The 57,671-nt window shown below is 71.9% G+C and carries 29 protein-coding genes (1 of these 29 only partly in view); 15 read left to right on the forward strand and 14 right to left on the reverse strand.

Going from position 1 to position 57,671, the window contains the following annotated elements:
- From AC0VX6_RS09955 to eccD, 5 genes are all read right to left on the reverse strand, one after another.
- Positions 1-197, reverse strand: partial view of an AAA family ATPase gene (locus AC0VX6_RS09955; protein ID WP_475468285.1) — the start only. The gene continues 2,446 nt to the left of window position 1, outside the view; only the first 197 of its 2,643 coding nucleotides appear in the window; its start codon is at positions 195-197; the stop codon falls past the left edge of the window.
- A 124-nt stretch (positions 198-321) separates the two neighbouring features.
- Positions 322-624, reverse strand: coding sequence for a WXG100 family type VII secretion target (locus tag AC0VX6_RS09960; protein WP_274977247.1), 303 nt, complete (start codon positions 622-624; stop codon positions 322-324).
- Positions 625-676: 52 nt separating this feature from the next.
- The gene (locus AC0VX6_RS09965) at positions 677-1,003 is read right to left on the reverse strand and encodes a WXG100 family type VII secretion target (protein ID WP_274977248.1); all 327 of its coding nucleotides are present in this window, start codon (positions 1,001-1,003) and stop codon (positions 677-679) included.
- A gap of 22 nt (positions 1,004-1,025) precedes the next feature.
- Positions 1,026-2,471, reverse strand: coding sequence for a type VII secretion protein EccB (gene eccB / locus AC0VX6_RS09970; protein WP_274977249.1), 1,446 nt, complete (start codon positions 2,469-2,471; stop codon positions 1,026-1,028).
- Position 2,472: 1 nt separating this feature from the next.
- On the reverse strand, positions 2,473-3,891 hold the full coding sequence (gene eccD, locus AC0VX6_RS09975) for a type VII secretion integral membrane protein EccD (RefSeq protein WP_274977250.1): 1,419 nt from the start codon (positions 3,889-3,891) through the stop codon (positions 2,473-2,475).
- A 213-nt stretch (positions 3,892-4,104) separates the two neighbouring features.
- Here eccD and eccCa point away from each other — a divergent pair, with 213 nt between their 5' ends.
- Positions 4,105-8,082, forward strand: a complete 3,978-nt coding sequence (eccCa, locus tag AC0VX6_RS09980) for a type VII secretion protein EccCa (RefSeq protein WP_274977251.1) — start codon at positions 4,105-4,107, stop codon at positions 8,080-8,082.
- Positions 8,083-8,151: 69 nt separating this feature from the next.
- Here the strand turns inward: eccCa and AC0VX6_RS09985 are convergent, their stop codons facing one another.
- From AC0VX6_RS09985 to AC0VX6_RS10015, 7 genes are all read right to left on the reverse strand, one after another.
- Entirely contained in the window at positions 8,152-9,411 is a 1,260-nt protein-coding gene (locus AC0VX6_RS09985) for a S8 family peptidase (protein WP_475468288.1), read from the reverse strand.
- A 428-nt stretch (positions 9,412-9,839) separates the two neighbouring features.
- Complete coding sequence (locus tag AC0VX6_RS09990) at positions 9,840-10,700, reverse strand: toxin-antitoxin system YwqK family antitoxin (protein WP_475468290.1); 861 nt, start codon at positions 10,698-10,700, stop codon at positions 9,840-9,842.
- Positions 10,687-10,881, reverse strand: coding sequence for a hypothetical protein (locus AC0VX6_RS09995; RefSeq protein WP_475468291.1), 195 nt, complete (start codon positions 10,879-10,881; stop codon positions 10,687-10,689). The genes AC0VX6_RS09990 and AC0VX6_RS09995 overlap by 14 nt, the downstream gene beginning before the upstream one ends.
- Positions 10,878-11,534, reverse strand: a complete 657-nt coding sequence (locus AC0VX6_RS10000) for a hypothetical protein (RefSeq protein WP_475468293.1) — start codon at positions 11,532-11,534, stop codon at positions 10,878-10,880. The genes AC0VX6_RS09995 and AC0VX6_RS10000 overlap by 4 nt, the downstream gene beginning before the upstream one ends.
- 60 nt (positions 11,535-11,594) lie before the next feature.
- Positions 11,595-26,906, reverse strand: coding sequence for an ADP-ribosyltransferase (locus tag AC0VX6_RS10005; RefSeq protein ID WP_475468294.1), 15,312 nt, complete (start codon positions 26,904-26,906; stop codon positions 11,595-11,597).
- 679 nt (positions 26,907-27,585) lie between these two features.
- Positions 27,586-27,801, reverse strand: coding sequence for a hypothetical protein (locus AC0VX6_RS10010; RefSeq protein ID WP_274977257.1), 216 nt, complete (start codon positions 27,799-27,801; stop codon positions 27,586-27,588).
- Complete coding sequence (locus tag AC0VX6_RS10015; RefSeq protein ID WP_475468296.1) at positions 27,798-41,555, reverse strand: ATP-binding protein; 13,758 nt, start codon at positions 41,553-41,555, stop codon at positions 27,798-27,800. Before AC0VX6_RS10015 ends, AC0VX6_RS10010 begins: the two co-directional genes overlap by 4 nt.
- A gap of 466 nt (positions 41,556-42,021) precedes the next feature.
- On the opposite strand from AC0VX6_RS10015, the gene AC0VX6_RS10020 reads away from it, so the two are divergent.
- The 14 genes from AC0VX6_RS10020 to AC0VX6_RS10085 all read left to right on the forward strand — a co-directional run bounded on the left by AC0VX6_RS10020 (position 42,022) and on the right by AC0VX6_RS10085 (position 55,092).
- Positions 42,022-42,591 (forward strand): DeoR/GlpR family DNA-binding transcription regulator, encoded by a 570-nt coding sequence (locus AC0VX6_RS10020; protein WP_475468297.1) that lies wholly within the window; start codon positions 42,022-42,024, stop codon positions 42,589-42,591.
- A 598-nt stretch (positions 42,592-43,189) separates the two neighbouring features.
- Positions 43,190-43,726 (forward strand): hypothetical protein, encoded by a 537-nt coding sequence (locus AC0VX6_RS10025; RefSeq protein WP_274977260.1) that lies wholly within the window; start codon positions 43,190-43,192, stop codon positions 43,724-43,726.
- A complete protein-coding gene (locus AC0VX6_RS10030; protein ID WP_274977261.1) occupies positions 43,720-44,583 on the forward strand; it encodes a hypothetical protein in 864 nt (287 codons plus the stop codon). Before AC0VX6_RS10025 ends, AC0VX6_RS10030 begins: the two co-directional genes overlap by 7 nt.
- Before the next feature lie 21 nt (positions 44,584-44,604).
- On the forward strand, positions 44,605-45,279 hold the full coding sequence (locus tag AC0VX6_RS10035) for an SAF domain-containing protein (protein ID WP_274977262.1): 675 nt from the start codon (positions 44,605-44,607) through the stop codon (positions 45,277-45,279).
- Positions 45,279-46,052 carry a CpaE/TadZ family protein gene (locus AC0VX6_RS10040; protein WP_475468298.1) on the forward strand — a complete coding sequence of 258 codons (774 nt, stop codon included), beginning with the start codon at positions 45,279-45,281 and terminating at the stop codon, positions 46,050-46,052. The genes AC0VX6_RS10035 and AC0VX6_RS10040 overlap by 1 nt, the downstream gene beginning before the upstream one ends.
- Positions 46,049-47,407 (forward strand): TadA family conjugal transfer-associated ATPase, encoded by a 1,359-nt coding sequence (locus AC0VX6_RS10045; RefSeq protein ID WP_274977264.1) that lies wholly within the window; start codon positions 46,049-46,051, stop codon positions 47,405-47,407. The genes AC0VX6_RS10040 and AC0VX6_RS10045 overlap by 4 nt, the downstream gene beginning before the upstream one ends.
- Complete coding sequence (locus tag AC0VX6_RS10050) at positions 47,395-48,279, forward strand: type II secretion system F family protein (protein ID WP_475468299.1); 885 nt, start codon at positions 47,395-47,397, stop codon at positions 48,277-48,279. The genes AC0VX6_RS10045 and AC0VX6_RS10050 overlap by 13 nt, the downstream gene beginning before the upstream one ends.
- Positions 48,276-49,169, forward strand: coding sequence for a type II secretion system F family protein (locus tag AC0VX6_RS10055; RefSeq protein ID WP_274977266.1), 894 nt, complete (start codon positions 48,276-48,278; stop codon positions 49,167-49,169). The genes AC0VX6_RS10050 and AC0VX6_RS10055 overlap by 4 nt, the downstream gene beginning before the upstream one ends.
- Positions 49,170-49,196: 27 nt before the next feature.
- Positions 49,197-49,367, forward strand: coding sequence for a hypothetical protein (locus AC0VX6_RS10060; protein ID WP_274977267.1), 171 nt, complete (start codon positions 49,197-49,199; stop codon positions 49,365-49,367).
- A 38-nt stretch (positions 49,368-49,405) separates the two neighbouring features.
- On the forward strand, positions 49,406-49,732 hold the full coding sequence (locus AC0VX6_RS10065; RefSeq protein ID WP_274977268.1) for a TadE family protein: 327 nt from the start codon (positions 49,406-49,408) through the stop codon (positions 49,730-49,732).
- Positions 49,729-50,163, forward strand: a complete 435-nt coding sequence (locus AC0VX6_RS10070) for a TadE/TadG family type IV pilus assembly protein (protein WP_274977269.1) — start codon at positions 49,729-49,731, stop codon at positions 50,161-50,163. Before AC0VX6_RS10065 ends, AC0VX6_RS10070 begins: the two co-directional genes overlap by 4 nt.
- Entirely contained in the window at positions 50,160-50,561 is a 402-nt protein-coding gene (locus tag AC0VX6_RS10075) for a TadE/TadG family type IV pilus assembly protein (RefSeq protein WP_274977270.1), read from the forward strand. The genes AC0VX6_RS10070 and AC0VX6_RS10075 overlap by 4 nt, the downstream gene beginning before the upstream one ends.
- A gap of 16 nt (positions 50,562-50,577) precedes the next feature.
- Positions 50,578-53,958 carry an OmpA family protein gene (locus AC0VX6_RS10080; protein ID WP_475468300.1) on the forward strand — a complete coding sequence of 1,127 codons (3,381 nt, stop codon included), beginning with the start codon at positions 50,578-50,580 and terminating at the stop codon, positions 53,956-53,958.
- A gap of 114 nt (positions 53,959-54,072) precedes the next feature.
- Positions 54,073-55,092: a glutathione S-transferase family protein gene (locus AC0VX6_RS10085; RefSeq protein ID WP_475468302.1), complete on the forward strand. Its 1,020-nt coding sequence runs from the start codon at positions 54,073-54,075 to the stop codon at positions 55,090-55,092.
- A 197-nt stretch (positions 55,093-55,289) separates the two neighbouring features.
- On the opposite strand, the gene AC0VX6_RS10090 is transcribed toward AC0VX6_RS10085, so the two are convergent.
- Both AC0VX6_RS10090 and AC0VX6_RS10095 read right to left on the reverse strand, forming a co-directional pair.
- Entirely contained in the window at positions 55,290-56,543 is a 1,254-nt protein-coding gene (locus tag AC0VX6_RS10090; RefSeq protein WP_274977273.1) for an FAD-dependent oxidoreductase, read from the reverse strand.
- A 15-nt stretch (positions 56,544-56,558) separates the two neighbouring features.
- Complete coding sequence (locus AC0VX6_RS10095; RefSeq protein ID WP_274977274.1) at positions 56,559-57,395, reverse strand: TetR/AcrR family transcriptional regulator; 837 nt, start codon at positions 57,393-57,395, stop codon at positions 56,559-56,561.
- Positions 57,396-57,671 lie beyond the last annotated feature (276 nt).

The following is a 57,671-nucleotide window of genomic DNA, read 5'->3' on the forward strand; positions in this document are numbered from 1 at the left end:
GCGGTGTCCACCTCGACCGAGGAGTCACCGTGTCGTAGCAGGAGCAGACCGCTGGTCAGGTCCACGCTGACCGGAGCGGACTCAGGCCGGTTGGCCGTCGTCCCCTGCTGCTGGAGGGTGGTGGCCTCCTCGGTCTCGGTCGGGTCCGGCTCCTCCCCGGAGAGGGCAGCACGGAAGTCGAAGAGGGGGGACTCCACGTCAGGGCCTCCTCACCGCCCGCAGGGCGGTCGTTCGTCTGGGGTTTCGGGGGTGGGGGATGGGGGGCGGGGCGGGCGCCCCGAGGGGAGTGGTGGGCCGCCCGCCCCTGGGAGGTGGAGCGGACTACATCAGCGCCTGCCAGTTCATGGCCTCGCGCCCGTCGGTGGAGGAGTAGTTGTTGCGGATCTCGTTCAGGGCGGCCTCGGCCTTGCCCAGCAGGACCTGCATGTCCGCGACGTTGCTCCGCCAGGACAGGACCTTGCGGTCGTACTCCGCGGCCATGGCACCGTCGAGCTCCGCCTTGACCGTCTGCATCTGGGTGTCGAGCGCTTCGATCTGGTTCTGCACGGCCTGCGTCTGGGTGCGCAGCTCGTTGGTGGCCTCGTCGACGTAGTTGTAGCTGACGTCGAAACCGTTGATGCTCATGGTCTCGCCTTCCGGAAGGGGTCTCGTGCGGGGTGGGAGCGGGGGTCCGGCCTCAGCCGGGCTGGTTCGGGTTGAGCTCGTCCATCCACCGCGAACCGGTGAGGACGGCCGCGTCCTCCGTGGCGTGCATCGCGTGGACGGTGCCGCCGAAGGTGCCGATCATCTGGTTCATGTCGTTGGTGATGAGCCGCAGCTCCTCCAGCCAGCCGACGACCGCCTCGCTGTACTTGTTGGAAGCCGCTCCCTGCCAGGCCATACGCAGCCTGTCGCGTGTGTTGTCCACGTTGGTGTAGATGGTGTTGCACTGGCTGTGTGCCTCGGTCATCGCCTCCTGGGCGATGCGCTCGGCCTCGTCTGTAGTGCGTGTCCTCTGGTTCACGGGGTCTCCTCGGTTCGTTCCATCAGGGGCATCCGGCGTCCTCGACCATCGGCGAGGACTCCAGCGGGAGGGCGGCCGCCTCCGGGTCGAGCACCGGCCCGGAGGGAAGCAGCCTCAGGAGTGAGGTCGGGACCGGAACGGCCTGGCCGGTCTGGTAGCCGAGAGCGGTCAGGGCGGCCTCGTCGACAACGGGGTACTTGGCCGCGCTGTCGGTGACGAGGTAGTGGGTGGTGGCGGCACCGCCGCCGCCCACGGGCTGGGCGGCGGCGAGGGAGCCCCGGCCGGAGGCGATGCCCACCAGGTCGGGGGTGGGGCACCCGGGGGCGATGCCGGGCCGCTCCTGCACGGGCCACGCCTCCACCCCGGCGGGGTCGTCCATGCTCACCGACAGGGAGCCGTCGGGGGCCAGCCGCAGGCACGGCACGCCCGCGCCGAGGCCCACCAGCTCCGGCGGGGCGGCGGGGTGGCGCTCCTCGCGCGGGCCTTGGCCGTCGGAGAGCCGGGCGTGCGCCTCACCGGCGGGCAGGGGCAGGGCCTCGGCGGGGGCGTCGGGGTAGGCGGCGCCCGCGACCTCCGGGTCGGCCAGCAGCAGCAGCGCCTGCGTCACGGAGAGCGGCACCAGACCGTCCCGGGTGAGCAGGTAGTGCTGGTCCTCCTGACCGGGGGTGGAGACCGCGAACACCTGTCCCACGCGCCGGGGCTCGCCCGACAACTCGCCCGCGTCCTCACCGGCGCCCGGGACCCCGGGCGCGGTCAGGTCCGGGCCGGTGGGCACGGTGTTGAGGAAGGCGGAGGTGACGGGCGGGGCGTCGCTCGTGCCGTAGCCCAGGGCCTGGACGGCGCCGCCCTCCTCGTCCAGGCGCAGGCGGGTGCCGTTCCACAGCAGGTGCGGTGCGCCGTCGGGGCCGGAGACCAGGACCGCCTGTTCGGCGGAGGGCTGGTTCGGGGCGGGGGCCGTGCCGACCACGAGGGCGGTGCGGCCCCGCTCGTCCTCCTCGCCCTCGGGCGGCAGCGCGCACACCCGCCAGACCGACTGCTCCAGCCCCTCGGTCGTGGGCAGGGCGTCGGGCGCGCCGGCGATGCCGACCGGGCCGCCCACGGGGACGCCCTCCAGTGAGTCGGCCGAGACCAGGCTCACAGCGGCGTCGGCGCCCTGGACCAGACGGGCGGAGGCCCCGTTGGCCACGGGACGCAGCGTGCCGGCCGAGTACAGGTAGGAGGCCCCGGTGTCGCGGTCCACGATCAGCCGCCCCTCCTGGCGCCAGCTGGTCGCGCCCCCGGGGAAGATCAGGCCGAACACGAGGAAGCCGATACACAGCACCGCGCCGATGGCGATGCCGATGTAGGTGCCGGTGCGGGTGCGGCGCATGGGGGCGTCGACCGCGTCGGGGTCGCCCTCCAGCATGGCCGTGCCCAGGCGGCCCACCGTGAAGTTGTGGGCCATCACCCTGTCGCGACGTGACTGCATGTCAGCCGCCGATTCCGCGCAGGAGCGAGAACACGCCGAAGATCGCCAGGACCAGGGGCACGATGGCCACCGTCAGCAGCGACTGGATGATCTCGGCGGCCCGGCCCCAGTGGGGCAGCGGCCGTGTCCCCGGAAGGTTCCACGACACCACCGCCAGGATCGCGGAGGCGGCGAACAGGCCCACCAGGGCGAGCGTTCGGGGTAGGGGGTCGGCCGTCCACACCACGACCAGGACCAGCACGGTCAGCCCGATCCAGGGAGGCGCGACCACGAAGGACCGCTGCCAGGCGCTGGCCAGCCCGCGCGACTGGAGGAGCATCACCAGCGACACGATCACGCACAGCGTGATCGGCACCCATCCGGGGGAGGCGCCGAGCACGACCAGGCAGACCGTCAGGACGGCGCCGGTGGAGGCGTACAGGGAGGTCTGGAACCGGTCGGCCAGCGCGGCGCGGTCCAGGACCCCGCGCGCGGGGTAGGGGTCGATGCCCTCCTGGAGCTGGTCGGGGTTGGAGGGCAGCGGCGGAAGCTTCAGGCCGGAGAGGCGGAAGGCCAGCTGGGGGGCGAACGTGCCCAGCAGCAGCGCGATCAGCGCCGTCAGCGCCGCCACGGCCGGGACCGTGGCGCCGGGGATGAACATCAGGGACAGCGCGCCCAGCGCGCACAGCACCTCGGCGGTGAACAGTCCGGCGAAGAAGGGCACCGAGCCCGCCACGGCGGCCAGGCCGAGCACGCTGGCCCCGGCGGCGGTCACCGCTCCCGTCAGGACCCGCGCTCCGGTCAGCGCGGTTCCGGGGTCGCCCGAGGGCACGGACGCTCCGGCCACCGCCATGTACAGGGTGGCCGCCGCGGCCAGGCCGGTGGCGGCGGCCAGGTCGCCCATGGCGCGCGAGGCGGCCCAGGCCGACAGCAGCATGAGGATCGCCGAGAACGCGGCGGACACCGCGGTCAGCAGGCCGGGTCCGCCGCTGACCAGGACGGCCAGGCCGGTGAACAGCACGACCAGGCCCAGCGCCTGGAGCAGGACGCGCGTTGCCTCGGGGCGCCACCGGTCGGGGCGCTCGCCCATGCCGGTCGCGACGCCGTCGGTCAGGTCGTCGAAGTGCACCGGCGGCAGCTGGTCGCGGCGGGGGCGCAGGTAGAGGGTCTCTCCGTGGCAGAGCCCCAGGGAGCGGAGGGTCTCGTCCTCCTCCAAGGGCTCGTCGCCCAGCTGCTGGAGGACCCAGCCGTCGTGCTCCAGTCCGCTCTCGTCCAGGTCCTCGCCGTTGTCACCCTCGGCGTAGAGCACGAGCGTGGGCAGGATCTCGGAGAGGGGGACCTCGGTGGGCGCCGCGATCTCGAAGGAGCGCTCGGGGGCGCGGATCAGCAGTCGGCACAGGTCCGGGGAGGCGGCATCGTTCATCCGGTGGGGGCCCATCATGAGGCGGGGTCGTGACAGGGGCGGAAGTGACGGTAACACTCCGACGACCCATTTTGGAGGTGTGTTGTTTTAAATTTTGGCGTCTGTCACTTTAGTTGGCAACAGTAGTGTTCTGCTTCCGGCGTCCGGTTCCGGACGCCGGTTACGGTCCCTGTTCCGATCCCGGCTTCCGGACCGTTCCCCGCTGTTCCCTGCAAGGGAGGACCCCGCCCCGTGAGTACGATCCTCGTCCGCCGTCCCCCGCGGCGTCCCGGGCCGGACCTGCCCTCGGGCGAGGTCAGCCTCCAGGAACCCCCGGAGCTGCCCGAACCGCAGGCCAACGTTTCGTCGGTGTTCACCTACCTGCCGATGGCCATGACCTCGCTGGCGATGCTCATGATGATCATCCGCCCCGGAAGGATGGGAGGCGGGGAGGGCAGCAACATCATGCCCTACCTCGCGGGCGGCATGATGCTCGTGGGCGCCGTGGTCATGCTCGGCGGCCAGTACCTGCGCACCATGCTGGAGCGCCGCCGCCAGCTCAACGACGACCGCCAGGACTACCTGCGCTATCTCAAGCAGATGCGCACCCGTCTGCGGGGGGTGGTCACCGAGCAGCGCGACGCGATGCTCTGGCGGGCCCCCCACCCCGACGCCCTGTGGTCGATCGTGCGCACCTCCCGGCTGTGGGAGCGCAGGGGCACCGACGACGACTTCGCCGAGGCGCGCATGGCCGTGGGCGAACAGGCGCTGTCCATGACCATCTCCCCGGTCTCCTCCAAACCGGTGGAGGACCTCGAACCCCTCAGCGCCCACGCGCTGCGCCGCTTCATCCGCGCCTACGGGACCGTCGAGGACCAGCCGGTCCAGATCTACCTGCGCGGCTACTCCCGCATCACCATGCGCGGCGACCTGGACACCAGCCGGGGACTGGTCCGCGCGCTCCTCGGCCAGCTCACCGTCTTCCACGCCCACGACGAACTGCGCGTGGCCGTGTGCGCCTCCGAGGAGACCCTGCCCCTGTGGTCGTGGACCAAGTGGCTGCCGCACAGCCAGCACCCCACCGCCCGCGACGGCGCGGGCCAGTCACGGCTGCTGTGCACGGACTCCATGGAGCTCGAACAGCTCATCCCCGACCTGGCCGACCGCCCCCGCTTCGACCCCACCGCCGCCCCCAGCCGCGAGGAGCCCTTCACCGTCATCGTCGTGGACGGCGGACGCGTCCCCCCGGGGTCGCGCATGCTGGGCGGCGGCTACCGCAACGCCGTCGTCATCGACGTCGCCGACCCGATGCCACCCGAGGACGACCCCTACACCCTGGCCCTGCGGGTGGAGACCGAACGCCTGGTGATGCTCTCCCGCGACAACAGCGGCCGCGACACCGAGGAGGTGCTGGGCAGGCCCGACACCCTGAGCCTGCCTCGCGCCACCTCCCTGGGCCGCCTGCTCTCGCCCTACCGGATCGGCATGGTCGTCGAGGTCACCGAGCCGCTCACCACCGACTTCGAGCTGACCGCGCTCCTGGGCATCCCCGACCTGCACCGGCACGACACCGAGCGCATGTGGAGCGAGCTGCACGAGAAGGACCGGCTGCGCGTGCCCATCGGCATGAACTCCGACGGCGCGCCGCTGGAACTGGACATCAAGGAGTCCGCGCTGGGCGGTATGGGCCCGCACGGCATGCTCATCGGCGCCACCGGTTCGGGCAAGAGCGAGCTGCTGCGCACCCTGGTGCTCGGCCTGGCCCTGACCCACTCCTCCGAGACCCTCAACTTCGTGCTCGTCGACTTCAAGGGCGGCGCCACCTTCATCGGCCTCGACAAGCTCCAGCACACCTCCGCGCTCATCACCAACCTCGCGGAAGAGGCCATCCTGGTGAGCCGTATGCAGGACGCCCTGCACGGCGAGCTGGTCCGCCGCCAGGAGCAGCTGCGCGCCGCGGGCAACTACAGCTCCGCCCTGGAGTACGAGAGGGCCCGCGAGACCAACCCCGACATGGAGCCGATGCCCACGCTGTTCGTGGTCGTCGACGAGTTCAGCGAGCTGCTGGCCGCCCACCGCGACTTCATGGACCTGTTCGTCATGATCGGCCGCCTGGGCCGCAGCCTCGGCGTCCACCTGCTGCTGGCCTCCCAGCGCCTGGACGAGGGCCGCATGCACCAGCTGGAGGGCCACCTGTCCTACCGGGTGGCGCTGCGCACCTTCTCCGCCATCGAGAGCCGGGGCGTGCTCGGCGTGCCCGACGCCCACCAGCTCCCCTCCGCCCCCGGCAACGGCTACCTCAAGACCGACACCGAGACCCTCACCCGCTTCAAGGCCGCCTACGTCTCCGGCCCCTACCGCGTCAAACGCCGCGCCTCCCGCAGGAACACCGTCGGCGGGGAGGTGGTGCTCTTCGCGGACACCCCCGTGGACACGGCCGCTCCCGAACCCGAGGAGCCCCAGGTCCAGGTGGAGGAGAGCAGCGAGTCCCTCCTGGCGATCGCCCTGGCGCGGATGGACGCCCTCGGGCCCGCGGCCCGCGAGGTGTGGCTGCCCCCGCTGGAGGCGCCGCCGCTCGTGGACGAGCTGCTCGCCACGGTCGGCGTCCGCCTGCCCCGGGGCGGCCTGGCCTGGCAGAAGGAGACGACCCTGCGCGTGCCGCTGGGGGTCATCGACCGCCCCTTCGAGCACAAGCGCCTGCCCCTGGTCGCGGACCTGTCCGGAGCCGGAGGACACGTCGGCATCGCGGGCGGCCCCCAGAGCGGCAAGAGCACCATGCTGGCCACGCTCATCCTCACCCTGGCGATGAGCAACACCCCCGCCCAGGTCCAGTTCTACGGGATCGACTGCGGCGGCGGCGTGCTGAACTCACTCAGGGACCTGCCGCACGTGGGCAGCGTCGTCACGCGCACCGACGAGCGGCGCATCACCCGCACCATCATGGAGATGAACGACATCCTCACCAAGCGTGAGGTCTTCTTCGCCGAGCACGGCATCGACTCCATGGGTACCTACCGCCGACGCCGCGCCGCCGGGGAGTTCGCCGACCAGCCCCACGGCGACGTCTTCCTCGTCATCGACGGCTGGGGCACCATCCGCCAGGACTACGCGGACCTGGTGGGCGCCATCGTCCAGATCGTGCAGCGCGGACTCAACTACGGCGTGCACGTCGTGGTCGCCTCCCCCCGCTGGGCCGACTTCCACACCTCCGTCCGCGACCTGATGGGCACCCGCTTCGAACTGCGCATGGGCGACCCCGTGGACTCCATGGTCCACATGCGCGCCGCGCAGACCGTGCCCAAGGTGCCCGGGCGCGGCATCACCGACACCAAGCACCACTTCCTCACCGGTCTGCCCCGCGCCGACGGAGACGCCGACTCGGTCACACTGTCCGAGGGCACGAACGAACTCGTCGACCGCGTGCGCGCCGCCTGGGACGGGCCGCCCGCCCCGCCGGTGCGCACCCTTCCCCCGATCCTGCACGCCCGTGAGCTGCCCGCCTCCAAGCTCACCAAGATGGGCGGCCTCAAGGTGCCCATGGGCCTGGAGAGCCGCCGGATGCAGCCGTTCTGGCACGACTTCGGCGTCACCCCGCACCTGCTCGTGGTCGGCGACACCGAGACCGGCAAGACCACGCTGCTGCGCCACATCACCAACGCGATCCGCAGCCACTACGGCCCGACCACCGCCCGGGTCGTGCTCGCCGACCAGCGCCGCCAGCTCTACGACGCCGTGCCCAAGGAGATGCAGCTGGGCTACGCGGTCTCGGGCGACAACGTCAAGGAGATGATGGCCGCCGCCGCGCAGGCGATGAAGGCGCGGCTGCCCGGGCCCGACATCACGCCCGACCGCATCCGCAAGCGCGACTGGTGGACCGGCCCCGAGCTGTTCATCCTCATCGACGACTTCGAGATGGTCTCCGGAAGCGGTCCCAACCCGCTGGCCCCGCTCCTGCCGATGCTCAGCCAGGGCGCGGAGATCGGCATGCACGTGGTGCTCGTGCACGCGGCGGGCGGTTTCAGCCGGGCCTCCGGCGACCCCGTCATCCGGTCGCTCATCGACTCCAACACGCCCAGCATCATGCTGTCCGCGCCGCCCTCGGAGGGCATGCTGTTCGGCAACATCCGGGCGCGGACGATGGCTCCGGGCCGAGCCCTGTGGATCTCGCGCCGCGACCCGGTGGAGGTGCAGCTGGCCATCGCCGAGGGTGCCGAGGACACCGAGGAGTGAGCCCCCGCGACGGGGACGGTCGGGGCCTGTGGGGCGCACCGGAAGGTGCGCCCCACAGGCCCCGACGCCTCAGCGCACCGGTTCGTCGGAGCGCATCGGCACCGGCTCGCCCGGGGCGGCGGCGCGCCACCCGCGCGCCTTCCCGAGCTTGTACACCGCCCCGCCCAGGACGCACAGCACGATGAGCAGGAGGGTCACGGACACTACGGCCGCCGTGGGCGGCGCGTCCACCGAACCGTAGGGGGAGGGGTCGGGGACGAATCCCTCGCCCGCCACCCCGGCGGGGGCTCCGCCCGGGGCGATGGCCATCGCCGCCAGCGGGTCCACCCTGCCGTGCCCCGACAGAGGGTCCGCGTCGCCCCGGGGGGAGGCGTAGGCCGTGGTGGTCAGCCGCTCACGCACCTGATCGGCGCTCAGGTCCGGCTCCCGCTCCATGAGCAGGGCCGCGGTCCCCGCCACGAACGCCGCGGCCACGCCGTCGCCCGCGGTGGCCACGTGGCCACCGCCCGGACCGGTCCCCACCACCCGGTCGCCCGGCGCGGTCAGGTCCACACGGGCCAGGTCGCCGCTGGGCAGGACCAGCGGCCCCTGGGCCATGGGCAGACCCTCCACGTCGTGCGCGGCCACGCTCAGCACCGACGCGTGCTGGGCGGGCTGGCCCGGCAGCGGCCCCCGGGAGGTGGGAACCGTCGCGGGTGCCACGACCAGGGCGTCGGACTCCTCTGCGGCGGCCACCGCGGACTCCAGGGCCGGGGACGCCTCCCACGTGCCCGTGCCCACCAGGACCACGCGGGCACCCGCCCCCACCGCGCTCTCTATTCCGGCGGCGATCTCCTGCGCCGAGGCCAGACCGGTCAGGGGGCTGCCGGTGGCCACGGCCGTTACCGACGCGCCCGGGGCCACCCCGACCAGGCCGCTGCCCTCCGCGGACCGGGCGGCGACCACCCCGGCCAGCGACGTGCCGAACCCCAGGCAGTCGGCGGACTGCCCGCCCTCCACGGCGTCGGCCAGCGCGGGGACGTCCCCGTCCACCTCCGGGGCCAGCAGCGCCACGCCCACCCCCTCGCCGGTGCTCAGGTCGTGGGCCCGCGACAGGCCGAGGAAGTGGTGCGTCCAGGGCCTCTGCTCCACGACGTCCCCGCCGGTGGCCGCGCACGGCTGGTTGTCGGCCTTGAAGGGGTGGACCTGCGCGAGCGAGACCGGGTCCTGGGGAGCCTCGGCCGCGGCCGGGGCCGCGGTGAGGGGTGCGAGGAGCCCGAGGGCCAGCGCCGCGGCGGCGGTGCGGCGGCGCCGGGGCCGGGCGGGTCCCGGATCGGTGTGTGCGGTCACCTGACGTGTGCTCCAGACTCTCAGGGGTGTCCTCGGGGCGCTTCGTACCCGGTGGGGCGGCCCGGACGGGGCGCGGGGGGCGTCGTCCCTTCGGAGGCCGCGCGCGGGGAGCGGGACGGGGGACCCGACCCTGCGCCAACCTCACGCGGAACGCCGGACCGTGAGGCGCGCCGTCGCGGAGCCTCTTCACCGCCGTTCCGTGGCGCCCTTCCGTGCGCGGGCGGCGCTGTGACCGCCGCCGTTGGGGCGCCGACCGTGCGGGCGGGGCCCGGACGGCAGGGCCGACTGCGGTAGCGTACTCGGTTTCCCGTGTACGTTCCATGAGCGTCCGGTGACCGGTCCGCGTCGTTCGCCTCCGGAGCGGGCCCCGCGGACGCGGGGACGGCGGCTCCGCGGCCCCGGCGCGGGAGCGCGGCCGCTCCTCAGAGTCAGGAGGCGGGGCGTTCCTCGCCGGTTTCGGGGTCGCGGACCAGGCGTGTGGGGGCTCTGCGTTCTTCGCGGGCGATGTTTCCGGTCTCGTCGAGTTCGCGGACGATGACGCGGTTGCCCAGGGCGTCGTGGATGGTCTCGCGCAGGAGCCGTCCTTGTTCGTCCCACTGGTGCCGGGGGCCGATGGGGCCGTGGGGGTGTTGGGTGGGGCCCTGGGCGATGAGTTTTCCGGTGGACGCCCAGGTTAGGGCGAGTCCGTCCTCGACGCCCTCGACGAAGGTGTGCATCCTGACCCGGTCCAGGCGGCCGTGGGTGACGGCTTCGCCGGTGTAGGGCGTGCCCTGGAACAGGACCCGGCGGCCGAGCCCCTCCACGTCTTCGGCGGTGAGTTCGTCGACATCGGGCACGACCAGGAACTCCTGGTGGGCGGGGTGGTGCATGGTCGCGGACACCCGTAGTTGGTGCCAGGCCAGGAACACTTTCCGGCCGGTGTGGGGATCGTGGGAGGCGAACAACCTCTGGTGTCGTTCCTCGGTGATGAGGTGGCCTGAGGTATCCCGGTTGCGGGTGACGCGTTGGTTCGCGAACGGGTCGTTGATGTGTTCGTACGTGAGTCTGCCTTTGTCCCAGCGGTGCAGTGGTCCTACCGGCATTCCTCCGGGGGAGGTGTGGTCCAGGGAGAGGAGTTGTCCGTCGTTGTGCCAGGCGAGTTCGGGTCCGCTCTCGATGTCCTCGATGAATGTCTGGGCGCTGGTTTCGGTTGTTCCCCGGGTGGTGGCTTGTCCGGTGAAGGGCTGGCCGAGGAGTGCCGTCCTTCCTCCTTCTGGGAATTCGAGGTCCCTGTGGTCAACCCTGCGCATAGGGGGGAGTCCAATCGGTGTCCACCACTTGGCGGTGGCCGGAGGCGTAGGTGGATTTTCCGGTGCGTGGTGCGGGTGCTCCCCAGGTGATCCAGGTACAGTTCGCGCAGCACGGGCAGCGCTCGCGCCCCCATGGATCCTTTTTGAGGGTGAACAGGTTGTCGATCTGGAAGTCGCTCATCCTGGCGTTGTTCCTGGCTCTGAGCAGTGCGTTGATCGCCTTGACCTCGGTGTGGCGATGGGGGCATCCGCCATGGGGTGGAGGTTTGTCTGCCCAGTGGGCCTCTTGTCCCTGTGTATCTCGTGGGGTCCGGCTTCGCGAATCGCGTTGATCCTTCTGGTGATTACTGGGTGCAGTCTGTCGGTCGGGACGGGTGAGGCGCCCTGCCTTCCGTTCATGCCTTCTGCGACGAGCCCGCTCACTCGGTCGATGACGATGGAGTTGACCGCTCCCGGTTCTCCTTCCAGATCGTTTTCGTTGGGGTTGGTCATGCCGTCGCGCCCGGGTTTCCACCATGGTTGGTTGGCGAGGTCAAATTTGATCTTTGTCTGGTTTTCGAGTAGGTCTTGGACCTCTTGGGTGCGTGCGTCCAGGAGTTTGAACTGGAGTTCTTCCAGGGGTTGTCCGTCGACGGTGATGATTTTTCCTGTGTTGTCTTTCGTGGCGCGTGAGTCGGGGATTTTACCGAGGATTCTTCCGTCTGTGAGGTTGCTGGAGAGGAGGTGGTTCTCCCCGGTGGTGTTTTCGAGACCGAATTGGTTGATGGCTGAGTTGGGGTCGCCTCTGAGGGCGGGGGCGCTGCTGCTTTGGGCGGCCGGTGGTGGGTTGACCACCGGTCCGGGGCGCTGGGTGCTGGTGTTGCCGAAGAGGTTTCGGGAGGTGTTGCCGCTGCCTCAGGCGGGGCGCGGGGGAGCGCTGGCGGGCGGCTGGTTGTCGCCCTGGCCGTCGTTGTTGCGGCCGGGTGGGTTGTTCCACGGTCCGCCGTTGTCACCGGTCACGGGGAAGGCCGGGAAGTCGGTCACCGAACTGGGCAGCGGCTGTTCGAAGTCGGACTCGGGGTTGAGCAGTCCCAGGAAGTCGGCGGGGAAGGGCTTGGTACCGAGGGCCTCGGGGAAGCCGTTCTCCTTGTCCGAAAACTTCGGGTCCACGGAGCTGGAGGGGGAGCCGTCCTCGTTGCGCAGCGGTCGGACCTGCGGTTCGTCGGACACCGAGCCGCGGGGCCGCTGTACCGGTGTGTCGGGGACGTCGTGCAGGGGCAGGTCGCCGGCGCTGTCGTAGCCGTCCGAGTCGGTGTCGGGACGGGCCGGGCTCCCCCCGCGGCTGTGGTTCGTGCCGCCCTGTCGGCCTCCATGCGGGGAGCGGTCCTCCGTCCCCTGCTTCCCGCGGTCCTTCCCCCCGGAACCGCCCGGGTCCCCGGAACGGTCACCCTCACCGGTCCTGCCACTGCCACTGCTGCCGCCCTGCTCGCCTCCGCCTCCGGAGCGGTCCTGGCCGGAGCCTCCGTTGCCGCCGGTCCGGTCTCCGCCCCTCCCCCCGGAGCCGTCCTTGTCGGGACCGCCGTCGTCTTCCCCGTCCTTGCGCTGGTCCTTGGTGTCGGTGGGGGCGTCCTCGACCTCCTCCTCGGTGTCCTTCTCCTCCTCCTTCTCGTCCTGCGTATGCCCGGGGTCCTTCGCCGTCTCCCCGTCCCCGGGCTCGGGCTGCTGCAGGGACGGGTCGGGCTCGGTCACCGCGGGCGCAGTCTCGGGCGTCGGGGTCTCGTGGCCCCCGTCGTCGTTGGCGGCCGGTACGGGCCCGGCGGTCGTCTCCTGGCCGGAGGGGGTGTGCGTGGTGTCCTGCGCGGAGCGGTCGCCTCCGCTGTCCGCGGGACCGTTCAACTCCTGGTCGAAGAACGCGAACAGGTCGGGGGCCGGGGGAGCCTGTTCCGTCGGGGGCGCGGTCCCCTCCTGCCGGGAGGTGTCCGTGCGGTCCCTGGGCAGGGTGGGGGAGCCCTCTTCGTTCTGGTCCGGGGGCAGAAGCCGGGGTCGGGTATCGGGGGTCTCCTCGGGGACCGGCCGGGTCGGTCGCGCGGTCGACTCATCCTGCGGTCGGCCGTCGCGGTTCGGAGGAGCCTCGGCCGGGGCGGGGGAGCGCTGGTCTTCGCGGCTGTCTGTCGGGTTCGTGCCGGGTGGGGACGGTTCGTTTCCGTCGGCGGGGGGCGGGCTCGTGGACATCAGCCGGGCAAGCTGGATCTGCATCCTCCTGATGTCGTCCGAGTCCAGGAAGGACTCCTCCGAGTGGGTCTCCTCGTCCCGTTGGGTGTCCGTGCCGTGGTCGGGGCGGTCCTCCGGCTGGTGGGGGGAGCGTTGCCCTGTCTGGTCGGCGTCGACCGGGGAGAGTCCGTCGTCCTCCAGGAGGGGCGGGCCCAGTCTCCGGTTGAGGTGCCATCGTGCCGCGCGCTCGCGTTGGTCCCGGTCCCAAGTCGACGCCTCCGGGTAGAGCCTGTCGAGCAGGCGGACGTGAGGGGTCTCCTCCTGGTCGCTGTTCTCGTACAGGCTCTCCGAACTGTCCCTCGTGTGCGTGTCGGCGGGGTCTTCGGCGCGCTCCGGAGCGGGCGTGCGGTGCGTCTCCGTCTGGTCGGGTGAGCGCTGGTCCGTTCGGACGTCGGTCGGGTCGGTGCCGTGCGGGGGCAGCCCGCCTTCGTTCGCCGAGGGCAGCGGTCGGCCGTTCGCCAGGTCCTCGAAGTACCGGTTCCACTCCTCCGGCGACCTCGGGATCTGGTGGATCCCCAACAGACCGTCGATCCCCGGTACGTGGATGGGGCCTTTCTCGTCCAGGCGGGTCCGCTCCTCCTCGTCCGGAGGTACCGGGCTCTCCGCAGGATGGATGTTGAAGTCCGAACCGAGCGCGTCCAGCAGGCTCGGCTCGGTGCCGCGCTGTCCGGTGTTCCGTTCGGGTGCCCGGTTGTTCTCCTCCGCTGGCCGGTTGTTCTCCCCGGGCGGCCGGTTGTTCCGCTCGGGCAGCTCGATGGCAGCGGGGTCGACCGCGGGGTCGTCCACGAGTCCCGGGGTGTTGCGCTGCGGGGGCGGGGGAGGCGGCGGCTCCTCCTGGATGGTGTCGAGGAAGGGGGCGCTCACGGTCCGCGGCCGGGGTGCGGGCAGGGACGAGGGATCGTCCAGGTTGCCGCGAAGTTCCCGGAGCGCCGTCTCCCAGTCGCGCAGTGCCGTGTTGAAGTCCGCCAACCGGTCCTCGTAGGTGGACTCCAGGTCGGCGTAGCGCTGCTGGACCCGCGGGTCGTCGGGGGAGGCCATCCGGTCGGAGGCCGCGGCGTCCAGCGGCAGGCGGGCGTTGAGGTAGGCCTTCTCCGCGTCGCCGAGCGTCTTCTGGAGGTTGGTGAAGCGCTCGGTCAGGGGCGTGATCCGGGCGGCGTTGTCGGGGGTGATCAAGCCCAGCTTCACCGCGTCGCCGTGGGAGACCCACGTGGTGATCTTGGTGGGGGTCTCACCCCGCTGCCACCGGGCGGGCCGGGACGGCTGCGGGGCGGGGGCGCTCCGGTCGCCGAACACGCCGCGCACCTTGGCCGCGGTGTACCTGCCCGCGGCCGCGGTCCTGTCCCCCACATAGCGCGCCGAGCGCTTGTACCAGGGGCCGCGCATTTCGGACCTGACGCCGACGCCCCAGGTGGTGTCGATCTCCATCAGGTAGGCGGGGCCGGTGCGGACGCGGTCGGAGTGGGGCGGCTCCTTCGGCTTGCTCCCCCGCGCGGTGTCGCCCCCGGACGTGGACGATCCGGTGGCGTTGGCCGAGCCGTAGTGGATGGCCGTCGTCGGCGGTCCCGTTCCGGTGCGTCCCGAGGGGCGTGCGTCTACCCCCATGGTCGCCGTGGACGACTCGTTGTGGAACGGGGAGAACGTCCTGCTCGACTCCGAGGAGTCGGTCAGCCGCACGCTCGGGTTGAAGTCGATGATGCGCGCCGTCTCCGGCCGGGGCACGGCACGCACGCTCCACGTGGTCCGGCCCATCTCGATCATCTCGGTGCCCGACTCCGCGTTGGCCTGGGGGAAGAGGGCCTTGAGGGAGATCGCGTTGAGGGACTGGTCGATGGCGTTGTTGCGGGAGTTGAGACCCAGCTTGTTCGCTGTGTACTCGGCCGCCTGTGTGATGGCCTGCGGGGTGTAGCGCCCGTCTCTGACGGAGTTCGCGGGCGGGTTCCAGCCCAGCGACTTGGCCGCGACGACGTGCATGAGGTCGCGGACGTCCTTGCCGTTGTTCTCGACGGCCACGGGCATGACCACGCCGTCCCTGAAGTCTCCCCTGGACCCGGGGTCCGTGGCCCGCGACCAGTTGCGCATCATGTCGGACAGCGAGGCGTGGTGGTCGTGGGAGGGGTTCTCCGGAGGGGGCGGCTGGTTGTCCGCGTGCCGACCGCCGCCGGGCGGTCTGGTGTCGGCGCCGCCCGTGGTCCTGCTGGTGGTGTCGCCCGCGGTGGTGGTTCCGCCGTCGGTCGGCCTGGTGGTGGCTGTGCCGTTGTCGTCGTCGGTCCTATCGGTGGCGGGCCGGGTGGTGTCGGTTCCGCCCGGGTCGTCGGTTCTGTTGTCGGTTGGCCTGGTGGTGTCGGTTCCGCCCGGGGTGTCCGTCCGGTTGCCGGTCGGTCTTGTGGTGCCGGTTCCGTCGGTAGTGTTTTCCGTCCCCGACAGGTCGAGGTAGGGGGTCGGGTACAGCGCCTCCACCCGGCCCGAGTCGCCCGTACCGGTGAAGTCCCGGCGTCCGCCCGAGCCGGGGGTCTCCCTCGTCAGGGAGTTGGCCACACCCTGCTTGTCGGAGATGTGCAGGTCGAGCGTGAGCCGCGTGCCCGACGACACCCGCGCGTAGGGCGTCTCCATGGTCAGCCCGATGGAGCGCTTGTCCGTGTCCCGGTTGATCTGGCCGTCGCCGTGCGCGTTCATCCCGGAGCCGTCGCCGTACACGCCCATCAGGTAGGGGGTGCTCGACGGGGTGGTGCCCCCGGGCTGGTCGCCCCCCGGACGGGGCAGTTGGGGCAGGAGCGCTCCTTGTGCCCCCGCGGACGTGGAGCTCTCCCCGCCCTGCTGGAGCCGGTCCCCGTCATCCCACTCCTGGCGCTGCCGGTACTCCGTCTTGCCGCCCAGGTACTTGACCTCCGTGTCACCCCTGTCGAGCCGCAGGTTCACGGTGGCGTCCAGGGACAGCGGAGCGGTGGTCGGCGCGTTGAGATCGCCGATCGAGTGGTCGATGGACCGGATCTTCACCGCTACCGGCGTTCCGGTGTTGGGGTTGAGCCCAGTGTGGGAGTTGAGGGTGTGCAGGATGCTTTCCCGGCTGTCCTTGGTCAGCTCCCATCCCTGTGAGGCCAGGTCGTCGGCGAGGTTCTGGAGGGCCTCGTCCGGGTTGGCGGGCCGGACCATCTTGCCGGAGTCCTCGAACCCCGGACGCGGTCTCACGCCCGCGGGCCGGTCGGGCTCGGGTTGCGGGGAGCGGATCAGCCCGTCGTCGGTCTCCTCGACCTTGTCCTGGACCAGGCCCGACTGGTGGGCGTCGCGGATGTGGACCAGCCCGGTGACCAGGTCGCGGACGTGGGCCTGCCAGCCCCGGTAGCGCGCGGCGCGGGGAATCGTCGGCCCGATGCTCCAGTGCTTGACGAACTCCACCGCCTGCGTCACGCGCCCCGAGGCGGAGAAGGAGTACGACATCGGGATCTTGGGGTGGAACTCCACCGTCTCGGAGAACTTCGACGTGGGCCTGGTGTTGGTGTAACGGTCGAACAGGCTCTTGCCCGCGGACGGGCCGAGTTGGATCAGGGGAGCACCCGCGGAGTTGGGCGCGGGCTCGGTGCCGCCCGCGGGCTGCTCGGCTGGCTGGATGGGGTTGGGGTTGTACCTGCCTCCGCCCGTGGCCAGGAGGGTCACGTCGGTCCTCTTGCCCTCCCTGGTGAACACCTCCAGGGTGTTCTTGTCCTTCCAGACGATCGCGCCGTCGGACTGCTCGAAGCGGTCGACCGAGTCGATGTCGAACTGGGTGGCCGTCGTCGCGCGGACGTCGTGCGGGGAGAGCAGGCCGCCGCTCATCTCGGTACGCGTGCGTGCGCCGCCGGAGGACTGCAACGCCGGGTTCCCCGCGAGGTTCTCCGGTGAGAGGGCGTTCTCGTAGAACTGCCTGCTGCCCTGGCCCCGGACCAGGAAGTGCCGCAGCTTGCGCTCGAAACCGAACTTGCCGGGGGTGCGCTGGACGCCCTCACGCCCCTCCCACGGCGGAACGGAGGAGAAGTTCTCGTAGGAGGCGTCGAGCAGGCTGCCCGTCCGGTTGTCATCGTCGGTGGTGAACCGGGTGTTGACGTGTTCGACGGTGGGGCCCAGGTCGCGGATCAGTTCGGCCCGGCGCTGTTCCGGGGTGCGGAGGTCGGGGGTGCTCCTGGTGGTGTCCTGCTGTCCGGTGGTGTTGTTCCCCGTGGTGTCCTGTTGCTCGGCGGTGTCGGTGTTGTTCTCCGACCGTGGGGCGGGGTTGACGGGAGGTGCGCCGTCGCCCCGCGGTCCGTCGCCGGTCGTCTCCTGCTGACCGTTCGCCGGTGCGGGAGTCCGTCCGGCTGGAGGCTGCCTGTCCGGCCCTCCGCCGAACCACCTCTTGACCGTCCCGGTCACGTCGCGCCGCTTGCGGACGCTGTCCGGTGCCGGTGCCGTGTGGCCGTCGATCATCTCCTTGGCCTGGTCGACCGGGATCGGCCGGATCCGGGTGGCCTGTGGGGCGGTGCCGTCCCGGCCGCCGCCTTCCCCGTTGGGGACCGACCTGGCCGTGTCCATCGTGGCCAGGGCCTGGATCGGGGCGTCGAGCAGGTCGTGCCCGCGCTCGCTCAGCGGCCTATCGCCGCCCAGGACCATGCCCAGGTCGTCGTTCTCGTAGAGCTTCGCCGAGAAACGGACCGTGGAGTTCCAGACGCTGGAGTCCTCCGCGTACTGGATGATCTCCTCGCTCTGGGTCTTGACGCCCAGGCCCTGGCCGCCGCCCTTGGTGCTGTTCAGCTGGCCGGAGACCGAGAAAACGCCGCCGTCGCTCGGGTTGTCGGCCGCGTCGACGGTGTCGATCCGGCGGACGTAGGCGCCAGTGGTGACCCGGGCCGTCTTACGCGTCTGCGAGCCGTCCGCGGTACTGCGCTCAGACGAGCCCGAGTACTCGCCTCCGGTGCCCCTCGTGGTCTCCCCTACGTGTCTGAGCGCGGAGAAGTCCGCGGTGACGCGTACCGCTACGAACGGGGGACGCAGCACGTCCTTGCCCGGTTTGAAGAGCGCGCTGGGGTCGAACCTCCCCGAGTCGATCAGGTGGATGGGCTGGCCGTGCAGCGTCAGGTCGTCCTCACCGCTCTTGAACACGGACGCGGAGATGGCGTCCATGACCCTGTGCGTGTTGAAGACGGCGACGTCGTGGTCACGCCGGAAGGGGCGGTGCTCGCGCGTGGAACCGGTGAACGGGCTCGTGGTCTCGTGGCCGGGTCGCCGCGCGAAGTTCTTCGAGTCGCGCGCCAGCTCGGGCAGGACCAGGCCGGGCCGCTTGTCGGCCAGGCCGGTCAGCACCTCGTGCGCGATCTGCTGGTAGATACTGCGCTGCTGCCCGTTGACGTCGCGGTACTGGCTGCCGTCGGGCCAGGTGAAGTCGCGGGGCACGGACCCGTGGAAGGTGACCGGCTGGTCCTGGTCCAGGTTGGGACGAGGGGGTCGGGGGCCCTCGGGCCGCTCGTTCTGGGCGCGCTGTTCCCCCGGAGGTTGTTGCGCGGGGGGCTGTTCCCCGGGCTGTTGTTCCACGGGGGGCTGTTCCGCGGGCGGTCGTGCCCTGTCCTGTCCGTTCCCCCGCTGCTGGTCCTGTCCCTCGGGCCGGACGTTCCCGTCACCGGTGTCCCCGCCCTGCTCGTTCCCGGGCCGCTGGTTCCCGGTGGTGTTGGGTGCCGTCTCGTGGGTGTCCACCACCGGCGGTGCCGTCGTGTTCCCCTCGGTCCGGACGGGAGCGGGGGGCACGGGCACCTTGTCCGAGGGCTCGTCCCCGTTCAGGATGCGGGCCTCCTGGACGGTGAGGATCTCGACCGTGTCGCCTTGGAAGCGGTACACGTTGTCGGGCTCGCCGTCGAAGTGCACGTAGTAGTTGCGCTGGACGTCGTAGGCGGACGACTCGGTCTTGCCGTAGTTCATCCTGTTGGCCGCCCCCGACGACAACCGCGTGCTCTCGTCGATTCCCCGGCCCCGCAGGCCCCCCTCCACGGACAGCGCGTCGGCGCGCACCATGTGGGTGCCGCCCGGTGTTCCGACGTCGACGCTCACTCCGGCGCCCAGGCTCCCGCCGAGGAAGTCGCTGTGGCGGAGCGAGGTTCCGATCGTACGTTCGGACTCGTTGCCCTTGATGTACTTCGCGGGCTGGATGGTGTGGGGCTTGGCCTCGTAGGAGGTGGGCACCGACTGGACGCTCACCAGGCGGGGTGTGCCCGAGGGGTCGTTGACGGTGAAGACCGCGGGTGCCGAGGACATCTTCGGCAGGTTGTTGCGGACGGACTTCTCCGAGAAGACCTCACCGATCTGGTCGCGGAAGGCGTCCAGCTTCTCCTGCCTGCGCTTCTCGACGAACCCAGGCGTCACCGTGTCGACCACGGACCTCCACCATCCGCGGTCCCGCTCGGGGGACCAGAGGTGGTCGGCGATCCAGTCGGGGAAGGACTTGTCGGAGGACCCGTCGCTCAGGCGGATGTCGCCCACCGACACGGGGTGCCCCTTGTCCGCGTGCGGGCCCGCGGGCCTGGCGTCGTCGTCCCGGCCGCGCTGGTGGTCCTGGGTCGCGAAGGGGTCGCGCAGGCGGATCGTCTGCGGACCGGCGTTGGCCACGACCTCGCCCGGAAGGACCAGGAGCACTCCGTTGGGGGACTCGGCCCGGGCGTTCACGGCCCGGTCGGCCGGGGGGTCGTTGGCCGGGGCCTCGTTGTTCGCCGGAGCATCGCCGTCCGCAGGGGGGTTGCCGTCCGCCGGCGTGTCGTTGTTCGTCGGGGTGTTGCCGTTCGCGGGGGCGTCGTCGTCCGCGGGTCCGTTGTCGCGGTCGGTCCCGTCCTCCGATCGGGGAAGGGGGGTCAGGTCGAAGGACATGGTCAGGTCGGAGGCGTAGACCGCGGGTTTGCCCTTGATCTCGTAGCTGGTGTAGCTGTCGTGGACGCTGGCCGTCGTCTCAGCGGTCTGCCGTTGGCGCGTTCCGCCCGAGAAGCTGACGGTGAAGCGGGGACCGATGTCGGTTCCGCTCACTGTGCCGAGGAGCAGCGGGGAGACCTGGAACCCCAGTCCGACGAACTTGGTGCCGCCGTGGTTGCCGCCGCCCTCGGCCGGGTTGGCCTCCCCGGCCTCGTCCACCAGCTTCAGTTCGGTGGACTCCGATCCCCGCTCCGGCTGTGTGGGCGCGTGGTGGAAGCCGTCGCCGGAGGAGTTCAGCCGCAGGTCCGCCCGCCATCTGGAGCCGTCCGCTCCGGTGACCGTCGTGGAGAACCCCTCCGGTCGGAAGAACACGCCCGTCTGCCTGCGGGCCTGCTCGTCGATCCGCTCCCTGACCGCGTCGCGCGCCGCGGTGTCAACGTGTCCGGCGTCGTTGGTGAGGGTGTCGTTCACGAACGAACGCAGGTGCTCGGCGTGGACCATACTGGAGTTGACCAGGCTGGACGTCAGCAGGTAGCCGATGTCGTAGGGGGCCTCTGCCCGATCCGGTGTCACGGAGCCCGGGTAGTTCCGGGTCGGGGGTCCCTCCCGTTGCCGTGTGTTGCCGGTGTCGGGCTGTGGGCGTTCCGTCTCCGTGGTGGTGTTCTCCTGCGGGGGTGGCGGAGGCGGCTGTTCCGTGTCTGCGGGGTCCGTGGTGACGTTGGTGTCGACGGGGGTTTCCGCCGTTTCCACGTCGTGGTCCTCGGTCTGGACGGGTTCGGCGGGCGGGGGCGGTGGGGGAGGGGTGTTCTCCTCGTGGTCTTCGGTCTCGGTCCGCGTCTCCTCCGCGGCCACGGGCCTCTCGGTCTCGGTCGGCGCGGGTTCGGCGGGAGGGGACGGCGGAGGTTGTTGCGTGTCCTCGGTGCGTGTGATGTCTGTGGTGGTGCGGGGGGTCTCCTGCTGGGGCGGTGGAGGGGGCGTGCGTTCCGCCTCCTCGGTGTGCGTGGTGTCTGTGGTGGTGCCGGTGTTCTCCTGCTGGGACAGCGGAGGCTGCGCCGTGTCCACGGTGTGCGTGGTGACGTCGGTGTTCTCCCGCGGTGGCGGCGGAGGCTGCTCCGTACCCGTGACGTCCACCGTCTCGACGGGCCCTGCGGTGGTGTCGTGCTCGTGCTGCGGGGACGGCGGGGGTGTGTGCTCCGTGTCCGTGACGCCGGTGTCGACGGGCCGCACCGACGGCTCCGGTTCGGTGCCGCCGTTCTCGGTCGGAGCGGGCGGGGGAGGCGCGCCCTCCTCGTGTTCTCCGCTCCTGGTCCGCGCCTCCTCCGTGGGCACGCGCGTCTCGGCCTCGGGCGGCGCGGGCGGGCGCACCGCCTCCTCCGTCGTCTCCACGGTCCCGGTAGCCGGCGGGTCCTGCGGTGTCTCCTGTTCGCGCGAGACGCCGGTCTCGGCAGGAGCGGCCCCGGTGGTCTCGTCGTCCGTGTCCGGCTCGGGCGCCTCCGCCGGGGCCGGCTCCGTGTCGCCGGTACCGGTCAGCGCCAGACCGCGGGCGAGGGAGTCGAGGTCGGCGCCGCTCATCCCGGTGCCGTCCCCGTCCGGGTCCCGTACCTCTCCGGCGATGTCGGTCACGGCGAAGGCCAAGGGATTGTTGGAGCCGACCTGGTCGGAGAGCCCCAACATGTTCATGCGCATGTTCAGTCTCGTGCGCGCCGCGGAGTCCGGGGAGGCCAGGTCGGCGATGGATCGCGCCCGGTCGAGGGCGGCCGTCGTCGCGTCGGCGTCGCCTCGGGCCGCGGCCGCGTCGCTGAGCGCGATACCGACGGCGATGCTCGCGGCCACGTTGACGTTGCGGGTGAGGCTCTGGTGCCGGTCGGCCGCGTCCTCGGCGGCCGTGATCGCGGCGCGGCGCCGGGCGTCCGCCGTCTCGGCGGCCTCGCGCGCCTCCTCGACCCGGGTCTCGGCATCGTTGCCGGTGGTCCGTGCGGTGCGGGCGGCGGTGTCGGCGGCCTCGTATGCGATGCGGGAGGCGCGTTCGGCGTCGTCGCGCGCGGTGCCGGCGTCCGAAACCCGTGTGAGGGCTGTGTCGCGCTCCCGTGCGGCGTCGGTGATCCGGTCCGGGTCCTCCGGGCCCACCTCGGACGGCTCGGGGACCGCGTTCCGGGCCGCGGCCGCGTCGGCGGCACCGCGCGCTGCGATGCCCTCCGCGGCGGCGGCGAGGTCCGCGGCCAGGGCGACCGTGGCCGCGACCGCCTCCGGGGCGGTGTCGGCGATCTCCGAGGCCCGGTCCGCCAGCCGCTCGGCCCGGTCCCGCAACTGTTCGAGGCGGTCGATCGCCGCGGTCCGGCCGGGGCCGGCGGCATCCCGGAGAGTGGAGGTCAGGTCCGCGGTGAAGCGTTCCGCCGCCTCGCGTATCCCGGCCAGAGCCTCTGCCGTGTCGTCCGCGTCCAGGGCCCGGTCGATGCGGTCCAGTACCTCGCCCGTCCCGGCCGGGGGCTCCGCGGCGGGCCCGTCGTCGTGGGCGGGGGGCAGGATCTCGGCGTGGAAGAGGTAACCGCGCCCCCAGGGCTCGACCGCGGTGATCCGGTAGCGGGTCCCCCGGGGGAGGATCACCTCGCGCTCGCCGGGGTGTTGGCTCCGGTCGCCGACCCACAGACCCCGGGTGCCTTCCGGCACGGTCAGCCGCATCAGGTCGACGGGGGAGCCGCCCGCCGCGGACGGAACGTTACCGAGGGAGACCGAGAGGTACCCCTGTTCCACGTGCGTGGTCCCCGCGAGGGTGTGGGGATCGGTGCTGCCCCCGTCCAGCAGGTGCCGGTGGTGGTACATGCCGTGCACGGCCTCGAAACCCTCGGGGAAGGGCTGACTGGTGGCGCGGTCCAGGCGCCGGATCAACGCCAGGGCCTCCGGGGCGTCGGGGAAGTGCGCCGGTTCCCCGCCCAGGGCGAGGGATTCGGCGATCCGGCCCGCGCGTCCGGAGCGTTCGCGGAGGTTCTCCAGCGCCGCCTCCGGGTACGGGTTGTCGAGCACGCCTCGCACGATCCGCTCCTGCTCGGGACTCAGGCCGCCCCGCTCCACGGCTTCCTCCAGCCGTGCCAGGTCGGGCCACCGTCCGCCGCCGATCTCGTAGACCTGCCATCCGGGCTGGGACCGGCTCTCGTCCCGGGCCCGGTCCAGTTCGGCCTGCACCGTCGCCTCGTTCAACGGACGCATCCGAGCGAAGCGGTTCAGCCAGGAGGACCGGGTGTAGGAGGAGACCGCGTCCTGGGACGCGGTGGGGAGCGTGTCGAAGGCGTTGGGGTTGTAGCCGGGGTCGTGCAGGAGGTCGCCGTAGCGGTCGGTTTCGGCAACGGTCGGCAGTCGGCGGATCGTCCCGGATCCGGACGCGGCGGGGCCCTCGTTGTCCGTCGCTGTCCGGGGCGGTGTCGGCGGCTCCTCGGACCGTCCTTCCGGGGCCGGTGCGTCTTCGTCGCCGTCGACCAGCGCCGTGTTGACGGTCTTGACCGTGTCCGGTGCGCCGTAGGGGGAGGGTCCCCGGTCCGCGGGGTCCTGCATCGCGTACTGGACGTAGTCCGTCGTGAGCCGCCCGCCGGGCTGCCAGAGCCGGGCGCGGACCGGGTCGTGGCGGTCCTGGAGGTGGCGGCCGATGCCGCGGGCCAGGACCTCGGCGTCCCGGACGCGTTCGGCAGGGATGGACTCGCCGCTCAGCGGGACGCGCCTGTCGGAGGGGTCGGAGACGGTGTACACCAGTGCCTGCGCGAGCGTGCGCGCCTCGTGGATGGAGCGGTTCTCCGGGTCCGGACCTTCGACGGGTCGCAGATGCCTCCAGAACTCGGCGCCCAGCGCCCGGGCTCCGGGGATGTCGTTGTCCGCGAGGGCCCGGGTGAGTTCGGGCAGGCGGTCCAGGACCGACGCGGCGCGGGCGTCGGCGCGCGGGTCGATCCCGGAAGCGGTGGGGTCGGTGGGCGCCTTGCCGGGGGTGTCGGGTCCGCTGTCCGCCGCGCGGTCGGGTCCGGCGGCGGGCGGTGCCGGAGGCGCGTCCGTGGCCGTGCTCCGCGTGGGGACCGGCGTGCCCTCGGTCGTGTCGGGCGTCGTGGCCTCGGTGGCGGGCGGGGCGTCCTTGCGGCTCTCCTGGCCGTCCTGCTCCTGGTCGTCCTTCTCTTCGGCGGAGTCCTCCCCGTGCACGGACTCGGCGTCGTCCTCGCGGTCGCCGCCTTTGCCCTCCTCGCCGTCGGATCCGTCGCCCTTCTCCTCCCCGGAGCGGTCTCCGTCGCCCCGGTTACCGCCGTCTCCGGAGCGGTCGCCGCTCTCCTCTCCCGACCGCTCGTTCCCGTCGCCGGACCGGTCCCTCTCGCCGTCCCGGGAACGGTCTTCGTCGCGGGAGGTGTCCTCGTCGCGGCCCTCGGGCTGTTCGCCACCGCGTTCGGACGGGCTCTGCCCGGTGTCCTCCGTGTCCTGGGGCTGTCCGCTCTCGGTGACGTGGGACGCGGGAAGCGGGACGTCGGCCGGGGAGGGCGCGTCGGAGGTGGCCGGGGTGTGGGGGTTCGCCCGCTGTTCGTCCGTCGAGCCGTGGGGCTGCTCCTGCCCGGTGGTGTTCCCGGTGGTCTGGGTCTCCGGTGCGGGCGGGGGGTCTGTCGTGACGGTCTGGGGGTCGTCGCCGGTCGACGGTGGGGTGGACGGCTCGGGGGTGCGGGTGTCGTGGGTGCGTTGGGGTGAGCGTTCGCCGCTGTTGCGCTCGGTGGGTGTGGAGCGCTGGCCGCTGTCGGAGGGCGGGTTCTGCGGTGCGCTTGCGGGTGGCGGGGTGGTGTGGCCGGCTGGCGGTGCCACGGTGACGGGGGCGGGGGTGTGCTGCTGCTCTGGTGCGGGGGTGGAGCGGTCGGCTGTGTTCGTGCCGCCGTTGTTGCCCGGGTCGGGTGTGGTCTGCTCGACGCCGGGGGGCGTGTTCATCCCCGGGTTGTCGGGGGTGATGGCGTTGAGGAAGTTGACGGCGAGGGGGCCGTTGTTCATCCCGGGGTGGAAGAGGTCGTCGCTCGTGCCGGGGTGTTTGGTGTCGGTGGTACCGAGGGGGTCCTTGGCGGGGTCGGGGGTGGTGAGGGAACCGGGGAGTGGGGTGCGGGTGTCCTCGTCCTGGCGTACGCGGGCGTTGTCGTTGGTGTTCCAGCCGTGGTCGTCGGGGTCGCCGGACTCGCTGTCGGTGTCGCCGTAGTCGGAGCCGGTGTCGCTGACCAGGTCGGGGACGTCGTCGGTGTCGGAGACGTCGTCGCGGTTGCCGGTGCCGTTCGAGGCGGTGGCCGGAGGGCCGTCGCGGTCGGGTTGTCCGTCGCTGTCGCGGTCGGGACCGCTGTTGCCCTCGCGTCCGCCTCCGCGGTCCTCCCGGTCCGCCCCGCCCCGGTTCTCTCCGCTGGACCCGTCGTCCCACCGTTCGGATCCGCTTTCGAAGAGGGGTGAGCCGTTCCCGTTGCCGGGAGCTCCGGACCCTCTCCCGGCAGAGCTGTTGCTTTCGGTTTGGGGTGGTGGGAGTGGGGTGTGGTCTCTGTGGCTGAACAGGTCCAGGCCGTGCAGGGCGCTGTCGGTGGCGCCTTGTTGGATGCCTGCTTGGGAGGCGCCCGCGGTGGCCGACCACACCGAGGCTTCCCAGCCGCGTCCGTCCATGACGCTGCCCAGGCCTTCGCCGAGGTAGCCCTCCAGGGCTCCGGAGCCGATGGTGCCGCCGGTCTGCTGGGCGTAGGCGCCGGTGGTGGAGAAGTACTCGGCCAGGGGCCGGTTGAGGTTGACGGGCACGTCGGCCAGGTGGTCGCGCATGTGGGGGGGTAGGCGGTCACCGATGGTCTGGCGTAGCTGTTGTCCCAGGGCGGGGTTGTTCCAGTTGCGGGTGAGGGTGTTGGCGTAGTCGCGGCCCAGGTCGCGCGCCGCTTGGTGGCCGAGGTGGTCGCCGAAGTGGCGGGCGAAGAGGTCGGCGAACTCCTCGCGGGCGGCGGCGGCTTTGGCGGCGTTGTCGAAGGCGCCTGCGCCGATGGGGCTGCCGGGGTGGTAGGGGGCCAGGAGTTCTTCGTTGTGGCGGGTGAAGAGGGTGGCCAGGTCCTGGTTCAGGGACGGGGACGCCGGTGGCCCGCTGGTCGGGTCGTCCTTGGGTGTGGGTGTGTCGGGTCCCCGGTCGGGGTTGGTGGCGGGTGGGTCGTCTTTGACCGGTCCGGTGGGTGGGTCGTCCTTGACGGGGCCGGTGGGGGGGCCGTCGGGGCCCCCGTTGGGTGGTCCGGGGGGTGTGTCGGGGGTGTTGTTGAGGGGGCCGGGGGGTGGGGGTCCGCCGTCGGGGCCGGTGCGGGTCAGGGGTGGTGGGTCGGGGAGGCCGTTGAGGTCTTTGAGGCCGGTCTTGAGAAGGTTGACGAGGTTGTTGCCGAAGAGTGTGTCCAGGCCCAGGGCGGCGAAGGCGGAGATGAGGCCTTCGCCGATGGCGCCCAGGTGGGAGCTTTTGGTGAGTTCGCGGTCCTTGTTGTGGCGGGTGCCCTTACCGATCTGGATGCGTTGGATGATGCTGTCCATGCTGGCGAAGATCTGGCTGAGGATCTGGTGGCTGGGCACGGTGAAGGCGAGCCAGGTCAGGATGCGCCGCATGGCCAGGCTGCGGATGGCCTTGAAGACGGGGATCCACTTCAGCGAGGCGCCGAAGGTGAACTTGGCGGTGGCGATGGCCCAGGCGATCTCGACCAGGAGTTGGATGAACTGGCCGATGACCATCATGTGCATGTACTCGACGTTGGCGCGGGCCTTGAAGAGTTCGGTGGACATGACGGTGGAGTTGTCCTGGGCGGAGCCGACGTAGTTGTTCTCGCCCTTGGTGAACTGGTCCAGGGAGCGTTCGTAGTTGTCGGCGGTTTTGCCGTCGAAGTGGCGGCGGGCGTGGGAGCGGCTGAGGGCGAGGAGTTCTTCGAGGTGTTTGAGGCGTTGGGTGAGGCTGTTGTAGATCTCGGAGGCGTGGCCGAGTTGGTAGAGGCCGGCGCGGGGGACCTTGATGCCGGTGAGGACTTTGATGGCGTCGCGTGAGGAGTCGGACATGTTCGGGTCCAACGGCATGCGTACTCTCCCTCTGCCCCTGGTGCCGCTACGCGGCCACGAAGGTAACACCGGAGAATCCGCACGATTCGGTTTTTCCGTTCCCGGTGTGGAACGGGGTTCCGAGATCGGCTCGTTGAATTTGCTGAGGTCACGCGCGCGCACGGCCAGGTGCGGGAGGTTGCTGAAACGCGTTCCACCCGATCGGTGCGCCGAGTATTTCCGCAACGGTTCCTCTGGAGCCGTCCGGATATTCGTTCTCCGTTCTCCTTGCGCGCGTGCTTCCGGGGCGGAGCGCATGTCGGAGTCGGGGGAGGATGCCTGGTGGTGGCGGTTCGGCGTCAGGGTTGGCCGCCGGTCGCTCCGTGTCGCCCGACGCCGGTCGCCGTGTTCGAGTGGGTTCCGGGCCGGGTCTCGGCGAGTCGGCGGGCGGAGTGGATCGCGCGGAGGCGTGTGAAGGGCGTTCGCGCGAGGGGCAGCCGTTCAGTTCCCGTTCTCCGGGAATTCGCCTAAGAGATTCGGGTGGTATGAATTCTGTTTGCTGGTGGATGAATTCCGGATGGTCGGATCGTGGGAAGTGGGGGCGGATCCGCCTGTGAGGAGAACTGATTCCCCGCGGCCTCGGCCCCCGCGCGGGCCCGAGGCCGACCGCGTCGCCCCGGCCGACCACCGTCGGCGGCCGTGTCCGAGCCGAGTGCGGTCACTCCGGTTCTTCGAAGTAGCGGACGTAGGCGTTGGACTGCGCGGCGCAGTCGTGGAATATCTGCTCGCCGGACCAGCCGCGTGTGGTGCGCAGGCGGGGGATCGCTGCTGCCGTTTCGGGGTCGTGGGCGGTGAGGGCGCCGTCGTCGTGCAGTGTCAGGAACGGCCGTACCCGCTGTGTGCGGCGGTCCTCGGCATAGAGCACACGGGTCATCGGTCGCCTCCCGGGAGAAGGCTGCTGGTTCCCTGCGCGTTACGGGCGAGCATGTCGAAGCGCTCCATCATCTCGTCGAACCAGCCGGACCGGTCCAGACGGGCGAACTCGCCGGAGAGTCTGGTGAGCCGGGTCCGCAGGAACTGGATGTCGGCCCCCGTCAGCGGGTTGGCGATCCACGTATTGGCCTCGAAGTCGTAGAAGGACCGCATGCCGTTGGTGTAGGCCAGCCCCTCCAGGTCGGTGGGATCCTCCGGCGTGTACTCGTACTTGAACCAGGCCTTGCCGTGGTCGATGCCCGCGACGTGCCCGTTGCCCTGGTCCAGCCAGTTGCCCGGGTTGCGGTCGCCGTTGGCGATCAGCAGGTCCAGCAGACCCAGCATGTGTCCGTCCCGCGTATTCAGGAGCGGCGACCGCGGGTTGTCCAGGTGGGCGAACCCGGACGCACCGCTCATGAAGTGCATGAAGACCTCTGTCTCACCGATGCGCAGGACACCGGGCACGTTGGCGCCGATGGCGCGGCCCACCAGCGAGGCGAGTTGTTCGGCGTCGGCGCGGTCGCGGGCGAAGGTGGCCCCCTCCGTGTCCTTGTAGACAGCCTGCGCGCCGTTGTCGAAGTGCATGAGCGTGGTGACGCCGTCGGAACCGCCCTCGACGAGCTCCTCCTGGTGCACCACATCCAATCCGGTGGTTTCGGCGAGGTCCTGGACACCGGCGAAGGTCCCGTTCCACAGCATGAGCGTTTCCAGTCGCCCGTCCTGGTCACCGCCTTCTCCCTGTGCGGTGTCCTCCGTCGAAGCCGCGGTCCGCTCGTCGTACGCCTCAGCGGAGGTGCCGTAGGAACCGGTGAGGTCCTGGGTGTAACGGGGTGCCGTGGGGTACTGGGAGACCTGCGTTCCTTCGGGGTAGGCCGGGTCCGGGACCTCGGCTGCCTCGTAGTCGTTCGCGTCCGCGTACTGCTCGTAGGGGTCGGCCTCCGTGCGGCGGCCGTGGCGGCGCCGGTGGTGGCCCGCCATGAAGACCTGGGTCTGCGCGTCCTGGTCGGTGTGGTGCCCGATGTCTTCGAGCCCGTAGCGGTAGGTGAGGTCGGCGATGACGTCCTCGACCGTGGAGGGCCGGTCGTCGTTCTTCTTGTCCGCGGCGATCAGCGTGCTCAGGTCGGGCCCGGTCGGAGGGTTGCCGCCCCACGGGGCGCTGGAATCGGCCGGGGACGGTTCCCGTGTGCGCGCCGTGGGAGAAGGGTCGTAGAAATCGTCGGCGGGGTCGTCGGTCTGGTGCCGGTCGGTTCGCCCGGCTTGGGGCGCCTGGGAGACGGGCGGGGGGTTGAGCGTGTTGCCGAACAGCACGGTGAAGTCCTGGTGGGACGGCGGCACGGTGTGTGACGGCGCGGGGGCGTCGGCGCTGGCGGTGTCGCCCGACGCGGTCCGGAGGGACGGCGTCTCCCGCCCGCCTGACCGCTCGTCGCGGTCGGTCCGGTTGCGTCCGTCACCGGATCCGCTCTCGGGAAGGCGGTCGCTCTCCCCGTTCACGGTGGTGTCCCCCCACCGGTCCGGGGTCTCCGTCAGGGGGTAGGCCACGATGTCCGTCAGCGAGCTGGGCAGGGGGCGGCCTTCTCCGAAACTGGAATCCAGCTGGAACTTGGGGTCGAGGAAGCCGAGGACCTCGTTCACGGAGCCGGAGTGTTTGGGGTCGAGGTCGTCACGGGTTGCGGACAGGGGGTCATCGCCGAACGGCGAACGCCGGGGCTCGTGCACCCGCGTCTCGGGGTAGTCGTACAGGGACATGCCGTCGTCGCTGTCGTCCGAACCGTAGTCGAGGTCCGGGACCGAGTCGGTGTCCGCGTCGGCGGCGCGCTGGGACGGGTCGCCGACGTCGTGGGTACCGCTGTCTCCGCGGCCGTCTCCTCGCGCGGAGCGGCCGCTGTCCCCGTCCGCTCCGCGCCTCCCGTCCCCGCCCCCGGTGTCTCGCCTGGTGCCGGTGTCGTCCTTGCCATCGGACCGGTCGCCTCCGTCGCGTGAGCGGCCGCCGCTGTCGCCCGAACCGTCCCCGTCCCGGCTCCCGCCCCCGTCGCCGTCCCTCCTCCGGTCGTTCTCCGGCGTGTGTCCGGAGTCGTCGCCGTCGTCGCTGTCGTCGCTGTCGTCGCTGTCGTCGGAGTCGTCCGAGGTCTCCCCGTCCTCGGAGTCGTCCCCGTCCTCCGGAGTCTCCCCGTGCTCGTTCCCGGGCTGTTGCGGGGGCGGCGGGGGCCCTGTCCTCGTCCCCTCGGACGACGTCCTCCCCGGGTCCACCGCCGCCTGGATCCTCTCCAGCAATTGCTGTACGTCCCCGACACGCTTGCGAGCTTCGCCGGCGATGAGCTCGGCGTTGTCGCGGGCCTCTTGCGCGGTCTCCGCTGCCTCCGCGGCACGTTCGGCAGCGGCTGCCGCCCGCTGCGCCGCCCGCTGCGCGGACTGGTGCGCGTCTCGGGCTTCTTCGGCGATGCCGTGTGCTCTCCTCACGGTGTCGTCGATGTTGCTCCTGTCCTGCTTGGCGATCTCCCATACCGCTTTCGCGCGGGCCTCTGCCGTCTCGGCCTCCCGCACGGTGGTGTCCGCCCTGGTGCCCAGGTCCCGCGCCCTCTCGGCCAGGTTCCTCGCGTCCTCGGCGGCCCGGGTCGCGCGCTCCGCCGCCTCACGGGCGGTCCGCCGGGCCTCCTGCGCCCGCGTCCGCGCCTCCTCCGCGTTCCGGTGAGCGGCGTCGTTCCGGTTTCCCGTCCTCCCCCGGGGACCGGCGCCACCCGACTCCGTTTGTCCCGCGGGGGAGCGGTGGGAGGCGTTCACCGCCGCCTGGGCGGCGAGATCGGAGGCGGTGCGGGCCGCGCGGGCGTCGCTCGCGGCCCGCGCCGCGTCCCGGGCGGCTTCCGCGGCGCGGTTGTTCACCTCGGAGGCTCTGCCCGCCGCCGCCTCCGCGGCGGTGCGGGCGTCCTCGGCCGCGTCCGAGGCGCGCTGCGCCGCCACACCGGCGTCCCGGGCGTTCTGGACGATCCGATTCGCGCTGTCGCGGTGGCCCGACGCGCTGGTGCCGAACTCCTCGGCCCAGGCTCGCAGGGCCTCGGCGTCCCGGGCCGTCTGGTTCGCCGCCTGCCGTGCGGTGTCGGCTTGCGCTCGCACCGTCTCGGCTCCCGTCGCGGCCTCATCCGCCGCCTCCCGCGCCGTGTCGGCGCGACCGGCGATCGCCTCCAGGTCGGAGATCAGGCTGGCGGCGTCGTCGTGTGCCCTCCGCGCGGCCCCGTCGCGCGTGTCCTGGACCGCCTGCCCGCCGCCTACGGACCTGTCCTGCCCTGTCAGGCCCTCGACAGCGGTCCTGAGTTCTCTGTACCGCGGCGGTGTTCGGCCGAGGTCGCCCTCGATCCTGGTGACGGCGTCCCCGTGCTCGTCCGCGGCGTCGCGCGCCTCGTCCGCCGCGGTGTGCGCGCCCCGCGCGTCGGAGACGGCCGTGTTGACGCGTTCGGTGAAGGCGTCGTGGTTTTGTTCGGGCATTTCCGCGAGGCCTTCGTCGCGAGCGGTCGCGAAGGCCTCGCGGGCGGGCCCGACGCTGTTGTGCGCCGCGTCCGCCGCTCCCCGCGCGTCTTGTGCCTGCCGTACCGCGCCCGGAGAGGGCGCGCCGTCGGTTCCGGCCTCGGGTTCTCCCTCCCCTGGTCCGTCGAGGAGGCGGACGCCGTTGCGAATGTCGGTTCCGCCTCGGTCCAGGTGGGTGGAGAGGGCGTTCGCGCGATCGTGGGCCCGACGGGCCTCCCGGGCCGCGGTGTCCGCGGCGTCGGAGGCGCGCTGGACCCGGGCTTCCACGGTGTTCGTGTCCTGTTCCCGGCCGCTCCTGGGGTCGCGGGAGCCCTCCGGGTCCCGCGTGTCGGGGCCCCCGGCGGTGGTGTCGGACTCCGGTGCACGGAGGTTCAACTCCGTTCGGAAGCGGTCGACCAGATCCTGGCGCGGTCCCGCGGGTGCTGGCTCCGGGGCCGACGGGGTGACGGTGCGGGTCGCCGGGGGGCCTTCGGTGGCCGTGGCGGCCGTGTTCCCGGTGCCGGTGTTCCCAGCGGTCGTGTTGCCCGTGTCCCCGGTGATCGGCGTCCGGGTCGTCGTCCCCCCGTCCCCGTCGCCGCTCACCGCGTGCACGGGAGGAACGGTGCCGCCGTCCCCCTCCTGTCCGGCGCCCGCCAGCGTGGAGCGCGTGTCGTTCAAGGTTTCGACCAGGGCGTCGATCTGGTCGTTGAAGTCGGACAGTGCTTTCCTGTACTTCTTCTCCTGCGTGTTGTAGGCGCTCTCGGCGCTCCGGTTGCGCGGGTCGGCCGCGTACCCCTCGGCCAGCCCCTCCAGCGGGGCCCGGGTGTCGGCGTACTCGGCCTCGGCCTCGCTGAACTCCTGCCGCGCCTTGTTGACCCGGTCCATGACGGGGGCCAGGTCCTTCACCTGGTCCGGCGTGAGGAAGCCCATCGCGACCGCGTCGGCCTCCGAGAACCAGCCGGCCATCCTGACCGTGACGTCGTCCATGTCCCAACGGGTGGGCCGGGAGTAGAACGAGGTCCGCGAAAGACCGGAGTTGTTCGACTGGAACGCGGCGGGCGCCTTGAGCTTGCTCCCCGCGGCGAACGCCCAGGTGGCGTCGTATTCCACGAAGTAGACCGTCCCCTGGCGGAGCTGGTCGGACTCCTGATAGCCCTTGACGGTCTGGTTGGAGCCCCTCTCCTTCCCGTGGGACGAGCCGGTGTTCACCGCGGCCGAACCGGTGTGGATGCCCTCGTGGCTGTCGTAGGGGAGGCCGCCGGTGGTCAGCCCGGACGGGCGGAACTCTCCGCCGCGGCCCTGGCCCCCGCCCTGGGAGTCGCCGAAGCTGTGCGTCCGGGGCTGGACACGGGAATCGCTGATCTGGCTTCCCGGCAGTGCGTCCAGGATCCTCGCGCCGTGGCTGCTCGGTACGACTTTGGCGCCCCAGCCGGTGCGGCTGATGTCTGTGAAGCGCACACCGTCGGAGCTGCGTGAGGCCGACGGGTACACGCCCTTGACGGCCTTGTCGGTGAGGGTGTGGTCGATCTCGTTGTACACCGGGTCCTGGCCGTAGGCGTCGGCGAGGTAGACGCGCGCCGCGTTCGCCGTGGCGCGGGTCGGCCGCTCCCCCTCGGGGGTGTCCGCGGGCGGCTGCCAGCCGAGGGACCGGGCGATGACGACGTTTGCCTTGTCGCGCAGCGCCTGTCCGCCGTCCTCCACCATGACCGGCTTGGTGACGGCGGTGCCGTTGCCGGGCCGGGGGCCTGCGCTGTCCGTCCAGTTGCGCAACGCATCGGACACGGACGCGTAGATGGGCGCGCCGGGCCGCCGCGTCGTGCCGCCGTCCTCCGCGGCTCGGTCGTTCCCGGCCGGGTCGGTCGCCGTCCGGTCGCCGGTGGTGCCCTCGTCCTCTGCCTCCGCAGGGGTGTTCCGGTCGGTGCGGGCGTCCCGAGTGGGGCCGCTGGCGTCCTCGGGCGCGGCGGGGGCCGGGGGAGGCGTCGGCAGCTCGGCACCGGTGTCCTCCGCGCCCTCTCCCGTTGTGGTCGCCGGGGGATCGAAGGTCATGTACGCGAACGGGTACAGCGTCTCCACCCGCCCGCTGTCAGCAGTGCCCGTGTACGTCGACCGCGGTTGGTTGCCGTCCTTCCCGTTCTTGGCCTCGCCGAGCTCCAGGGTCAGGGTCAGTCTCGTGTCCGCTCCGACCTTGGCGTACGGGGTGTTCAGGTGCAGTTCGACGGTGCGGGCGTCGTCTTGGGAACCTCCCGACGAGCGGCCGTCGTTGCTGGAGGAGGACACCGCTCCGGCGGGGGCGCCGAACAGCGGACGGTGCTCCGGCTGCCCGTCCGGCCCCTGGTCGTCCTGAGCGAAGGGGAGGGGCTGCAGCAGCACGCCGTCCGCGGCCACGGTCGTGCCGGTCTCCCTGCTCCGCGAGTTCGCGTCGGTCGCCTTCCACGTGTGCGACTCGATGTAGTAGCCGGACTGGCCGACGTACGAGACGTCGGTGCGACTCGGGTCTTTGGTCAGGTTCACGTAGACCTTCGCCGGAGTGGCCGAGCGCATGGCGTGCGGATGCGAGTCCGGGGTGGGTTCGGGCCCCAGCGCGCGGACCTTGACCGGAACCGGGACGGTGGAGTCCGGGTTCTGACCCAGGTGTGTGGTCAGTTTCTGGAGGAGGGCCTCCCGGCCGCCGCCCGTCAGTTCCAGTCCGTTCCGGGCGAGGTCGTTCACGAGTTCCTGGATGGCGGCCTCGGGATCGGCGGGCTGGATCTGCCTGCCGTTGTCCTCGAACCCGGGCCGCACCCGCGCGGTGTCGGGAGTCTTCGGGTTGGGCTGCGGGGACAGGTCCACCCCCGTCCCGTTCCCGTCGGGGGTCGCCCGGTCCATCACCAGCCCCTCCTGCTGGGCGTCGCGGGAGTGCACGTAGCCCGCGAGCAGGTCCTGGACGGGCGCCGTCCATCCGTGGAACAGGGTCTTCCAGTTCAGGGGCGGGCCGACGCTCCAGTTCTTCGTGAACTCGATCGCCTGGGTGAGGCGACCGGAGGCGCGGAAGGCGTACGCCTTGGTGTTGTTCGGGATGAACAGCACCGACGACGTGAACAAGGACGCCTGGGTTTGCGAGGTGCCGAGTGAGAAGAACTTCCGGTAGAGGGAGGGACCCGCTAGCGGGATCGGCCTGACGGCCTCGTTGGGCAGGGAACCGTCTGAGGGGTAGGGGTTGGGGTTGCGGCCACCGCTCCCCCCGAACTTGAGGCCGAGGTTTCCGGTCAGGGAGGAGTTGGTGGACAGTGTCACCTCGCTGCCGCCGTTCCACCGCATCTGGGCGTCGATGGGGCGAAAGTCGGTGACGTTGTCGATGTCGACCTTGGTGACGACGGTGGCGCGGATGTCGTGAGGTGACCAGAATCCGCCGCTCATCTCCTCGCGGACGCGGGAACCCGAAGGTGTGGTCGCGCTCTTGCTCGCGGCGAGTTCCTCCGCCGACAGGTGGTTCTCGAACCGTCGGCCGCCTCCGGACGACTGGGAGAGGAAGGACTCGAGCTTGCGCCGGTAACCGTCGTGGAGTCCGCTGCGTGTGTCGGAGAAGGTCCGGTACGTCTCCTCCAGCAGCCCGCGCATGCCCCGGCTCCCGGTATCGAAGTGGGTGTTCACGCGCTCGAAGGTGCCGCCTATGCGGCGGATCGCCTGGGCGCGGGACTGGTCCAGGGTCGGCTGTACCCGCTGGGGGCGGTCGGAGGGGGCGTCGTCGCCGTTCCTGTCGTCTCCTGGAGGAGTGTTGTCCGGCGTCGTCCCGGTGGTGTCCGTGGTGACTGGGGGAGGCGGTGAGGTGAGGGCGGTTGGCTGGTTGGTGCCGGTGGTGTTCGTGGTGGTGTTCTGTGGAAGGGCGACGACCTCGGTGCCCCCGCCGAACAGTCGTCCCCAGGTCTGCACGGCCCCGTCCCGGATCACGGTCCACAGGCCTCCCCGGTCGTCGCCCGCTGTGTCGCCCGTGGTCGTTCGCGGGACGAAGTTCCGGATGATCATGTCCCGTGCCTGCTCGGGTGTGAGCGGTTCCCGGCCGACCGTTGTGGCGGGAGCGGTGTCCTCGGCGGTGTCCGTCCGCGCGGAGTCCCCTTCCCGTGTGGCGGGGGTGTCGGTGGCCTGGGGGGTGTCGCGGGTCTCCCGTCCGTCGGAGGAGGCGACGGTCTCGCCGTCGCGGGTCGTGCCTGTCGGGTCGGACACGGTGTTCGGGGTGTCGGAGGCCATCGGTGGCATCTTGGGCGTGAGGAGGAAGGCCTGGGCCTCCATCCCGTCCCCCAGGAGCGGGATGCCGCGCTCGCGCTGGGGCCGGTCGTCGCGCGCCATCCCGATGTCGTCGTGCTCGAACAGCCGTGCGGTGAAGCGGGTGTTGGACGTCCACACGTCGGAGTCCACGTTGAACAGCACCGTTTCCTCGGAGCTGTGGGAGAGGCCCTGGCTGGAGCCCTTGCCCGTGTTCAGGGACGCGTTCAACGAGACCGAGGGGTTTCCCAGGACCCGGGGGACGCCGCGTGCGTCGCCGCCCGCGTCGGTGCGCACGCTGGCACCCGTGGTGAGGCTGAGCGTGTGGTTGACGCTCGAGCCCTTCGTGGTGGTGATGCCGGCCGAGCCCGCGAACCGGGCACCCCCGCTGGCGGTCGTTTCGTGCCGGTGCACCAGGCGGTCGAAGTCGCCGTAGACGCGCACTGTCACGGTCTCGGGCCGACCGCCTCTGTCCTTGCGGATCATCTTCGGGTCGATGACGGCGGATTCTTTGAGTCGGACCGGCACACCGTTCCCCGGCAGGTCGGACGCACCGCTTCTGAGCCCGGACTCGGAGAGCGCGTTGATGACCTTCAGGGTGTTCTCCCGCGCCACGTCCGCGTTGCGGCGCATGCCCCAACGTTCGCGGAAGCTGCGTACCGCGTCCGTGTTCATGTGGCTGGGGCGGACGGCGTAGTCCTTGTTGGTCCGGGCAAGGTCGGGGATGACCATTCCGGGGCGCTTCTCGGAGATGGCGCTGAGTACGCGGTACGCCAGGTCGTCGTAGAACGGGCGCCGCGGCGGGGGAGGGGCCTGGTCGTCGCGGTCGGCGCCGCTGTCCCCGGTGGTGCCCGTCCCCTCGCCGTTGTCCGCGGGAGCGGTCGGGGGAAGGTGGTCGAACCCGCGCACGGTGGCCCCGCTCAGGTCGGTGGGGCGGTCCACCGCGAGGTTCGGGAACGGGGGCCGGGCCGGCGCGGCCGGTCCGCCGGTCGGGTTCGGGGCCTTGGGATTTTCACCGTTGAGCTGGCGGGCGTCCTCGACCGTGAGCAGCTCGACGGAGTTCCCCTCGAAGCGGTGCACCCGCGGTTCGCCCTGGATGCGGACGTAGTAGTCGCGCTTGACGTCGTAGGCCGCGTGCCCGGAGGGGGCGTGCACGACATGGCTGTTCGTCCCCGAGGTGTTGAGGGCGATCCCCGTGCTCTTCTCGAAGCTCGCCGAGTACTCCACGAAGGGCACGTCCAGCCGGACGCTCTTGCCGTTGGGCAGGTCGAGCCAGATGCCGAAGCCGCCGCCGATCGAACCGGACACCACGCTGGAGTGCTTCACACTGGAGGAGCCGCTCTTGACCGAGGTGTTGCTGTGCAGGAAGTCGACCAGGTCGGGGGCGAAGTCCTTGCGGTTGTACTCGGTCGACACCGACCACATCCGCATGATGCGGGGGCGGGTGTCGGGGAACTCGATCCGGATGTGCGCGGAACTGTTGGACATCTGCGGCAGGTACTGCTGCACCCGGTCGTTGTCGAAGGTCCGCTCGATTCGTTCGCGGTACTCGTTGTCGCGCCGCTCCTTCCTGGAGGGCGTGTGGTCGCCGCCCCGGTTCCCCTCGGTGCGGGGGCCCAGGAGGTGGTCGGCGAGCCAGGTGCCCAGAGTGCTCTTCCCCGGTCGACCGCCGCCCGTCGTCGTGCCGGTGCCGTCGTCTCGGTCGCCTTCGCGGCGGCGGCCGGTCCCGCCGTCGCCGGACACGGTGTCCCTACCGCCTCCGCTGTCGGATGTCGCGGGGACCGGGGAGAAACGGGTGATTTCGAGCGGGTGGCCGGTTCCCATGAACGGCCGGTTGACCGGCTGGCGGTTCCCGTCCGGGTCCGCCGGTCCGTTGTCGGGCACGATGCGCTCGGGAGCGTCGGGGGAGGAGACCGCCTCGCCCGGCAGGTTCATGGCCAGTCCGTTGTACGCGGTCCCCTCCTGGACGCGCGGCGCGGCGAGGCCGGGGCCGTTGACGGACACCCTCATACCCAGGTCGCCGACGTAGATGTTCGGAGCTCCGAGCAGCTCGATGCCGCTGGCGGCGTTGGCGCTGTTCGAGGCCGATCCGCTGGTGCCCCGGACCTTCGTGCCGCCCCGCGCGCCCACGGCCGCGATCGGTCCGGCGTCGTTGCCGTCGACGCCCGTGACGTAGAAGGGGCTCATCGTGAACTTGCCGCCGACGGTCTTGCCCGCGCCGCGCGACCCGCCGTCGCCGGACTCCACCCCGGGGCCGTTGTCGTGGAGCCGCAGGAACCTGGAGTCACCGCCGCCGCTCGGGACCTCGGTGTCGACGTGGTAGAAATCGTCGCCTAGGGAGCGCAGATCGATGTCGGCGCTCCACATCTGCCCGTTGTGCGTGGTGCTGACGGTGTGTCCGTCCTCGCGGAGGAAGGGGCGCGGCCCCTCCTTCGTGAGGATGTCCACCACGTTGTTTACGATCCCCTGTCGTGCGGGGTCGGGCATGCCCGGAGTGCTGGCCAGGACGTCGTCGACGAACCCCGGCAGGTGCTCGGCGAAGAGCATGTGCGGACCGACGAGGGTCGACGTGGTCAGGTAGCCGAGGTCGTAGCTCTGACCGCTCCGGTCCGGCACGAAGCCGCCGTCGTAGGTGAGGGCCGGCGGGGGCGCCCCCTCGGGCGGCGCTGCCTCCGGCGGAGTCCCCTCCGTGCGAACGGGTGGGTCGGTGTCGAGGGGGTCGAGCCGGATGTCCCTGCTGGTGCCCCCCAGGGGGACGGGGCCGGCGTCGCGGCTCGAACTTCCCGGGGTTTCCCGGACGGTCATGACGGTGGTCGGGCCGTCGGGGCGCAGCAGGTCGGCCTGCCGCTGGGCGAGGTCGTCGTACTCCCGGTAGGCCTCGTTGGCCTCGCGCTGCGCCTCGTAGGCGCGGGCGCGCAGGTCGGCGGCGTCGGGGCGGCCCTGGCTCTCGGCCTCCCTGGTCTGGCCGACCAGGTCCTGGGCGCGCTGATAGCCGCTGATCGCGTCCTTGATGCTGGCCGAGGCCTGCTCCCCGAGCCGGATGGCGGTGGTGATCCTGTCCGACCCGGTCTGGGGAGAGGGTTTTTCCGGCCCGCTGCCGCTGTCGGTCCCGGGGGCGACAGCGGGGACGGGCGGGCCGTCGGACTCGTCGCGGCCTTCGGTTTCGGGCCCTTCCCGGCCGCCGCGGTCCTCGCCGAAGGGGTTGCTGTCCGACTCTTCCCTGTCTTCGTCGGAGCGGTCGCGATTCTCCTCGTCCGACCGCCTGTCGTCGGATCCGTCGTCGTCGGTGGGGGTGCGTCCGGTGTCCTCGGTCGGCGGTGGTCCGCTCTCCGTCCTGTCGTCGGTGTCGCGCTGGCGGTCGCTGGCTTCGGCGGGGGGAGGCGGCGGGCCGTCCTGCGATGTGGTCTGTTGTGCGGGGGCGGGTGTGGTGTTGGTCTGCTGCTCGTCGGTCGGGGTGTGCTGGTTGTCCTGCCCGGTGGTGTTCCCGGTGGTCGCGGTCTCCGCTGGCGGGGGGTCTGTCGTGACGGTCTGGGGGTCGTCGTCGGTCGACTGTGGGGTGGACGGCTCGGGGGTGCGGATGTCGTGGGTGCGTTGGGGTGAGCGTCCGCCGCTGTCGGAGGCCGGGTTCTGCGGGGTGGTTGCGGGTGGCTGCTGGCTCAGAGGTGGCGGGGTGGTGTGGCCGATCGGGGGCGCCACGACCGTGGGGGCGGGTTCGTGGCGCTGTTCGGGTTCGGGGGTGGGACGGTTGGTGGTGTTCGTGCCGCTGTTGTTTTCCGGGTTGGGTGTGGTCTGTTCGGTGTCGGGGGGTGCGGCGGTCATGGGGTTGTCGGGGACGATGGCGTTGAGGAAGTTGACGGCGAGGGGGGCGTTGTTCATCCCGGGGTGGAAGAGGTCGTCGCTCGTGCCGGGGTGTTTGGTGTCGGTGGTACCGAGGGGGTCCTTGGTGGGGTCGGGGGTGGTGAGGGAACCGGGGAGTGGGGCGCGGGTGTCCTCGTCCTGGCGTACGCGGGCGTTGTCGTTGGTGTTCCAGTCGCGGTCGTCGGGGTCGCCGGACTCGCTGTCGGTGTCGCCGTAGTCGGAGCCGGTGTCGCTGACCAGGTCGGGGACGTCGTCGGTGTCGGAGACGTCGTCGTGGTTGCCGGTGCCGTTCGAGGCGGTGGCCGGAGGGCCGTCGCGGTCGGGTTGTCCGTCGCTGTCGCGGTCGGGACCGCTGTTGCCCTCGCGTCCGCCTCCGCGGTCCTCCCGGTCCGCCCCGTCCCGGTTCTTGGTGCCGGACTCAGTGACAGGAGGTTCGTCGCTGTCGTGGTCGGGGGTCTGGTCACCACCCTGGCCGGGGTTGTCGTCCCCGCGTCCCCATCCACCGCCGCCGTTGCCGCCGACGTGGCCGTTTGCCTGGTTGTCTGTGCTGTTGCTGTTGCTGTTGCTGTTGCTGTTGCTTTGGGTTTGGGGTGGTGGGAGTGGGGTGTGGTCTCTGTGGCTGAACAGGTCCAGGCCGTGCAGGGCGCCGTCGGTGGCGCCTTGTTGGATGCCTGCTTGGGAGGCGCCCGCGGTGGCCGACCACACCGAGGCTTCCCAGCCGCGTCCGTCCATGACGCTGCCCAGGCCTTCGCCGAGGTAGCCCTCCAGGGCTCCGGAGCCGATGGTGCCGCCGGTCTGCTGGGCGTAGGCGCCGGTGGTGGAGAAGTACTCGGCCAGGGGCCGGTTGAGGTTGACGGGTACGTCGGCCAGGTGGTCGCGCATGTGGGGGGGTAGGCGGTCACCGATGGTCTGGCGTAGCTGTTGTCCCAGGGCGGGGTTGTTCCAGTTGCGGGTGAGGGTGTTGGCGTAGTCGCGGCCCAGGTTGCGTGCGGCACTCTCGCCGAGGTGGTCGCCGAAGTGGCGGGCGAAGAGGTCGGCGAACTCCTCGCGGGCGGCGGCGGCTTTGGCGGCGTTGTCGAAGGCGCCTGCGCCGATGGGGCTGCCGGGGTGGTAGGGGGCCAGGAGTTCTTCGTTGTGGCGGGTGAAGAGGGTGGCCAGGTCCTGGTTCAGGGACGGGGACGCCGGTGGCCCGCTGGTCGGGTCGTCCTTGGGTGTGGGTGTGTCGGGTCCCCGGTCGGGGTTGGTGGCGGGTGGGTCGTCTTTGACGGGGCCGGTGGGGGGCCCGTCGGGGCCCCCGTTGGGTGGTCCGGGGGGTGTGTCGGGGGTGTTGTTGAGGGGGCCGGGGGGTGGGGGTCCGCCGTCGGGGCCGGTGCGGGTCAGGGGTGGTGGGTCGGGGAGGCCGTGGAGGTCTTTGAGGCCGGTCTTGAGAAGGTTGACGAGGTTGTTGCCGAAGAGTGTGTCCAGGCCCAGGGCGGCGAAGGCGGAGATGAGGCCTTCGCCGATGGCGCCCAGGTGGGAGCTTTTGGTGAGTTCGCGGTCCTTGTTGTGGCGGGTGCCCTTACCGATCTGGATGCGTTGGATGATGCTGTCCATGCTGGCGAAGATCTGGCTGAGGATCTGGTGGCTGGGCACGGTGAAGGCGAGCCAGGTCAGGATGCGCCGCATGGCCAGGCTGCGGATGGCCTTGAAGACGGGGATCCACTTCAGCGAGGCGCCGAAGGTGAACTTGGCGGTGGCGATGGCCCAGGCGATCTCGACCAGGAGTTGGATGAACTGGCCGATGACCATCATGTGCATGTACTCGACGTTGGCGCGGGCCTTGAAGAGTTCGGTGGACATGACGGTGGAGTTGTCCTGGGCGGAGCCGACGTAGTTGTTCTCGCCCTTGGTGAACTGGTCCAGGGAGCGTTCGTAGTTGTCGGCGGTTTTGCCGTCGAAGTGGCGGCGGGCGTGGGAGCGGCTGAGGGCGAGGAGTTCTTCGAGGTGTTTGAGGCGTTGGGTGAGGCTGTTGTAGATCTCGGAGGCGTGGCCGAGTTGGTAGAGGCCGGCGCGGGGGACCTTGATGCCGGTGAGGACTTTGATGGCGTCGCGTGAGGAGTCGGACATGTTCGGGTCCAACGGCATGCGCGCCCTCCCCCCTCCACGACCGCTTCCTCAGGAGAGATGAAAATAACACCGTTACGGCCAGATGTGGAAGCAGTTGCACTTATGTTTCCGTTCCCGTCCTTGTGTGTTGTCTTGTGTGCTCTTCGGCTGTGGTATAAGTTCCTGTCGCGGATTTCCCTCCGTCCCGCCGCCGCTCCGCCACCGCCGCGGTGCCCGACCCGCAGGTCGGCGGCTCCCGTGCGAGGCCCGCGCTCAGGGTGACGTTGCCATTTCGCAACGGTTTTCCCCGAACAGCGGGGGTATTCGCATACCGTTCCCCTTCGGCCGGGATGCTTTCTTCGTGGGGAAGCAGAGGACCCGATCGCATTCACCCGCCGGGCCGGGGCTCGTCGCCCCCTCGGTCAAGGGGTTGACCATCGACGGATCGGAGGACCTTGTGAGTGGTCTCAGCGTTGGCGCCGCGGCTGTCAGGCAGACGGCGAGAGTGAGCGCCACGACGGCCCCGTCCGGAACGGAGCGGCTCTCGGCCGCCGAGGGCAGGATCGCCAGGGCCGCCCTGGCGGAACTGCCGGGGGACGGGGTGATCATGCTCGACGCCGGGCTGATGGCGGAGCGGATCGCGTGGTTGCTGCCCGCCGGCTGCGGGCTGAGCGTCCTGACCAACTCGGTCCCGGTCGCGCTGGGTCTGACCTCGCGCCGCGACCTCTCCGTGCACCTGCTGGGAGGTCGGGTGAGCGCCGCGGCCGGGACCACGCTCGCCTCCGTGCGCCTGCTGGAGCAGCTCCACGTCGACGTGGCCTTCATCGTCGCCGACGGCGTGTCCCCCCGGCGGGGCCTGACCTGTGCCGACCCCGCGGAGGTGATGACCAGGCAGGCCATGGTGCGGGCCTCGTCCAGGACCGTGCTGTTGGCCGACCACACCAGGATCGGCGGCGACCGTATCTCCCGCTTCGCGCGGCTGCACGAGGTGGACTGCCTCATCACCGACACCGGCACCGATCCCGAGGACGTCCGGAGGCTGCGCGGACGCGGACCGCGCGTGCGCATGGTCTGACCCCTCCCGGTGCCGGACACGCCCTGTGACGAACACCTTGACCTCCGGACGCGGTCGGCGGCCGACGGATGTGTCGCGCTCCACACCGCGGCGCCCTCCCCGCCCCGTCTCCGACCAGCCGTGCGGGTCGGAGACGGGGAAACCTGCTCGGAAGGCGGTGCCGTTCAGATGTTGTTTTGCGTGTGTTTGTTGCAGGGCTGCGGACGCGTGGTCTTCTCAGGTTCGCTGTGAGGCTGATGTCCGGAAGTTCCGCCGGTTCACAGTCACAGAAGGGGCACGGGGGGTTGTTATGGCAGGCGACTTCTCTATAAGCTCACGCAAGGGCAGATAAAACCCAACCAATACCACGTGGTTTCGGTCAGTCCCTCGGGCTCCGCCCCGCGCGACCCAGGTCGCGCCGGCCCGCGGCGGACCGAAACCCGGGCGAGGGGTCCCCTCCTCCGCCCGTTCCGCTCAACGGCCTCCGCGTCCGGTCCCGTGATCTCCCGGCGCAGGAGACCGTCCCCGCCCCTCGTCGGAAGGGAAAGGGCCCGTTCACCGGGTCGGTTCCGCCATGCTGCACCACCCCTCCCCCTCCCCGGCAGTGGAGAACGCACCGATGACGACAGCCGCGAGAAGAACCGGCGCCGTCCCGCGCGCGGCCGCGATCGCGGGATTCTGCGCGGTCCTCGCCCTGACGGCGGGCTGTGCGTCCTCCGAGGGCGCGGTCTCCGGGGCGGAGGCCGCACCGAGCACCCCGGCCGCCCCGTCCGGCGAAGAGGAGGCCGCGGCGCTCGCCGCCTACACCGGCATGTGGGACACGGTCGTGGCCGCCTCCCACGAGGGCGGCGAGGTCCCCCCCGAACTCCGGGACTACGCCGTGGGCGGCGCCTACGCCCTCATGAGCGCGGCCCTGGAGGGGGCCCGCACCTCCGGTGCGCAGGTCACCGGCGAACCCGTCCTCCAACCCGTCGCCGCGGTCGAGGGACCCGACAGCGCGACGGTCGAGGACTGCCTCGACGACTCCGGCTGGAACCTCGGCATGGGCGGCTCCTCCTCCGGGCAGGGCCCGCGCCTCGTCGAGGCCACACTCGTTCACGACGGACTCGCCTGGCGCGTGTCCGACCTCAGGATCTGGGAAGCGGGATCATGCTGAGACTCGTACGACCCGCGGCCACGGCCGCGGTACTGACCCTGCTGGCGGCCGGAGCCGTCGCCACCCCGGCGCAGGCCGACGAGGGCTCCTTCCTCGGCCAGGTCGAGTGCGGCAGCTCGGGCGGCCTGGGCTGCTCGATCCTGCTGCGCTGGTGGCAGACCCACGCCGGGCAGCAGGGCTCCGGCGGCTCGGGGGGCTCCGGCGACCCGGGCGCCCCGGCCGCCCCCTCCGACGGCGTCGACTGGAACGCCATCGACTGGGACGCGATCGACTGGTCCCAGGTGGACTGGGACGCCATCGACTGGGAGTCCATCGACTACGACGGCGAGGGGGAGGCCCCCACCGACCCGGTCACCCTCATCCAGGAGTCCATGGCCGACTTCGAGCTGCCCCCGCCCCGGATCGAGACCTCCCCGGGCAGCGACTCCCTGGTCCTGGTCAACACCCCCGTGTGGTTGTGGGTGGAGTCCCAGGACTGGGAGGCGGCCGAGGCCTCCGCCGAGGTCCAGGACTGGTCCCTCACGGTCACCGCCACGCCCGCGTCCACCGTCTGGAACCTGGGCGACGGCACGCAGATCCGCTGCGAGGGCCCCGGAACCCCCTTCGACCCCGCCGTGCACGACCCCGAGTCGGCCTCCCCCGACTGCGGGCACGTCTACACCCTGCCCTCCGCCAGCCAGCCCGGCGGCGTCTACCCCGTCTCCGTCGAGGTCGGCTGGGACGTGGGCTGGGAGCTCTCCGAGGGCGAGTTCGCCGGGGGCGAGACGGGCGCGCTCGACTCGGTCACCACGACCTCGCAGGTCGAACTCCAGGTGGACGAATCCCAGGGCCTGGTCACCGGCACCGGCAACCGCTAACACCGAAAGAAGACGACAGACGTGGTGGACACGAAGACGGCACCGGCCCCCGCGGCCTCCCCGCGGCAGGGGGAGACCCCTCCGGTGCGGCTCCTGGGCAGCGGACCCCGCCGCTGGCGGTGGCTGGTCCTGGCCCTGGGCATGATGACCGCGGGCGGCCTGACCGGCGTGGTGGCCCTTGAGCAGATGGACGACCGGCAGGGGGTGCTCGTCGCCGACACCGACCTGCCCGCGGGCCACGTGGTGACCGCGGAGGACCTGCGGGTCGCGCGGATCTCCGTCGCCGACGGGGTCTCCTTCGTCGGCGCCGACCGCCTGGAGGCGACCGTCGGCCAGACCCTCACCGTGCCCGTCACCGAGGGCGGCCTCCTCCCCGAGGCGGCCCTGGGCGCCGAGGCCGCCTTCCCCGAGCGCGACCGCGCCGTGCTCGGCGTGGCCCTGCGCGTGGGCCGCTTCCCCGCCTCGATCGGCCCCGGCGCCGCGGTCTCCGTGGTGGTCCACCCCGAGGAGGGCGCCACGGGCGGCGGCGTGGAGGCCTACCGCGCACTTGTGCAGGACGTGCAGCCCTCCGCCGCCGAGGACGGCTCGGTGGAACTCGAACTCGTCGCCTCCTCCGCCGACGCCGCCGCCATCGCCTCGGCCGCCGCCGTCGAGCGGGTCAGCGTCGTCCAGGTCAACCCCCGGGGAGGCGCGTGATGCCCCGGACCGTGGCGCTCTTCTCCCTGAGCGGAGCACCCGGCGTCACCTGCGCGGCCATGGCGCTGGCCGCGGTCTGGCCCGGCGGGGCCGGAGCCGTCCTGGTGGAGACCGACGCCTCCGGCGGCGACGTCGCCACCTGGCGGCGCCTCCAGCCCGACCCCGGCCTGACCGGCCTGGCCGCCGCGGCCCGGCACGGCGGGGCCTCCGCCGACCTGGCCGCGCACACCCAGATCCTCCCCGGAGGGCTGTCGGTGTGCCACGCGCCCGTCACCGCCGACCGCGCCGAGGGCGCGGTGCGACTGCTCGCCCAGAACCCCGGCGTGCTCGTCTCCGCCGACGGGCCCGCCGTCGTCCTGGACCTGGGCCGCCTGACCCCCGGCGCGTCCGCCGCCGCACTGGCCACGTGGGCCGACGAGGCACTGCTGCTCGTCGCCGACGACCTGGCGCAGCTGCGCCGGGCCAAGGAGGCCTCCGAGGCCCTGACCCGCAGCCTGCCGCGCCTGCGCACCGTCGTCGTCGGCGGCTCCGGCAACGTCCGCGAGATCGTGGGCGCGCTGGGCCCGGGCGTGTGGGGGCGCCTCCCCGACGACGCCCGCTCCGCGGCCTTCCTGCGCGGGGAGGCCAACCCGCGCAAGCCGCAGAGCAGGCCCCTGCTCAAGGCGGCGGCGCGCCTGGCGAAGGACCTCGCCGAGGGCGCGCGCCCCGCTGAGCCGGCCGACGGCACCGGAGTCCCGGCGCCCGCGCCCGAGGCGACGGGGGTCCACGCATGAGCAGCGGACACGACACCGGATACGACATCACCGACGGCTACTTCCTGGACACCGACCGGGCACGCACAGTGGCCGACCGCGTGGAGCGAACCGTCACCGAGGCCACCCGGCGGCTCAGCGAGGAGACCCGCGGCCGGCCCGAGGACACGCCCGAGGAGTACCGCGCCCGCGCCGAACGCGTCATCGCCCAGATCCTCGACGAGGACGCGAGCCGCGCCCTGTCCGAGGGCAGGCAGGTGCTCGACGCCACCACCGAGGCCTCCGTCGCCGCCGGCGCCCTGGCCCGGGTGTGCGGACTCGGCCCCCTCCAGCCGCTCCTGGACGACCCCGGGATCGAGAACATCAACATCAACGGCGTGCACGTGTGGGTGCGCCGCGCCGACGGCAGCCGCGAGCGGCACGACTCCCTCTTCGCCGACCCCGACGAGGTCGTCGCCCTGGTCCGGCGCCTGGCGTCGGAGTCCGCCACGGGGGAGCGCCGCTTCGACCCGGGCGCGCCCATCCTCGACATGCAGCTGCCCGGCGGCGAGCGCCTCAACGCGGTCATGGAGGTCGCCCGGCAGCCCTCGGTGTCCATCCGCCGCCACCGCTACGGCCGCACCACCCTCGAACAGCTCCACGAGCTGGGCACGATCGACGACACCCTGGTCGCCCTGCTGCGCGCGGGGGTGCGCTCCCGCCGCAACATGGTCATCACCGGCGGCACCGGCGCGGGCAAGACCACCCTGCTGCGGGCCCTGGCCGCCGAGATCCCCGTGGACGAACGCCTCGTCACCATCGAGGACGTCTTCGAACTCGGGCTGGACCGCGACCGCGACGCCCACCCCGACTGCGTCGCCCTCCAGGCCCGACCGGCCAACGTCGAGGGCGTCGGCGAGATCACCATCGCCGACCTGGTGCGCACGGCCCTGCGCATGTCGCCGGACCGGGTCATCGTCGGTGAGACGCGCGGCCACGAGACCGTTCCGCTGCTCAACGCCATGAGCCAGGGCAACGACGGCAGCCTCACCACCCTGCACGCCGCCAACTCCGCGGGCGCCTTCACCAAGCTGGGCGCCTACGCCGCCCAGTCCGCCGAGCGCCTGCCCCTGGACGCCACCGCGTCCCTGGTGGCCGCCGCCGTGCACCTGGTCGTGCACGTGTCGGCGCTGCCCACGGGCGGGCGCATGGTCACGAGCGTGCGCGAGGTGGTGGGCGCCGAGGGGCAGAACGTGGTCTCCAACGAGATCTTCCGGCGCGACCGCAACGGGCCCCTGCCCGCGGCGCCGCCCAGCCCCAACACGCTCGACGCCCTGGCCGAGGCCGGGTTCGACCCGGCGATGCTGAGCCCGGACACGGTGGGGTGGGCGCGGTGACGACTCCTGTTCTGCTCGTCGCCGCCGCGGGCGTCCTGCTCGGCGCGGGGCTGTGGCTGGCCCTGGCTTCGCTGGCGGCGTCCGGCGGCTCGCGTACCTCGCGGGTTCCGCAGTGGCGGGCGCTCCTGTTCGGTCAGCAGCGGCCGTTGAGGCTGGTCGCGGCGATCGTCGGCGGCCTGCTGGTCTGGTTCGTCACCGGGTGGCCGGTGGCCGGTGTGCTCGCCGCCGCCGGTTGCTGGTGGGGCCCGGCGGTGCTGGGTCCCGACCGCGGTCATGAGAAACAGGTGGCGGGGGTCGAGGCCGTCGCGGCCTGGACCGAGATGCTGCGCGACCTGATGGCCGGTGCGGCCGGTCTGCACCAGGCCGTGGCCGCCACGGTGCCCATCGCGCCCGAGCCGGTGCGGGAGCCGGTCGCCAGACTGGCGGAGCGGCTGCGGGCCGGTCAGCCCACGCAGGGTGCGCTGCGGGCCTTCGCGGACGAGGTGGACAACCCGACCGCCGATCTGGTGGCTGCTGCCTTGAGCACTGCTGCCACCCGGCATGCGACTGACCTTGGCACACTGCTCGGCAGCCTGTCGGAGGCCGCTCGGGAGCAGGCGGCGATGTTGGTGAGGGTGGCGGCGAGTCGCGCCCGGCTGCGTACGTCCACACGGATCATCGTCGGCGCCACCCTGGGTATGGCAGCGTTCCTACTGGTGCTCAACGGTGAGTACATGGAGCCGTTCGACAGCCTCCTCGGTCAGTTGGTGCTCGCGAGTATCGGTGGCCTGTGGGCGGGTGCCTTGGTCTGGCTTTCCTACATGTCTCGCTTCGACTTGGGGCCGCGTGTGCTTGCTCCTGCTCCCTCCCGAACCTCGGAGGCCGCCCGATGACCCCTGTCCTGGCCGCCGCTCTCGCGGGTGCTGCTCTCGGACTGGCCTTGTGGGCGCTCTTCGCGGCTCGCTGGGCGAGGCCCACGCTTGCCGAACGTCTGGCCGCGCCGCCTCCTCCCCGGCCCGTCATTGTTGCGGGCCCGGACACCGGGGTACTGACGCGACTGGGAAAGTTCGGCGCCCCGATTCTTGAAGGCTTCGGCATGCCCGGACCCCGCACACGACGCAACCTGATGGTGTGCGAGCGCTCACCGGCCTCCTACCTCGCTGAGAAGTTCACTGCTCTGGTGCTGGGGCTTGCTTTCCCTCCGCTGCTGGGCGGCATGCTTTCCCTGGCAGGTGTTGTACTGCCAGGTGTCATCGCCGGAGGTATGTGGGTGGCCTTCGCTCTGGTCGTTTGGTTCGCCCCCGACCTGTCTCTACGTGACGAGGCGGGTAAGCGTCGAGAACAGATGCGTCGCGCCCTGGCGAGCTTCGCTGACCTGGTCGTGGTGTCCCTTGCCGGAGGGGCGGGCGTCAACGGCGCTCTGGCCGACGCCGGTGCTGCAGGTAATGGATGGGCCATGGTTCGAATTCGGGAGAGCCTGCGCGAGGCGATACTCATGCGCCAGCCGCCCTGGGCCGCACTGCGTGATCTAGGGGAGCGCTACGACACCTCCGAGTTCGCTGAACTCGCGGCCAGCCTCCAGCTTGCTGGGGCCGACGGCGCGCGTATCCGCAGTTCGCTGGCTGCTAAAGCCAAGACTCTGCGTACCCAGTTCCTGTCCGAGATGGACGCCGAGGCGCAGTCCGCCACAGAGCGGATGAGCTTGCCGGTGGTCCTGCTCTTCGCTGGGTTCCTGGCCCTCTTGGGCTACCCGGCGATGAGTCACATTCTGTTCAGCTCATGAAAACCCGACGCACCTTGGAGACCTCTGATGCAGCGCATCACTGCCTACCTCAGCTCTCTGCTGTTCAGCAGGAGGGACGACGGCTACTCCACCGAGACAGTTATTGTCACAGCCTTGCTCGTCATTATGGCTGGCGGAGCGATCGGCATCATCACCACTGCAGTACTGGAACGGGCCGGGTCGGTTCTCGGTGGCTAACCTTGCCCACTCGGCGGGATGACCGCGGTAGCGCCGAGATGGTGGTCGCCGCGCCTCTCATGCTGCTCTTGGTGTTCCTAGTCATCCAGATGGCTCTGTGGATGCACGGCGATCACGTCGTTGCCGACATCGCCCGCAGGACCGCTGAGCAGTCACGGACAGCGGGCGGCGGCACGTCGGTGGCCGAGAGCGGGGGAAGCTCCTTCCTCTCCGGCCTCGACGTGTCTGTCAACCGCAGTGCGGAGGAGGTACGCGTGGTGGTGGACGCCGAGGTGCCCAGCATCGTTCCGGGCCTCAGTTGGCCGGTGGGCCACGAGGTCACCGCGCCCGTGGAGCGTTTCGTCCCTGCGGAGGCTGCCCCGTGAGTTCTCGACAGTCCGCTGAAGCGGCTCAAGGAGACCGCGGGTCTGCCTCGGCGGAACTGGCATTGCTCACCCCCGCCCTCCTGGCGTTCGCCATGCTCATGGTGCTCGCCGGGAGGGTGGCGGACGCCAACTCCACCGCCGACCAGGTGGCGCACTCCGCCGCTCGGGCGGCCTCTCTCGAACGCAGCGTTGCCGCCGCAGAGGGGGCCGCGTCGAGCACCGCTGCGAGTTCCCTCGCGGAGAACGGCCTGGTCTGCGGCGACCACTCCGTCACCCTTGACCACGGTGGGCTAACCCCGGGTGGGGCAGTCACCGCCGTGGTCGAGTGCCGCGTCGGATTGGGTGATCTGACCGGACTGAGCGTTCCGGGGACCTTCACGGTCACCGGGGACGCCACGGTCGTCGTCGACACCTTCAGGGGGCAACCGTGAGACGTACGGACGACAGAGGCCAGGCCACGGCGTTCGTGGTCGTCATGGCCGCGGCCTTCCTCCTCTGCCTGGGCCTGGTGACCGACGGCGGTGGAGTGCTGCGCGCCCGCAACGAGGCCGCCACCCTGGCCCAGGAGGCCGCCCGCGCGGGTGTCCAGCAGCTCGACTGGGCCTCCTACCGCGAGGGCACGAGCGAGGTCGCCCTCGACCCCTCGGCGGCCTCCGCCGCCGCGCAGTCCTTCCTCAGCGCCGCCGGTGCCACCGGGACGGTCGCGGTCAGCGGCGACACCGTGACCGTGACCTGCTCGGTGGACTACTCTTTCACCCTCTTGCCGATGGGCTCGACCACCGTCGACGCCACGGCCACCGCACGTCCCCACACCCAGCCGACTCCCTAGCTCCAGTGAGGCGGACATGACCCAGATCCGACGGCTGAGCGCCCTCCTGCTCGCAGCGGCGATCCTGCTCGGCATCCCCTACCTGCTCCTGTGGCACCTGCCCTGGCCGGAGCTGCCGGACTCCTGGGCCGTGGCCGCGGCGCACCTGCGCGGCTGGCGTCTGCCGCCGGGGGTGTTCACCGCCCTGCTCATCACCGTGCTGTGGGCCCTGTGGGGCCTGTACGCGGCCGGACTGGTCGTGGAGACCTTCGCCCGCCTGCGCGGCATGCCCCGCAGGCTGCGCCCCCTCGGGCCGCTCCAGGTGGTGGCGGCGGCCGCCGTGGGAACCGTGGCGGTCGCCCCGGCCACCGCGTTCGCCGACACCGTCACCACGCAGGAGGACCGCGAGGCGGACGGCGAGCAGGACGCCGACGCACCCTCCGCTCCAGAGGAGGCCCCGTCCGCGCAGCCCGTCGAGCGGGTGCGCACCGTCTCCGGCTTCGGCGTCGGCTCTGCCGATCTCACCGAGCAGATGCGCGACGACCTCGCGCCGGTCGCGGACATGATCGACTCCTACGGTGACACCGAGACGCCCGTGCGCATCACCGGTCACACCGATCCCAGCGGGAACGCCCAGATCAACCAGGAGCTGTCCGAGCGCCGGGCCCAGGCGGTCGCGGACCACCTCGACGAGGTCCTGGGCGAGGAGGCCCCGGAGATGGAGGTGGAGGGCGTCGGCTCCGAGCAGCCCCGCGAGGGCGGTGCCGCCGCCCAGCGCAGGGCCGAGGTCGCCTACACCGTCGTTCCGCAGCCGACCTCCCTCCAGTCGCGTGTGATGGCCGCCGAGACGCCGGACCCCGCTGCCGGTGCCGGGGAGACCGCTGCCGCCGAGACCGGGGAGGCCGACCCGGTGGCGGCTGCGGCCGACGCTGCCGAGGCCGAGGCCGCCGAGGACGGCGGGAACGTGCTGGTCGTGGAGATCCCCGACGGCGCCGTCACCGGAGCGGTGGCCTTCGCTGGCCTGGCCGGGGGATACCTGCTGGGCAAGCGGGGCGTCCGGATGCCCGGCGTCAGCCTGAGCCTGCCCCGCCTGTTGCCCAGGGCGCCCCGCCGCCTGGCCCTGACCGCCCCGCCGCCCCGACCCACCCCCGGGGACGAGATCGACGAGCGGGTGACGGTGGAACTCGACCACGTGCCCGGCCTCGGCATCACCGGTCCGGGCGCGGCGGGGGCCGCCCGGCGCCTCATCGTCAACGCGCTCGACCGCCTCAACGACGACGCCGTGCGCGTGCTGCTCACCGAGGCCGAGGCCGCCCGCCTGGTCGGCGACCGGGGCCGCGACCTGCTGCGCGCGCACCCCTGCGAGCCCGTGCGGATGGTCGGCACGACGGAGGAGGCCCTGGCAGTCCTCCAGCGCGAGCTGCACCAGATCGTCGAGGAGCCGGGGGAGAGGCCGCACACGCCCCTGGCCCTGGTGACCTCGCCCACCTCCGAGCACGAGACCGCGCTGTCGGGTCTGCTGCTGCACGGGCAGCAGCAGGGCATCACGGCCGTGGTCCTCGGACGCTGGCCGCTCGGCGGAAGCTGCGTCATCGAGGAGGACGGCCTCATCACCGAGACCAGTCCTCCGCTCAACCCGGTCTTCCACTGCTCCTGGCCCGGCGCGACCGCCGAGGAGGTCATGGACGCCGTCCGCGCCTACCGCCACTCCTCGCCCGTCCTGGAGGAGACCGGTGAGCGGGTGGCGAGCCAGGGGGCCGCCCGGGAGGCCGTGGAAGAAGAGGCCGTCGAAGAGGAGGCCGGTTCCTTCGCGGAGCCGTTCCTCGGCGCCCTTGGGGAGCAGGCCGCCGCTGAGACGGCGGAGACGAACGAGGCGATCGAGACGGCTGAGCCGACCGAGTCGGTCGATGCTGCTGTGAGCGAGGAGAAGGAGCAGAGGGCCGAGACGGCCGCGAAGCCCAGGAGGACCAAGGGGATCAGGAAGGCCAAGGCGGCCGAGGCCTCGGAGGAGGGCTTCTGGGACGCCGACGTCTGGAACACCGACTTCTGGGAGACCGACGCGCCCGCGGCGGGGAAGGCCGACACCGACCGGTCCGAGACCGAGTCGGCCGACGCCGCGCCGTCGGGGCCCGAGCATGACGCTGCCGTGTGGTCCGAGGCCGAGCTGGCTGACGCGGAGCAGTCGCGAGCTGATGAGTCCGCTGCCGTGCAGGCCGGGTCCGAGTGTGCGGACACCGCGCGGACGGACGCGGAATCCGCGGACGCCGGGGCGGACCGCTCCAGCCCCGAGCCGTCCGCCGCCGAGGAGGCCGAGTCCGACCTGTCCGCGTTCGAGCAGTTCGCCTCCGAGGAACGGGTCTCCCGGGAGACCGCGCCGGAGCTGTCCGGCTTCGCGCGGCCCTCCGCGGCCCGGGACGACGCCTCCGCTCAGGTCACCGCTCCGGCACGGGCGGAGCAGCCGAAGGAGAACGCATCCGCGGAGCCCGCAGTCCGGCGCCCCGCGTCCGAGGAGGCCGCCTCCGCGAGGCCCGCCGCCGAGCACCCCGCACCCGGGCAGCGTGCGCCGGAACGGGCCGCCCAGGAGGAGGGCGCCCCCGCGGCGGACTCGTCCGAACGGCCCTCCGCCGAGCAGTACGCCTCCGAGCTGTCCGCGCCCGCGCCGTCCGGGGTCCAGGCACAGCGTGCGCCCCAGTCCTCCGCGCCTGCGCCGTCCGCGGCCCAGGCGCAGCTGGTGCCTGAGGAGACCTTGTTCGAGGAGACCGCGTCCGCGCCGTCCCCGCCTCCGGGGAGCGAGGCCGCGCAGTTCACGGCCCAGAGGAAGCCCGTTCCCTCAAGGCCTCCCGTCGGACCTTCCACACCCGAGCAGCGCGAGTCCGAGCCCGCCCCCGCGAGGCCCGCGCCCGGGCGTCCGAGCACGGGCACGGTTCCGTCGGTGGTCGCCTCTCCCGCCCGCGCGCAACGCCCGTCCCAGCAGACGCGCACGGATCCCGCCCAGCAGGAGCGGACCCCTGAGGAAGAGGCCGCTCCCGTCCGCAAGGCCGCCAAGCGCGCCGTGCGTTCCCGTCTCCCGAAGCCGAGCGAGTCCTCGTCCGCCCCGGCCGCCCCGGTGGCGCGGTCCGAGCAGCCCGTGATCCCGGACCAGCCCGCACGCCCCGAACGGGCGCGCGCCCGCGCCCAGAACGTGGCCGCGACCCCCACGGGCCGTACCGACGCTCCCACCAGCCGCGCGGAGCGCTTGGAGAGGCGAACCAGGGCCGAGCGCAGGAACGCCACCGCCCCCGCCGGAGCCGTCGCCGAGCACCCCGTGCCGGAGGCCGAGGGCGGGGAGCCGGACGAGTCCCAGCAGTCCCGGCCCCTGCTCCGTAAACCCAAGAAGGCGGGGCGCGGAAGGACCTGGCGCCCCCGGGACAACTCCTGACCCAGGGCCCGCCCCAGGTGTCGTAGCGCGGACGGCCGGAGCCGACTCCGTACACTGCACGGACAGTGTGCGCGGCTCCGGCCGCGTCCCGCCAGCGTGACGAGGGGGTCACGGATGAGGGCCAACCAGACGCCGACCGAGGAGATCACCCGCGCCCCGGCGGCCTTCGCCGACCGGATCACCGCCGACGGCCGCTTCGGCCGCCGCGCCGAGCCCGGCCGCTACCGCCTGGTCGTCAGCCGCGCCTGCCCCTGGGCGCACCGGGTCGTCATCACCCGCAGGCTCATGGGCCTGGAACAGGCCGTCTCCCTGGCGGTCACCGACCCCCGCCAGGAGATCATCGGGGGCGACCCGCACTGGGTGTTCACCGAGGCGACCGGCAGTCCCGGCGACAGGGACCCCGTCCTGGGCATCCACGCCCTGCGCGAGGCCTACCTGGCGCGCGACCCCTCCTACGACGGCGGGGTCAGCGTCCCCGGCCTGGTCGAGGTGGAGAGCGGCCACCTGGTGACCAACGACTTCGACCGGCTGGTCCGGGACATGGACACCGAATGGGGCGGCCTGGTCAGGGACGGCGCCCCGGACCTGTACCCGTCCGCGCTGCGCGACGAGATCGACGCCCTGTCCCGGGAGGTCTACACCGACCTCAACAACGGCGTGTACCGGGCAGGGTTCGCCCCCGACCAGAGGCGCTACGACGCCGCGGTCGCCGCCGTCTTCGCCAGACTCGACGCGCTGGAGGAGCGCCTCTCCGATCGGCGCTACCTGGTCGGGGACTCGATCACCGAGGCCGACATCAAGCTCTTCCCGACCCTGGTGCGCTTCGACGCGGCCTACCACGGCCACTTCAAGTGCAACATCCGCAAGCTGTCGGAGTACCCGGCGCTGTGGGCCTACGCCCGCGACCTGTTCCAGACGCCGGGGTTCGGCGACACCACGAACCTCGACCACGTCCGTATCCACTACTACTGGGTCCACACGGGGATCAATCCGACGCGGATCGTCGCCGCCGGGCCCGATCCGCGCGGCTGGCTCACCCCGCACCACCGCGAGGAGCTCGGCGGCAGCCCCTTCGGCGCGGGGACCGCCCCGGGGCCGGTCCCGGTCGGCGAGCGCGTCCCCGACATCTCCTGACCCCTGCGCCCCGGTCGGGCCCCGCCTGGTGCGTCCCCGGTCCGCCGGTGGACCGGCCGGAACCTTGGCCGGTGTGGCACCGGGGTTCCGGCCTGGGACGAGCTTGTGCTTGTAGTGCGTCTCGACCGTCCAACCTCGCTGTAAGCACAAGATCACGGCGGAGGGGGTGGGCCACCGCCCCTACCGGCCCACCACTCCTACCGGGTCGCGCGTGCGGGGCCGCGGCGGGCGAAACCCGGTATGTGCTCGGGACGGAGGCCCTTGCCGATGAGGTAGGCGGGTACGAACGACAGCCAGGGCGCGCGGTCCAGGACCGCCAGCACGGGCTTGGGCGGACCCTGCCGCTCACCCCTGACGATCGGTTCGGCCAGTCCCCGGTGCATGAGGCGCTGGAGCGTCTGGACGGCGACCGTCGGCACGATCCGCCGCCTGCGCACCGCGGCCAGGTCGCGGGAGGTGAGCGAGCGGCCCTTCAACGGCCGGGCCAGCAGCGTCGCTGCGGCCACGGCGTCCTGCACGGCGAGGTTGATCCCCACGCCCCCGACCGGGGACATCGCGTGGGCCGCGTCGCCGATGCACAGCAGGCCCGCCACGTGCCAGCGGCGCAGCCGGTTGACCCGCACGTCCAGGTGCTTGACCTCGTCCATGGACCGCAGGGCCCCCACCCGGTCGGCCATCTCCGGCACGAGTTCGGCGAGGTCGCGCCGGAAGGCCGCGATCCCGCGTGCCCGCAGTTCGGGGTCGGCGCCCTTGCGTCCGATGTAGGCGATCTGGAGGTAGCCCTCGCGCGGGATGACCAGGATGAACCTGCCCAGGCCCGCGCGCGGGGTCAGTGTCGCGCGGTCCCCCGCCTCACGGGGCAGGCGGAACCACCACGCGTCGATCCCCACCGGGAACTCCCGGGGCACCAGGCCCGTCTCGCGGCGGGTCAGCGACCACCGCCCGTCGCAGGCCACCGTCAGGTCGGCGCGGATCTCCCCGTCGCCGTCGAGGTCCCGGTAGCGCACGCCCGCCACCCGGTCTGACTCGTGCAGCAGCCCCGTCACCTCGGTGTCCATCCGCAGGGTGAAGGTCGGCTCCTCGTTTCCCGCCTCGGCGATGAGGTTGAGGAAGTCCCACTGCGGGACCATAGCGATGTAGGGGTGGGCGAGCCCCCGCAGCCTGCGGAAGTCGGCGATGGTCACGCTGCGGCCCCCGCCCAGGGGGAAGGCCGCCTCGTCCAGCCTGCTGTGCGGCAGCCGGGCGAACCGCTCGTACAGGCCCAGCTCCTCCAGCAGTTCCAGGGTGGAGGGGTGCACGGTGTCCCCGCGGAAGTCCCGCAGGAAGTCGGCGTGCTTCTCCAGCACGGTGACCTCGACACCGGCCCGGGCCAGCAGCAGGCCCAGCACCATTCCGGCGGGGCCGCCGCCGACGACCACGCAGGTCGTGCGCTCGCTCGTTCGTTCACTCATGGCAACTCCGCTCGCTCAGGGCGATTCCGGTGACGTGTCGGCGGTGTTCGGATCGGTGGCGACTGCGCGCAGGAAGGACTCGGCGAACACCGCGCTGACCTGCTCGATGTCGGGGAACTCCACACCTTCCACCCTGTCCAGCGCAGGGCGCAGCATGCAGTGCACGGCGATCGGGGCGAGCATCTGCTGGGTCAGCAGGGGGACCGTCAGGTCGCGGATGCGGCCCGCGGCCACCTCCCGGGCCAGCCACCCGCCCAGCCCGGCGAGCAGGCGGGGGAAGAAGAGCCGGACGAGCAGGTCGGAGGTGGGCCCCTCGGGGCGGGCGAACACGTCGGCGAGCATGGCGGGCAGCACCCGGGGTTCGCGGCTGAAGGCGTCGACCATCAGACGGTAGGCCGCCCGGACCTGGTCGGCCAGGTCTCCCGCCGGTCCGGTGAGCACCCCCTCCATGTCCAGGATCGGGCTGTAGCGCTCGAAGACCGCGCGCAGCAGCTCGTCCCGTCCGCCGAAGGTCGCGTAGAGGCTGTGCACCGAGCACCCGGCGGAGGCGGCGACCGCCTCCAGGGTCGCCGCGGCCAGGCCCTGTCCGCTGATGAGGCCGCCCGCCGCCTCGACCGCGCGTTCCCGTACGGGGCGCTGCCCGCCGGGGTCCACGCCCGAGGCGCGCACCGCCTCGTCCAGGGCCCGGCGCGAACCCCCCGCGCGGCGCAGGAGGGTGCTGCGGGAGATCCCCGCCTCCTCCGCGATGGCGATCAGGGGCACGTCGGCCACGTCCTTTCCGAGGTTCTCCGAGGCGCGGACCGCCGCGCTCACGAGGTCGGCCGGGATCCGGGGACTGTTGAACTCTGACATCACGAAAAAGGTAACACGTAATCGTGTGTCAGAAAAGGGTGGAGCCCGTTGTCCTCGCAGCGCCGGAGCCGGTCCGGACCGTGTCCCCGGCGGGCACCGGGCCCCGGCTGAGAGACCGGCCGGAACTGTTACCCGTGTGCTCCGAGAGCCCCGGACCGTGCCGCGCTCCTGTGCCCGTCCGCCTTCCCGCCCGTGGCCGTGAACGGCCACGCCCGGACACGCGGCCGGAGGACCGCCTGTGCACCCGGGTCCCCGCACGCGGGCAAGGACGCGTCG

This window comes from Nocardiopsis sp. iso_25 (assembly GCF_056173305.1).

Excerpts from the sequence above, each read along its gene's own strand:
- AC0VX6_RS10010 (WP_274977257.1), bottom strand. The coding sequence starts at position 27,801 with ATGACCCGTGTGCTCTATGCCGAGGACCGCCGCACACAGCGGGTACGG.
- AC0VX6_RS10015 (WP_475468296.1), bottom strand. The coding sequence starts at position 41,555 with ATGCCGTTGGACCCGAACATGTCCGACTCCTCACGCGACGCCATCAAA.
- AC0VX6_RS10060 (WP_274977267.1), top strand. The coding sequence starts at position 49,197 with ATGCAGCGCATCACTGCCTACCTCAGCTCTCTGCTGTTCAGCAGGAGG.
- AC0VX6_RS10085 (WP_475468302.1), top strand. The coding sequence starts at position 54,073 with ATGAGGGCCAACCAGACGCCGACCGAGGAGATCACCCGCGCCCCGGCG.
- AC0VX6_RS10055 (WP_274977266.1), top strand. The coding sequence starts at position 48,276 with ATGACCCCTGTCCTGGCCGCCGCTCTCGCGGGTGCTGCTCTCGGACTG.
- AC0VX6_RS10005 (WP_475468294.1), bottom strand. The coding sequence starts at position 26,906 with ATGCCGTTGGACCCGAACATGTCCGACTCCTCACGCGACGCCATCAAA.
- AC0VX6_RS09960 (WP_274977247.1), bottom strand. The coding sequence starts at position 624 with ATGAGCATCAACGGTTTCGACGTCAGCTACAACTACGTCGACGAGGCC.
- AC0VX6_RS10045 (WP_274977264.1), top strand. The coding sequence starts at position 46,049 with ATGAGCAGCGGACACGACACCGGATACGACATCACCGACGGCTACTTC.
- AC0VX6_RS09990 (WP_475468290.1), bottom strand. The coding sequence starts at position 10,700 with ATGCGCAGGGTTGACCACAGGGACCTCGAATTCCCAGAAGGAGGAAGG.
- AC0VX6_RS10090 (WP_274977273.1), bottom strand. The coding sequence starts at position 56,543 with ATGAGTGAACGAACGAGCGAGCGCACGACCTGCGTGGTCGTCGGCGGC.
- AC0VX6_RS10040 (WP_475468298.1), top strand. The coding sequence starts at position 45,279 with ATGCCCCGGACCGTGGCGCTCTTCTCCCTGAGCGGAGCACCCGGCGTC.
- AC0VX6_RS10065 (WP_274977268.1), top strand. The coding sequence starts at position 49,406 with ATGGTGGTCGCCGCGCCTCTCATGCTGCTCTTGGTGTTCCTAGTCATC.
- AC0VX6_RS09995 (WP_475468291.1), bottom strand. The coding sequence starts at position 10,881 with ATGAGCGACTTCCAGATCGACAACCTGTTCACCCTCAAAAAGGATCCA.
- AC0VX6_RS10030 (WP_274977261.1), top strand. The coding sequence starts at position 43,720 with ATGCTGAGACTCGTACGACCCGCGGCCACGGCCGCGGTACTGACCCTG.
- eccB (WP_274977249.1), bottom strand. The coding sequence starts at position 2,471 with ATGCAGTCACGTCGCGACAGGGTGATGGCCCACAACTTCACGGTGGGC.
- AC0VX6_RS10025 (WP_274977260.1), top strand. The coding sequence starts at position 43,190 with ATGACGACAGCCGCGAGAAGAACCGGCGCCGTCCCGCGCGCGGCCGCG.
- AC0VX6_RS10095 (WP_274977274.1), bottom strand. The coding sequence starts at position 57,395 with ATGTCAGAGTTCAACAGTCCCCGGATCCCGGCCGACCTCGTGAGCGCG.
- AC0VX6_RS10080 (WP_475468300.1), top strand. The coding sequence starts at position 50,578 with ATGACCCAGATCCGACGGCTGAGCGCCCTCCTGCTCGCAGCGGCGATC.
- eccD (WP_274977250.1), bottom strand. The coding sequence starts at position 3,891 with ATGATGGGCCCCCACCGGATGAACGATGCCGCCTCCCCGGACCTGTGC.